Annotated in this window: 49 protein-coding genes and 1 riboswitch (2 of these 50 cut by a window edge); of the genes, 28 read left to right on the plus strand and 21 right to left on the minus strand. The window is 61.2% G+C overall.

Annotation, left to right across the window (positions count from 1 at the left end):
- From QTL96_RS11230 to QTL96_RS11265, 8 genes are all read left to right on the plus strand, one after another.
- Positions 1–850 carry the 3' portion of an aldehyde dehydrogenase family protein gene (locus tag QTL96_RS11230; protein ID WP_289727766.1) on the plus strand. It extends 665 nt beyond the left edge of the window, so 850 of the gene's 1,515 nt are visible here — the last part of the coding sequence; its start codon lies off the left edge, out of view; the stop codon is at positions 848–850.
- Between the two features lie 104 nt (positions 851–954).
- On the plus strand, positions 955–2,217 hold the full coding sequence (locus QTL96_RS11235; RefSeq protein WP_018896757.1) for an ABC transporter substrate-binding protein: 1,263 nt from the start codon (positions 955–957) through the stop codon (positions 2,215–2,217).
- An 85-nt stretch (positions 2,218–2,302) separates the two neighbouring features.
- Positions 2,303–3,256 (plus strand): sugar ABC transporter permease, encoded by a 954-nt coding sequence (locus QTL96_RS11240; RefSeq protein WP_113009158.1) that lies wholly within the window; start codon positions 2,303–2,305, stop codon positions 3,254–3,256.
- Positions 3,253–4,188: a carbohydrate ABC transporter permease gene (locus tag QTL96_RS11245; protein ID WP_289727767.1), complete on the plus strand. Its 936-nt coding sequence runs from the start codon at positions 3,253–3,255 to the stop codon at positions 4,186–4,188. Before QTL96_RS11240 ends, QTL96_RS11245 begins: the two co-directional genes overlap by 4 nt.
- Before the next feature lie 4 nt (positions 4,189–4,192).
- Positions 4,193–5,308, plus strand: coding sequence for an ABC transporter ATP-binding protein (locus QTL96_RS11250; protein WP_112943352.1), 1,116 nt, complete (start codon positions 4,193–4,195; stop codon positions 5,306–5,308).
- A 20-nt stretch (positions 5,309–5,328) separates the two neighbouring features.
- Positions 5,329–6,834, plus strand: a complete 1,506-nt coding sequence (locus QTL96_RS11255; protein ID WP_113198564.1) for a GMC family oxidoreductase — start codon at positions 5,329–5,331, stop codon at positions 6,832–6,834.
- Entirely contained in the window at positions 6,831–7,610 is a 780-nt protein-coding gene (locus QTL96_RS11260; RefSeq protein WP_112820068.1) for a 3-ketoacyl-ACP reductase, read from the plus strand. Before QTL96_RS11255 ends, QTL96_RS11260 begins: the two co-directional genes overlap by 4 nt.
- A 13-nt stretch (positions 7,611–7,623) precedes the next feature.
- Positions 7,624–9,279, plus strand: a complete 1,656-nt coding sequence (locus QTL96_RS11265) for a GMC family oxidoreductase N-terminal domain-containing protein (protein ID WP_289727768.1) — start codon at positions 7,624–7,626, stop codon at positions 9,277–9,279.
- Between the two features lie 6 nt (positions 9,280–9,285).
- Here the strand turns inward: QTL96_RS11265 and eutC are convergent, their stop codons facing one another.
- From eutC to QTL96_RS11320, 11 genes are all read right to left on the minus strand, one after another.
- Complete coding sequence (gene eutC / locus QTL96_RS11270; RefSeq protein ID WP_289727769.1) at positions 9,286–10,071, minus strand: ethanolamine ammonia-lyase subunit EutC; 786 nt, start codon at positions 10,069–10,071, stop codon at positions 9,286–9,288.
- Complete coding sequence (locus QTL96_RS11275; RefSeq protein ID WP_289727770.1) at positions 10,064–11,449, minus strand: ethanolamine ammonia-lyase subunit EutB; 1,386 nt, start codon at positions 11,447–11,449, stop codon at positions 10,064–10,066. Before QTL96_RS11275 ends, eutC begins: the two co-directional genes overlap by 8 nt.
- Positions 11,450–11,707: 258 nt before the next feature.
- A complete protein-coding gene (locus QTL96_RS11280) occupies positions 11,708–12,511 on the minus strand; it encodes a class I SAM-dependent methyltransferase (RefSeq protein WP_289727771.1) in 804 nt (267 codons plus the stop codon).
- A 6-nt stretch (positions 12,512–12,517) separates the two neighbouring features.
- The gene (locus QTL96_RS11285) at positions 12,518–13,288 is read right to left on the minus strand and encodes an ABC transporter ATP-binding protein (RefSeq protein WP_112943359.1); all 771 of its coding nucleotides are present in this window, start codon (positions 13,286–13,288) and stop codon (positions 12,518–12,520) included.
- Positions 13,285–14,325, minus strand: coding sequence for an iron chelate uptake ABC transporter family permease subunit (locus tag QTL96_RS11290; RefSeq protein ID WP_209193270.1), 1,041 nt, complete (start codon positions 14,323–14,325; stop codon positions 13,285–13,287). Before QTL96_RS11290 ends, QTL96_RS11285 begins: the two co-directional genes overlap by 4 nt.
- Complete coding sequence (locus QTL96_RS11295) at positions 14,322–15,353, minus strand: ABC transporter substrate-binding protein (RefSeq protein WP_112820081.1); 1,032 nt, start codon at positions 15,351–15,353, stop codon at positions 14,322–14,324. Before QTL96_RS11295 ends, QTL96_RS11290 begins: the two co-directional genes overlap by 4 nt.
- Before the next feature lie 244 nt (positions 15,354–15,597).
- A riboswitch (cobalamin riboswitch) is annotated at positions 15,598–15,837 on the minus strand.
- A gap of 48 nt (positions 15,838–15,885) precedes the next feature.
- Complete coding sequence (locus QTL96_RS11300) at positions 15,886–16,272, minus strand: cytochrome c family protein (RefSeq protein WP_113198558.1); 387 nt, start codon at positions 16,270–16,272, stop codon at positions 15,886–15,888.
- Between the two features lie 117 nt (positions 16,273–16,389).
- Positions 16,390–17,649, minus strand: a complete 1,260-nt coding sequence (locus QTL96_RS11305; RefSeq protein WP_289727772.1) for an ABC transporter substrate-binding protein — start codon at positions 17,647–17,649, stop codon at positions 16,390–16,392.
- Positions 17,646–18,698 carry an aldo/keto reductase gene (locus QTL96_RS11310; RefSeq protein WP_289727773.1) on the minus strand — a complete coding sequence of 351 codons (1,053 nt, stop codon included), beginning with the start codon at positions 18,696–18,698 and terminating at the stop codon, positions 17,646–17,648. Before QTL96_RS11310 ends, QTL96_RS11305 begins: the two co-directional genes overlap by 4 nt.
- A gap of 10 nt (positions 18,699–18,708) precedes the next feature.
- The gene (locus QTL96_RS11315; protein WP_112943365.1) at positions 18,709–19,059 is read right to left on the minus strand and encodes a TIGR04076 family protein; all 351 of its coding nucleotides are present in this window, start codon (positions 19,057–19,059) and stop codon (positions 18,709–18,711) included.
- Positions 19,052–19,822: a GntR family transcriptional regulator gene (locus tag QTL96_RS11320; RefSeq protein WP_113168233.1), complete on the minus strand. Its 771-nt coding sequence runs from the start codon at positions 19,820–19,822 to the stop codon at positions 19,052–19,054. The genes QTL96_RS11315 and QTL96_RS11320 overlap by 8 nt, the downstream gene beginning before the upstream one ends.
- A gap of 100 nt (positions 19,823–19,922) precedes the next feature.
- On the opposite strand from QTL96_RS11320, the gene QTL96_RS11325 reads away from it, so the two are divergent.
- The 5 genes from QTL96_RS11325 to QTL96_RS11345 are packed head-to-tail and all read left to right on the plus strand — an operon-like array spanning position 19,923 to position 24,810.
- Positions 19,923–20,732 carry an ABC transporter ATP-binding protein gene (locus tag QTL96_RS11325; protein ID WP_289727774.1) on the plus strand — a complete coding sequence of 270 codons (810 nt, stop codon included), beginning with the start codon at positions 19,923–19,925 and terminating at the stop codon, positions 20,730–20,732.
- Positions 20,729–21,469 carry an ABC transporter ATP-binding protein gene (locus QTL96_RS11330; RefSeq protein ID WP_289727775.1) on the plus strand — a complete coding sequence of 247 codons (741 nt, stop codon included), beginning with the start codon at positions 20,729–20,731 and terminating at the stop codon, positions 21,467–21,469. Before QTL96_RS11325 ends, QTL96_RS11330 begins: the two co-directional genes overlap by 4 nt.
- Positions 21,466–22,377, plus strand: a complete 912-nt coding sequence (locus tag QTL96_RS11335) for a branched-chain amino acid ABC transporter permease (RefSeq protein ID WP_113198554.1) — start codon at positions 21,466–21,468, stop codon at positions 22,375–22,377. Before QTL96_RS11330 ends, QTL96_RS11335 begins: the two co-directional genes overlap by 4 nt.
- Positions 22,374–23,345, plus strand: a complete 972-nt coding sequence (locus QTL96_RS11340) for a branched-chain amino acid ABC transporter permease (protein ID WP_113198553.1) — start codon at positions 22,374–22,376, stop codon at positions 23,343–23,345. The genes QTL96_RS11335 and QTL96_RS11340 overlap by 4 nt, the downstream gene beginning before the upstream one ends.
- 4 nt (positions 23,346–23,349) lie before the next feature.
- The gene (locus tag QTL96_RS11345; RefSeq protein WP_289727776.1) at positions 23,350–24,810 is read left to right on the plus strand and encodes an aldo/keto reductase; all 1,461 of its coding nucleotides are present in this window, start codon (positions 23,350–23,352) and stop codon (positions 24,808–24,810) included.
- An 89-nt stretch (positions 24,811–24,899) separates the two neighbouring features.
- Here the strand turns inward: QTL96_RS11345 and QTL96_RS11350 are convergent, their stop codons facing one another.
- The gene (locus tag QTL96_RS11350) at positions 24,900–25,802 is read right to left on the minus strand and encodes a proline iminopeptidase-family hydrolase (protein ID WP_112943600.1); all 903 of its coding nucleotides are present in this window, start codon (positions 25,800–25,802) and stop codon (positions 24,900–24,902) included.
- A gap of 65 nt (positions 25,803–25,867) precedes the next feature.
- Positions 25,868–26,650 (minus strand): LuxR family transcriptional regulator, encoded by a 783-nt coding sequence (locus QTL96_RS11355; RefSeq protein WP_112943372.1) that lies wholly within the window; start codon positions 26,648–26,650, stop codon positions 25,868–25,870.
- Positions 26,651–26,774: 124 nt separating this feature from the next.
- Here QTL96_RS11355 and QTL96_RS11360 point away from each other — a divergent pair, with 124 nt between their 5' ends.
- The 5 genes from QTL96_RS11360 to QTL96_RS11380 are packed head-to-tail and all read left to right on the plus strand — an operon-like array spanning position 26,775 to position 32,745.
- On the plus strand, positions 26,775–27,665 hold the full coding sequence (locus tag QTL96_RS11360; protein WP_289727777.1) for a proline iminopeptidase-family hydrolase: 891 nt from the start codon (positions 26,775–26,777) through the stop codon (positions 27,663–27,665).
- 51 nt (positions 27,666–27,716) lie between these two features.
- Positions 27,717–28,655, plus strand: a complete 939-nt coding sequence (locus tag QTL96_RS11365) for an ABC transporter permease (RefSeq protein WP_112943374.1) — start codon at positions 27,717–27,719, stop codon at positions 28,653–28,655.
- Positions 28,652–29,503, plus strand: coding sequence for an ABC transporter permease (locus QTL96_RS11370; protein WP_112820095.1), 852 nt, complete (start codon positions 28,652–28,654; stop codon positions 29,501–29,503). Before QTL96_RS11365 ends, QTL96_RS11370 begins: the two co-directional genes overlap by 4 nt.
- Positions 29,500–31,212, plus strand: coding sequence for an ABC transporter ATP-binding protein (locus QTL96_RS11375; RefSeq protein ID WP_113168239.1), 1,713 nt, complete (start codon positions 29,500–29,502; stop codon positions 31,210–31,212). Before QTL96_RS11370 ends, QTL96_RS11375 begins: the two co-directional genes overlap by 4 nt.
- Positions 31,213–31,230: 18 nt before the next feature.
- Entirely contained in the window at positions 31,231–32,745 is a 1,515-nt protein-coding gene (locus QTL96_RS11380; protein WP_113168240.1) for an ABC transporter substrate-binding protein, read from the plus strand.
- A gap of 72 nt (positions 32,746–32,817) precedes the next feature.
- On the opposite strand, the gene QTL96_RS11385 is transcribed toward QTL96_RS11380, so the two are convergent.
- Together QTL96_RS11385 and QTL96_RS11390 are read right to left on the minus strand one after the other, a co-directional pair.
- On the minus strand, positions 32,818–33,345 hold the full coding sequence (locus QTL96_RS11385) for a hypothetical protein (RefSeq protein WP_183794315.1): 528 nt from the start codon (positions 33,343–33,345) through the stop codon (positions 32,818–32,820).
- Between the two features lie 161 nt (positions 33,346–33,506).
- A complete protein-coding gene (locus QTL96_RS11390) occupies positions 33,507–33,764 on the minus strand; it encodes a YMGG-like glycine zipper-containing protein (protein WP_111560741.1) in 258 nt (85 codons plus the stop codon).
- 190 nt (positions 33,765–33,954) lie between these two features.
- Here QTL96_RS11390 and QTL96_RS11395 point away from each other — a divergent pair, with 190 nt between their 5' ends.
- Positions 33,955–35,490, plus strand: a complete 1,536-nt coding sequence (locus QTL96_RS11395) for a phospholipase D-like domain-containing protein (protein ID WP_112943378.1) — start codon at positions 33,955–33,957, stop codon at positions 35,488–35,490.
- Here QTL96_RS11395 and QTL96_RS11400 read toward each other — a convergent pair.
- Positions 35,440–36,411, minus strand: a complete 972-nt coding sequence (locus QTL96_RS11400) for a lysylphosphatidylglycerol synthase domain-containing protein (RefSeq protein ID WP_289727778.1) — start codon at positions 36,409–36,411, stop codon at positions 35,440–35,442. The genes QTL96_RS11395 and QTL96_RS11400 overlap by 51 nt on opposite strands.
- A 66-nt stretch (positions 36,412–36,477) precedes the next feature.
- Here QTL96_RS11400 and QTL96_RS11405 point away from each other — a divergent pair, with 66 nt between their 5' ends.
- The 3 genes from QTL96_RS11405 to treZ all read left to right on the plus strand — a co-directional run bounded on the left by QTL96_RS11405 (position 36,478) and on the right by treZ (position 41,677).
- Positions 36,478–37,233, plus strand: a complete 756-nt coding sequence (locus QTL96_RS11405) for an endonuclease/exonuclease/phosphatase family protein (RefSeq protein WP_354669130.1) — start codon at positions 36,478–36,480, stop codon at positions 37,231–37,233.
- 85 nt (positions 37,234–37,318) lie between these two features.
- Positions 37,319–39,784 (plus strand): malto-oligosyltrehalose synthase, encoded by a 2,466-nt coding sequence (gene treY / locus QTL96_RS11410; protein ID WP_289727780.1) that lies wholly within the window; start codon positions 37,319–37,321, stop codon positions 39,782–39,784.
- Positions 39,785–39,907: 123 nt separating this feature from the next.
- Complete coding sequence (gene treZ / locus QTL96_RS11415) at positions 39,908–41,677, plus strand: malto-oligosyltrehalose trehalohydrolase (RefSeq protein ID WP_289727893.1); 1,770 nt, start codon at positions 39,908–39,910, stop codon at positions 41,675–41,677.
- Positions 41,678–41,719: 42 nt separating this feature from the next.
- Here the strand turns inward: treZ and QTL96_RS11420 are convergent, their stop codons facing one another.
- Positions 41,720–42,778: a DNA topoisomerase IB gene (locus QTL96_RS11420; protein ID WP_289727781.1), complete on the minus strand. Its 1,059-nt coding sequence runs from the start codon at positions 42,776–42,778 to the stop codon at positions 41,720–41,722.
- 426 nt (positions 42,779–43,204) lie between these two features.
- Positions 43,205–43,642 carry a hypothetical protein gene (locus QTL96_RS11425; protein WP_289727782.1) on the minus strand — a complete coding sequence of 146 codons (438 nt, stop codon included), beginning with the start codon at positions 43,640–43,642 and terminating at the stop codon, positions 43,205–43,207.
- Here QTL96_RS11425 and QTL96_RS11430 point away from each other — a divergent pair.
- Genes QTL96_RS11430 through QTL96_RS11450 form a run of 5 tightly spaced genes read left to right on the plus strand, consistent with a single transcriptional unit; the run spans position 43,608 to position 53,444 of the window.
- Positions 43,608–48,323 (plus strand): DUF4082 domain-containing protein, encoded by a 4,716-nt coding sequence (locus tag QTL96_RS11430; protein ID WP_289727783.1) that lies wholly within the window; start codon positions 43,608–43,610, stop codon positions 48,321–48,323. The genes QTL96_RS11425 and QTL96_RS11430 overlap by 35 nt on opposite strands.
- A gap of 8 nt (positions 48,324–48,331) precedes the next feature.
- Positions 48,332–49,549: a GTP-binding protein gene (locus QTL96_RS11435; protein WP_289727784.1), complete on the plus strand. Its 1,218-nt coding sequence runs from the start codon at positions 48,332–48,334 to the stop codon at positions 49,547–49,549.
- 34 nt (positions 49,550–49,583) lie between these two features.
- On the plus strand, positions 49,584–49,877 hold the full coding sequence (locus QTL96_RS11440) for a hypothetical protein (protein WP_112943385.1): 294 nt from the start codon (positions 49,584–49,586) through the stop codon (positions 49,875–49,877).
- Between the two features lie 31 nt (positions 49,878–49,908).
- On the plus strand, positions 49,909–52,044 hold the full coding sequence (locus QTL96_RS11445) for a peptidase domain-containing ABC transporter (RefSeq protein WP_289727785.1): 2,136 nt from the start codon (positions 49,909–49,911) through the stop codon (positions 52,042–52,044).
- Positions 52,041–53,444, plus strand: coding sequence for an HlyD family type I secretion periplasmic adaptor subunit (locus tag QTL96_RS11450; RefSeq protein ID WP_289727786.1), 1,404 nt, complete (start codon positions 52,041–52,043; stop codon positions 53,442–53,444). Before QTL96_RS11445 ends, QTL96_RS11450 begins: the two co-directional genes overlap by 4 nt.
- Positions 53,445–53,526: 82 nt before the next feature.
- Here QTL96_RS11450 and QTL96_RS11455 read toward each other — a convergent pair whose 3' ends face one another.
- The gene (locus tag QTL96_RS11455) at positions 53,527–54,432 is read right to left on the minus strand and encodes a hypothetical protein (RefSeq protein WP_289727787.1); all 906 of its coding nucleotides are present in this window, start codon (positions 54,430–54,432) and stop codon (positions 53,527–53,529) included.
- A gap of 451 nt (positions 54,433–54,883) precedes the next feature.
- Here QTL96_RS11455 and QTL96_RS11460 point away from each other — a divergent pair, with 451 nt between their 5' ends.
- The gene (locus tag QTL96_RS11460; RefSeq protein WP_289727788.1) at positions 54,884–56,116 is read left to right on the plus strand and encodes an O-antigen ligase family protein; all 1,233 of its coding nucleotides are present in this window, start codon (positions 54,884–54,886) and stop codon (positions 56,114–56,116) included.
- A gap of 223 nt (positions 56,117–56,339) precedes the next feature.
- On the opposite strand, the gene QTL96_RS11465 is transcribed toward QTL96_RS11460, so the two are convergent.
- Together QTL96_RS11465 and QTL96_RS11470 are read right to left on the minus strand one after the other, a co-directional pair.
- Complete coding sequence (locus tag QTL96_RS11465) at positions 56,340–57,533, minus strand: glycosyltransferase (RefSeq protein ID WP_289727789.1); 1,194 nt, start codon at positions 57,531–57,533, stop codon at positions 56,340–56,342.
- Positions 57,534–57,539: 6 nt separating this feature from the next.
- A protein-coding gene (locus tag QTL96_RS11470) for a glycosyltransferase (RefSeq protein WP_289727790.1) crosses the window boundary here: on the minus strand, positions 57,540–57,671 show its 3' end. Its footprint extends 1,074 nt past the window's final position; the window shows 132 of its 1,206 coding nt (coding positions 1,075–1,206); its start codon lies beyond the right edge, outside the window; its stop codon occupies positions 57,540–57,542.

The following is a 57,671-nucleotide window of genomic DNA, read 5'->3' on the forward strand; positions in this document are numbered from 1 at the left end:
GGGCGCCGAAGTTGGCGCGATCATGACTGCACACCCCGACGTCGATATGGTTTCTTTCACCGGTTCGACCGGCGTTGGTAAGCTGACGATGACCAATGCGGCGCAAACGCTCAAGAAGGTCTCGCTGGAACTCGGCGGCAAGAACCCGCAGATCGTGTTCCCCGATGCCGACCTAGACGCCTTCATCGACGCGGCCGTGTTCGGCGCCTATTTCAACGCCGGCGAATGCTGCAATGCAGGCTCGCGGCTGATCCTGCACAAATCCATCGCGAGCGACGTGGTCGCGCGCGTGGCGGCGCTTGCCAAGCTTGTAAAGGTCGGCGACCCCCTGGATCTGACCACGCAAGTTGGCGCGATCATCACGCCGCAGCACTTCGACAAGATCGCCGGCTACGTCGCGGCGGCAAAAAGCGCCGGCGCCGAAGTCGCCCATGGCGGCGGGGCGCTGGATCTGGGCATGGGCCAGTTCATGGCACCGACCATTCTCTCTCAGGTCACGCCGGGGATGACGGTCGCGCGCGAGGAGGTGTTCGGGCCCGTCCTCTCTGTCCTCACCTTCGAGACCACCGAGGAGGCGATCGAGATCGCCAATTCCATCGATTACGGTCTCTCGGCCGGCGTCTGGAGCAAGGATTTCGATACATGCCTGACAATCGGGCGTAGAGTACGTGCGGGAACCGTCTGGATGAACACATTTATGGACGGCGCATCGGAGCTGCCGTTCGGGGGATACAAGCAGTCCGGCCTCGGCCGCGAACTCGGCCGCCATGCGGTGGAGGATTACACCGAGACGAAGACGCTCAACATGCATATCGGCAGCCGCACAAACTGGTGGATGCCCAGGAACTGACAGCCGGCGGGGAGCCGGTCTGCAGAAACCACGCTCGAGGAGGGCGGGGGATACGGAACGAGAATGGGTCTCGTTTCGCGAACTTGAAAACGGGAGGTTTTCAAATGCGCAGATTTCTAACGGCGACCGCCGTGGTCGCATTGGCAGTTGGTGCCGTGGGTGGTTTGGCCCGCGCTGCCGATGTCAAGGAAGTGCAGATGCTGCATTGGTGGACGTCGGGTGGCGAAGCCGCCGCGCTCAACGTGCTGAAGGGCGATCTGGCGAAGGAAGGCTACGCTTGGAAAGACGTGCCTGTCGCCGGTGGTGGCGGTGACGCCGCGATGACCGCGCTGAAGGCGATGGTTGCGGCAGGCACCTACCCGACCGCTTCGCAGATGCTCGGCTACACCGTTCTCGACTACGCGCAAGCAGGTGTGATGGGCGATCTCACCGAAACCGCGAAGAAGGAAGGCTGGGACAAGTCTGTTCCGGCAGCGCTGCAGAAGTTCTCCGTCTATGACGGCAAGTGGGTCGCAGCTCCCGTCAACGTTCACTCCGTCAACTGGCTCTGGATCAACAAGGCCGTGATGGACAAGATCGGCGGCACGCAGCCGAAGACCTTCGAAGACCTCGTTGCCCTGCTCGACAAGGCGAAGGCCGCCGGCGTCACGCCGCTCGCCCTCGGCGGTCAGAACTGGCAGGAAGCCACTATGTTCGACAGCGTCGTGCTTTCGACCGGCGGACCGGAGTTCTACAAGAAGGCCTTCAACGAACTCGACGAGGAGTCGCTGAAGTCCGACACGATGAAGAAGTCGTTCGACAACCTGGCCACGCTGATCAAGTATGTCGATCCGAACTTCTCCGGCCGTGACTGGAACCTTGCGACCGCCATGGTCATCAAGGGTGATGCGCTGGTGCAGGTCATGGGTGACTGGGCCAAGGGCGAATTCGTCGCCGCCAAGAAGACCCCTGACACCGACTTCCTTTGCTACCGCTTCCCGGGCACCGACGGCAGCGTGATCTACAACTCCGACATGTTCGGCATGTTCAACGTTCCCGACGATCGCAAGGCCGCCCAGGTGGCGCTTGCGACAGCAACGCTGTCGAAGAGCTTCCAGTCGGCGTTCAACGTCGTCAAGGGCTCGGTGCCTGCCCGTACCGACGTGCCGGATACCGACTTCGACGCCTGCGGCAAGAAGGGCATCGCCGACCTGAAGGCAGCCAACGAAGGCGGCACGCTGTTCGGCTCGCTGGCACAGGGCTATGGCGCGCCTCCGGCCGTTGCCAACGCCTACAAGGACGTCGTCTCGAAGTTCGTTCACGGCCAGATCAAGACCTCCGACCAGGCTGTCGAAGAGCTCGTGAAGGCAATCGACGACGCCAAGTAATCGGCTCCAAGCATGGTCTTCCCCGCCTCAGATGGCGGGGAAGATATCGACTGCCAACGTCACCCTTGGGAGGGGGATGAATGTTATGAGCACTATCGCTACCACCAAACCAGAAGTCACAGCGCAGCGCGGAACGTCGTTTTCCTTGCGCGGCTGGCTGCAGGACGCGCTGCCGAAAATCGTGCTCGCGCCGAGCTTTGCCATCACGCTGGTCTTCGTCTACGGCTTCATCCTCTGGACGGTCTATCTGTCCTTCACCAATTCAAAGACCTTTCCGTCCTACGCGCTGACCGGGCCTCGCGCCTATCAACGGCTCTGGCGCTGGACCTTCGAGAGCGATCCGCCATCGTCGTGGTACACGTCGATCACCAATATGGGGATCTTCGGCTTCCTCTATATCGCGATCTGCCTGTGCCTCGGGCTGCTGCTCGCCATCCTGCTCGACCAGAAGATCCGCGGCGAAGGCATTCTGCGGCCGATCTTCCTCTATCCGATGGCGCTCTCCTTCATCGTCACCGGGGTTGCCTGGAAATGGTTTCTCGATCCGGGCCTCGGGCTGGAGCAGACGTTGCACCATTTCGGCTGGACGAGCTTTCACTTCGACTGGATCAAGAACAAGGACTTCGTGATCTACACCGTTGTCATCGCCGGCGTCTGGCAGGCCTCGGGCTTCGTCATGGCGATGTTCCTGGCGGGCCTTCGCGGCATCGACAGCGAGATCATGAAGGCGGCGCAGATCGACGGCGCCTCGACGGTGCAGCTCTACCGCCGCATCATCATTCCGCTTCTGAGGCCCGTCTTCCTGTCGGCCTTCATCGTGCTCGCGCACATGGCGATCAAGTCCTACGACCTCGTGGTCGCGCTGACCTCGGGCGGCCCTGGCGGCTCTGCCTGGCTGCCGTCCAACTTCATGTATGAATACACCTTCAAGCGCAACGAGATGGCCGTCGGCTCGGCCAGCGCCGTGATCATGCTGATGACCATCTCGGCCATCATCATTCCCTATCTCTATTCGGAACTGCGGGAGAAATCACGATGAGCACGGTCACATCGGGTGCCTCCCACATGGCACGCATGCGGATGTTCAACCGCATCTTCATCTACGGCGTACTCGCGATCTTCGCGATCGTCTACCTGATGCCGCTCTTCGTCATGTTGGTCACCTCGTTCAAGACGATGGACGAGATCCAGGGCGGCAACATGTTGTCGCTACCGGCGGCGCCGACCTTCGAGCCATGGATCAAGGCCTGGGGCGAAACCTGCGTCGGCCTCACCTGCGCCGGCATCAAGGGCTACTTCTGGAACTCGATCAAGATGGTCGTTCCCGCCGTCGCGATCTCGACCATCCTCGGCGCGCTGAACGGCTACGTGCTCACCAAGTGGCGCTTCCCCGGCCATACGCTGGTCTTCGGCCTGATGCTCTTTGCCTGCTTCATTCCGTTCCAGTCGGTGCTTTTGCCGATGGCGACCATTCTCGGCAGCCTCGGCCGCTTCGGCAACATGCTCACCAATGATATTGGCATGTCGCTCGGCTTCGGCAATCCGACGGTCAATCTGGTTATCGTCCACGTTGTCTACGGTCTCGGCTTCACGACGCTGTTCTTCCGCAACTACTACGAGGCATTTCCGACCGAACTGGTGCGCGCGGCGCAGGTGGATGGCGCGAGCTTCTTCCAGATCTTCCGCCGCATCATGCTGCCGAACTCGCTGCCGATCATCGTCGTGACCGTGATCTACCAGTTCACCAACATCTGGAACGACTTCCTGTTCGCATCCGCCTATGCGGGAACCGGCGAGTCCATGCCGATGACGGTGGCGCTGAACAACGTCGTCAACACCTCGACCGGTGTGGTCGAATACAATGTCAACATGGCCGCGGCGATGATCGCCGCCATGCCCACGCTTCTCGTCTACATCCTCGCCGGCCGCTACTTCGTTCGCGGTCTGATGGCGGGCGCGGTCAAAGGATAATCCCATGGCTTTTCTCGAAATCTCAGGCCTCAGAAAGCGTTTCGGCGCACTGGAAATCCTCAAGGGCATCGATCTTGAGCTGGAAAAAGGCGGTTTCCTGGTGCTGGTCGGCCCGTCGGGCTGCGGCAAGTCCACGCTGCTCAATACCATCGCAGGGCTGGAAGCCATCACAGAGGGCGACATCAGCGTCGATGGCCGCAGCATTTCCGATCTGCATCCTTCCAAGCGCGACATCGCCATGGTGTTCCAGAGCTACGCGCTCTATCCGAACATGACGGTGTCAGGAAATATCTCCTTCGGCATGGAAATGCGCGGTGTGCCAGCGGACGAGCGCAAGGCGGCGATCGACAAGGTGGCCAAGGTGCTGCAGATCGGCCATCTGTTGGACCGCAAGCCGAGCCAGCTTTCCGGCGGCCAGCGGCAGCGTGTCGCCATGGGCCGCGCGCTGGTGCGCGATCCCAAGCTCTTCCTGTTCGACGAGCCGCTCTCCAACCTGGACGCCAAGCTGCGGGTCGATATGCGCATCGAAATCAAGCGACTGCATCAGGCGACCGGCAAGACGATTGTCTACGTCACGCACGACCAGATCGAGGCGATGACGCTGGCGACCAAGATCGCCGTGATGAAGGACGGTGAGGTGCAGCAGTTCGGCACGCCGGCAGAAATCTACAACAACCCCGCCAACATGTTCGTCGCCGACTTCATGGGCTCTCCGGCCATGAACCTCCTCTCCGGCACCATCGAACAGGGCGCGACGGGCCTCTCTGTCTCGCTCGCCCGTCCCAGCGGCGAGCCCATCCGCCTGCCGATCGCGCCGGGCCACGAAGCGTTGCAGGCGCATGCCGGCCGGCAGATTGTCTTCGGCATCCGGCCGGAAGCGCTGACCGACCCCGATGGCGCCGACCGCAACGCCCGCGCACTCGCCGAGGGCGATTGCCTGATCGACGTCGTCGAACCGGCCGGGTCCGACACCTTCGCGGTGACGAAACTGGGCGGCAAGGAAGTCGTTGCGCGGCTGCGCGCCGATGCCCGTATTCAGCCCGGCCAGAACGCGCGACTGGCATTCAACCTCGACAAGGTGGTCTTCTTCGACCCGCAGAGCCAGGCGCGGATCGCGTGATCTGACGGCGGGACAGCAATATGAACAGAACACCTGATATCGTCATCATCGGCTCGGGCATCGGTGGCGCGACCGTCGCTGCCGGACTCGCTCCCACCGGCACCGAGATCCTCATTCTCGAAGCCGGCGAACGGATCGCCGACCACCCGGTCAACCGCGACCAGCGGGCGATCTTCCAGCGCGGCCATTTCCGCCCGAAGGAAACCTGGTACGAGGCCGATGGCACCGGCTTCAATCCCGGCAACTACTACAATGTCGGCGGCAATTCGAAATTCTTCGGCGCCGTGCTCTCGCGCTACCGCCGCGAGGATTTCGAAGAGATCCATCACCGCGAAGGCGTGTCACCCGCGTGGCCATTCCCCTATGAGGAACTTGAACCGTGGTATGGCCGCGCCGAGAAACTGTACCGGGTGCGCGGCGCGCTCGGTGATGACCCGACGGAGCCGGCGCATTCGACACCTTATGACTACCCGCCGGTGCGCGAAGAACCTGCCATCGCCGACGTCAGGGCGCGGCTGAAGGCGAAGGGTCTGCACCCTTTCTCGCTCCCCTTGGGTGTCGATATCGACAAGTGGCTGGCGAAGGCACCAACCCCATGGGACGCACATCCGAACTCCGACGACGGCAAGATGGACGCGGAAACAGCTGCCCTGTCGCAGGCCCTGAAACACGACAATGTCCGCCTTCAGACCAACTCTCCCGTCATCAAGTTGGAAGCGGATGCGGACGGACGCATTTCAGGCGTCACCTACCGTCAGGGTAGCGAAGCCCGCACGCTTCATCCAAAGCTCGTGATCCTCAGTGCCGGCGCTGTGCAGTCCGCCGTGCTATTGCTTCGCTCGGCAAGTGACCGGTTTCCCGAGGGGCTCGCCAATTCCTCGGGCCAGGTCGGGCGCAACTTCATGAACCACAATTCCTCGGCCGTGATCGGCGTCTCGCCGCGATATCGCAACACCTCGATCTACCAGAAGACCTTCGCCTTCAATGATTTCTATCTGTCCGACGGCAATGGCGGACCGCCGCTTGGCAACGTCCAGCTGCTCGGCCGCATCTCCGGCAAGGTATTGAAGGGCTCGCTGCCGAATGTCCCGGAATGGCTGCTCAATCGGATCACCGGCCATGCGATCGATTTCTACGCCATGAGCGAAGACGTTCCCAATCCGGAAAGCCGGGTGATGGTCGATGGCGAGCGCATCGTCTTGAAATGGCATCGCACCAATTGGGATGCCCATCTCTCGCTGGTCTCCAAGCTCAAGGACATCCTGAAGTCGATCGGCTTCCCGCTGGTGCTCAGCCGGCCATTCGACAAGCGCACGCCCTCGCACCAGTGCGGAACCATCAGGATCGGTCGCGATCCGGCGTCGGCTCCGCTCGACATCTACTGCCGTGCCTTCGATCACCAGAACCTCTTCGTCGTCGATGCGAGCTTCCTGCCGACTTCGGCAGCCGTCAATCCGGCCTTGACGGTGGCGAGCCAGGCATTGCGCGTTGCCGACCACATTGCATCAAAGGATTTGACAGCATGACGACGCATTCGGACAAGCCCGTAGCCGTGGTCACCGGCGGCCGTCGCGGCATCGGGCTGGGCATTGCCGGCGCGCTGGCGAAATCAGGCTTCAATGTCGTGATAACAGGCGTCGGCGCCGTGGAGACCGCGGACGAAACCGTCGCGCAGCTGAAACAACACGGTGCCGACGCGATCTACCTGCAGGCCGATATTTCGGCCGTCGAAAAGCACGAGGAAACGGTTCACGCGATCCTGCAGGCCTTCGGTCGCATCGATTGCCTGGTCAACAATGCGGGCATGGCGGCCGTGGTCAGGGGCGATTTCCTCGGGCTGACGGCTGACAATTTCGACGCGATCATGGCCACGAACCTGCGCGGCACCGTGTTCTTCACCCAGGCGGTGGTGAAGGCGATGCTTGTTTCCGGCGACAAGCCGCACCCGCGTTCGATCATCAACATCACCTCGGTATCGGCCGAGGCAAGCTCTCCGGAACGCCTGGACTATTGCATCAGCAAGGCGGGGCTTGCCGCCTTCTCTCAAGGGCTCGCGCTGCGCCTGGCGGAATCGGGCATCTCCGTCTTCGAACTCCGGCCGGGCATCATCCGCACCGATATGACGGCAGGCGTGACCTCGAAATACGACGCGCTGATCGAAGGCGGCCTTGTGCCGATGAAGCGCTGGGGCGAGGCCGACGATATCGGCCGGATTTGCTCGGCCCTTGCCTCCGGCGCCTTCGCCTTTGCGACCGGCACCGTCATCGACGCCGATGGCGGCCTTTCCATTCCCCGCTTGTGACAGGATAGAACCAATGGGCTTTGACTACATCATAACGGGCGCGGGTCCCGCCGGCTGCGTGCTCGCCAGCAGGCTGAGCGAAGATCCAGATGTCAGTGTGCTTATTCTGGAAGCCGGTGGCGGTGACTGGAACCCGCTGTTTCACATGCCGGCCGGCTTTGCCAAGATGACCAAGGGCGTGGCCAGCTGGGGATGGGAAACGGTTCCGCAGAAACATATGAAAGGCCGGGTGCTGCGCTATACGCAGGCAAAGGTGATCGGCGGCGGCTCCTCGATCAATGCCCAGCTCTATACCCGGGGCAATGCCGCCGACTATGATCTCTGGGCCGGCGAGGATGGCTGCGAGGGCTGGGACTATCGCTCGATCCTGCCTTACTTCAAGCGTGCCGAGGACAACCAGCGCTTCGCCGACGACTACCACACCTATGGCGGGCCGCTCGGCGTCTCAATGCCTGTCTCAGCGCTACCGATCTGCGACGCCTATATCCGCGCCGGCCAGGAGCTCGGCATTCCCTACAATCACGATTTCAACGGCAAGCAGCAGGCGGGCGTCGGCTTCTACCAGCTGACCCAGCGCAACCGCCGCCGCTCATCCGCGTCACTCGCCTATCTCTCGCCCATCAAGGGCCGAAAGAACCTGACCATCCGCACCGGCGCCCGCGTGAGCAGGATCGTGATCGAGGGAACGCGGGCCGTCGGCGTCGAAGTGGTGACGGACAAGGGCTCCGAGGTGATCCGCGCCGAGCGCGAGGTGCTGGTGTCATCAGGCGCGATCGGCTCGCCGAAACTCCTGCTGCAATCCGGCATCGGTCCGGCCGACCATCTGACATCGGTCGGCGTCAAGGTTTACCACGATCTCCCCGGCGTCGGCGGCAACCTGCAGGACCACCTCGACCTCTTCGTCATTTGCGAGTGCACCGGCGACCACACTTATGACGGCGTCGCCAAACTTCACCGGACCGTTTGGGCGGGGCTGGAGTACATTCTCTTCCGCACCGGCCCGGTTGCGTCCTCGCTCTTCGAGACGGGTGGCTTCTGGTATGCGGACCCGCATGCGCGTTCCCCCGACATCCAGTTCCACCTCGGGCTCGGTTCGGGCATCGAGGCGGGCGTGGAGCGGCTGAAGAACGCCGGCGTGACGCTGAACTCGGCCTATCTACATCCTCGCTCGCGCGGCACTGTCAGGCTCAAATCATCGGATCCGGCGGCAGCGCCGCTGATCGATCCGAACTACTGGTCCGACGCGCATGACCGGACGATGTCGCTCGAAGGCCTGAAGATCGCGCGAGAAATCATGCAGCAGGCGGCGCTGAAGCCATTCGTCCTGGCCGAGCGGCTGCCGGGACCGAAGGTGATGACCGACGACGAACTTTTCGACTACGGCTGCGCCAACGCCAAGACCGATCACCACCCCGTCGGCACGTGCAAGATGGGCACGGGCGCCGACGCGGTCGTAGGGCTCGATCTCAAGGTGCACGGGCTGGAAGGCCTGCGCGTCTGTGATTCGTCCGTCATGCCGCGCGTACCCTCCTGCAACACCAACGCGCCGACCATCATGGTGGGCGAGAAGGGCTCGGACATCATTCGAGGCAAGCTGCCGCTTCCCGGCGCCATCTTCGAGCACGAGCGCAACGACACGCGACCGCGCGCACGGGCGGGCATCCGGTGAAGCCGATTACGAAGCGCTGGGCAACCTGACCAGCGCTTCCTTCAGGCTGACGCCGCTGAGACCTGTCTTCGTCATGTCGGCGATGAGACCGGCGATGGTCTTCGCCGCCTGCTTCATCGACAGGCCGCCCTCGCGCATGTTTGAGACGCAGTTACGCCGGGAATCCGGCGTGCCGACGGATGGCTCGTAGGTGATATAGGCGCCGAGACTGTCGGCCGCGGAGAGACCGGGCCTCTCGCCGATCAGCACGATCGTTATCCGCGCACCGAGAATTTCGCCGACCTCGTCGGCAAGCGCCACCCGCGCCTGCCGCGCGACGGCAACCGGGCCGATCGACAAGCCGGCTAAGCGCAACAGGCTCGAAAGCTCGCGCACGAGAGCGACGGCATTGATATCGACCGCGCTCGAGGAAAGGCCGTCTGCAATGGTGATGATGACGTCGCACCCTTTGGCCTCAGATGGCAGAGCATTCAGCCGCTCGACCGAAGCGCGCGACAACTTGCGGCCAAGATCAGGCCGGCGCAGATAGCTGCCGCGATCCTCGGCCATGCTTTCCACCGAGACGACATCCAGCCCGAGCGCCATGAGGTCGCTCTTCAGCCGATCTTCGTCGACCGTCGACCATACAGCTTCGCGGGCCCGGGCATGATCAAGCAGGAAGGCCAGCTGCGCCTTGGTCGGCGCGCCGGATCCGAAGCGCCCGAGCGCGACACGCGCATCGGTCATCTCGGACAAATCGACGGTGGCCGGCTGGAGATCGGCTCTTAGTTCGGTGGCGGTGGATTTAGACAAGAACGGCCCTCGACAGGTAATCGGTCAGCATGGCAGGCGCACCGGACAGCGCGCCGGCTTCATTGGTCAGTCCGACATCGCGAAGCCACGTCTCGAACTCCGGCGCCGGCGGGCGCCCAAGGGTCTCACGGCAGAAGACGGCGTCGTGGTGGGACAGCGACTGGTAGTTCAGCATGATGTCGTCGGCGCCGGGTACGGTAATGACGAAATTGACGTTTGCCGCGCAGAGCAGCGTCAACAGCGTATCCATGTCTTCCTGATCGGCATCGGCATGGTTGGTGTAGCAAACGTCGACGCCCATCGGCAGGCCGAGCAGCTTGCCGCAGAAATGATCCTCGATGCCGGCGCGGATGATCTGTTTCCCGTTGAAGAGATATTCAGGCCCGATGAAGCCGACCACGGTGTTGACGAGCAGCGGATCGAACTCGCGCGCGACGGCATAGGCTCTCGTCTCCATCGTCTGCTGGTCGACGCCGAAATGCGCGTCGGCCGAGAGTGCTGCTCCCTGCCCGGTTTCGAAGTACATCAGGTTGGCGCCCGGCATGCCGCGCTTCAGCGATCGTCCGGCATCCTGCGCCTCCTTCAGCAGCGCGAGATCGATGCCGAAGCCTTCATTGGCCTTCTGCGATCCCGCAACCGACTGGAACATCAGATCAACCGGCGCTCGCGCTTCAACCGCACGGATGGCTGTGGTAACGTGGCCGAGACAGCATGTCTGGGTGGGTATGGCAAGGCGCTCGCGGATTTCGTCGAGCAGCGAGACGATCCGCACATAGTCCTCAACACTATCAGTCGCCGGATTGACGCCGATGACGGCGTCGCCGGAGCCCATCAATAGACCGTCGATCGCCGAAGCGGCAATGCCGCGGCTGTCGTCGGTCGGATGGTTCGGCTGGTTGCGGGTCGACAAGCGGCCGGTGAGGCCGAGCGTGTTGCGAAAGCGCGTGACGACCTGCCGTTTGGCGGCGACGGCGATCAGATCCTGCAGCCGCATGATTTTCGAGACGGCCGCCAGCATTTCCGGCGTGATGCCATAGGTGATCGCCTCGAGTGCCCGCTGATCCGTTTCTGGCTTCAGCAACCACTCGCGAAACTCGCCCACAGTGAACGAACTGATCGGCGCGAAAGCTTGCGCGTCGAACTGCCTTGAAATCAGCGCCGAGACCTCGTCGATCTCCGATGGAATGACTTCTTCGGCGAGAAAAGCCTTCAGTGGCAGATCGGCAAGTGCCATCTGGGCTGCGAGCCGCTCGACCGGTCCGCTCGCCGCGATACCCGCGAGCTGATCGCCGGAGCGATCCGGCGTCGCTTTTGCGAGGAGGTCCTTAAGATCGCGAAAGCCGAAGCGCGTTCGTTCGATCGTCGTGCTGTATGCCATTGTGGGAGTCCTAGCGTTCAAGGGTTCAGACCGTCCCGATCCGATCGGGCTGGCTGACAGGCGTAATCCTCCCTTGAGACTGCCGGCGCTCGGCCTTTTGAGACGGTGATCCGGCCTCCCGTGCCGATCACCGCAAGCATGAGCGCCATGCCGTTATGCGCAGATGACCTCGTCTAGCCGATCACGTCAACATGCTGCGATGGCAACAGGCTGCAAAATTCGCCGACGGCATCAAATCCACCGCCTTTGCGCGATAGATCAGGCCTCTTCACCTTGCGAGACGCCGGCGGATTTGGCCACGAGAATGAAGCGCCGATAGACCAGCGTCCGAAGCCGGTTACGCAGATTGGCGCCGCGCCGCTGCGCCTTCGCGATCGGTCCATGCGACGCGATCTCGAAACCTATGAAGCCGGCCTGCGTCAATTGCGGAACAAGATCATCTGGCCGCAGGCCGGCGCCGAAGGGGAGCGCGGACATGATCGCCGAATGGCGCTCGCTCATCGCGCCATCATAATGCCGATCCGCGCCGCAGAAACGATCGATCCGGCGGATGAGCCATGCTGCGGCGCGGCCGAGCCTTGTCGGCTTCGCCCAGTCGCCGTCGAAGACCAATAGCGTGCCACCCGGCTTCAGCACGCGATGCCACTCGCCGAATGCCTTTGCGGGATCGGTCAGCGTCCACACCAGATGCCGGCAGATGATGGCATCGTAGCGGCCATCCGGCTCCATCGGATTTTCAGCGTCTGCCAGCACAAAGCGCAACCGTTCCTTGCCGGTATGCTTGGCCTTGGCGATTGACAGCATGGCCTCGGAGAAATCCAGCGCGGTCACATCATGGCCGAGATCGTGGATCACCGCCGTGACCTCGCCGGTTCCACAGGCAAGTTCGAGGACACGCAACGACGTCGGCCCCAGATGATCGCGCATCGGCTGCTGCCAGGCGTCGAACTCCGGTCCACTCGGTATCCTGTGGCCGAAGGCAAGATCGAAAGTCTGCGAGCGCTTGGACCAGTAGTCCCGGATCTCTTCCTTCAAATCGAAATTGGTTTGTCTGATGGACATCGAACCTCAAGAAATACAGCCAAGAAAATGGATATGCTGCCGACCATGATGCGGCGAGCGCTCGATATGGGCGCGCACTCCGAACACATCGGCGATCAAGCCTTCGGTCAATACCTCGTCCGCCGGTCCGACCGCAACAAGCCGACCCTGGCTAAGCACAGCAATCCTGTCGCAAAACATGGCGGCGAGGTTCAGATCATGCAGCGCAACGATGCTGGTGACCGGCAGCTTGGCAACCAGCGACAGGATTTCGAGCTGATGCTGGATGTCGAGGTGATTGGTCGGCTCGTCGAGCAGAAGCTCGGTCGGCGTCTGCGCCAGCGCGCGGGCGATATGCACCCGCTGCCGCTCGCCGCCCGACAGCGTATGCCAGAGCTGCCGCGCCTTCTCGACCATGCCCACCTGCCGCAGCGCATTCTCGACCGCTTCTTCATCATTGGCGCTCCACGGCGCCAACGGACCGCGATGTGGCGTGCGCCCGAGACGGACGACCTCAGTGACCGTCACCTGTGTTTCCGTCGTGGCCTGCTGCTCGACAAAGGCAACACGCCGGGCAATGTCGCGGCGTGCCAGCGTGTCGATGCCGGTATCGCCGAGTGCAATGACACCGCTCTTCACCTTTCGCAGCCCGCCGATCAACCGCAGCAGGCTGGACTTTCCCGAACCGTTCGGCCCGATTAGGCCCAGCGTCTGGCCGGTGGGGACCTCGAGACTTATGCCCTTGACAACAAGCACGCCTGACGTTGCCCAGTGCACATCGCTGATGGAAATGCTCATGCGGGCCGCCTCGCCTTGTAGAGAATGAGCGCGAATGCCGGCGCGCCGAAGAGCGCGGTGACCACGCCGATCGGCAACACCTGCTGCGGGATGATGACGCGCGAGACGATATCGGCGACCACCATGAAGATCGCTCCGGATATCGCCGTTGCCGGTAACAGGCGCCCATGCCCCGGCCCGACCACGAAACGCGCCGCATGCGGAATGACCAGCCCGACGAAGCCGATCGAGCCGACGATGCTGACCATCGTCGCGGTAAGCAGCGCCGTGAGCGCAAGCAGCACGATCCGGATACCAGCGACCGGAATGCCGAGCGCCGCCGCAGCATCGGTACCGAAAGTGAAGGCATCGAGCGCGCGGGCGTAAAGCATGCAGACGAGAAAGCCGGCGATTGCAACGGGAGCGGCAAGATAGACATCCGGCCAGCGTACGCCGGAAAGGCTGCCGAGCAGCCAGAACATGACGCCGCGCGCCTGCTCTGCATTTGCCGATGTCGTGACGATATAGGACGTCAGCGCGTTGAAGAGCTGCGAACCGGCGACACCTGCGAGGATGATACGGTCCGTCCCGCCGCCGGAGCCCACCGCCAGCAAAGACACCAGCAGGAACGCCGCGACCGCGCCGACGAAAGCGCCGGCGGAAAGCGTCAACACGCCATAGCCGAAACCGAGGATCATGACGGCGACGGCCCCGGTGGACGCGCCGGCCGAGATGCCGAGTACATAGGGCTCGGCCAGCGGATTGCGCAGCAACGCCTGCAGCACCGCGCCGCATAGCGCAAGAGCCGCTCCGGCGCTGGCGGCGACAAGCGCGCGGCTCAGGCGATAATCCCAGATGATGCCTTCATGGATGCGGCTGAGTTCAAAGCCGGTGCCAAGCAAGCGGTTCGCAACGGCCTTGGCCGTCGTGTCGACAGGAATGGAGATCTCGCCGATAGACACGGCGAGACTGATGACAAAGCCCAATGCCACGACGGCAAGGACGAAGAGCACGAGCAGCGCTCTCCATCCCCGGTGGGCTATCGACGCGTGCCTCACTTGGAAAGACCGAAGGACTTGATGCCGGCGGCAAGGCGTTCCAGGCCGTCGATGGTACGGATCGTCGGGTTCATCGACTGCGCATCCATCTCGACGAAGTGCCTGTTCTTGACGGCATCGAGCTGGCTGGTGACCGGGTCCTTTTCAAGGAAGTCGATCTTAACCTTCGGATCGTCGGCAGCGTAGCGGCGACGGTCCATGGTGGCGATGACGATGACTGCAGGGTTGGCCTGCGCGATCGTTTCCCAACCGACCAGCGGCCACTCTTCCTCGGTGCTGACGACGTTGCGGGCGCCGAGCGTTTTCAGAATATAGGCCGGAGCGCTGTTCTTGCCGGCGATAAAGGCATCGCCCTGCACTTCCTTGCTGGAAAACCAGAAGGCGACAGGCAGATCCTTCGCCGACCCGCCAAGCGATGCCACGGCATCCGCTTCGCGCTTCTTCAAGTCAGCGATCAGGGCCGCGCCGCGATCCTGGATATCGTAGATCTCCGCCAGTTCGGCGATCTCCTGGTAAATCAGCTCCATGGTGAAGAGCTCACTGCGCACGCCGTCGCCACCATCGGTGTTGACCTTCGCGACGCAATCAGCCGGCGAGACATAGGTCTTGATGCCAAGACCGGCGAACTGCTCGCGCTTGCCGACCGAGCCTTGCGTGCCGACATGCCATTCGAACTCGGCCGCAACCAAGTCCGGCTCCTGGCCGACGACGGATTCGAAACTCGGATCATTGTCGGCCAGCCGCTTGATCCCCTTGTTGACCTCGGCATAGGCGGGCAGCACCGGCCCGACCCAGACCGCCGTGCCTACGATCTTGTCGGCAAGGCCGAGCGAGTAGAGAATTTCGGTCATGCCCTGGCCGATCGACACCGTCTTCTTCGGCGCGCTGTCGAATGTCACCTGCTGGCCGCAATTGGTGATCGTCAGCGGGTAGGTCGTTGCCGCTGCATGGGCGGCGGGGAGAAAGGTGGTAAAGGTGCAAGCCGTCGCGATCGAAAGCAGCGCGGTTCGCAGGATGATGCGGTTCATATTGGTCCTCATGTATGACTGAAGCCCGCAGCCGACTGGCCGCGGCTGTGAAACTCGACGCGGGGACCGCCGCGGATGATGCAGGACGACACAGCAGAGCGCTCGCCTGAAATCATGCGGCGGCGAAAACTATCGTTGGATCACGGACATGAGATTTGTGGAGGGGAATAAAGCGGGGCCGCGCCAGCGGCTGACGTCAAAAACCATCATATGATGCTCCTCTCCGGACAACCCCGTCCGGGATGGTGGACACTGTTTTGACGGCAGGTCTCCTGGCTTGCGAATATGCACCTGACATCTGCCTTCCCACGAAGAGCTTCGCAGTGGCATGGCGTTCGAGACGAACACCACAAGAACATCAGGCAATCCGCTTACAGTTGCGGGGGCAGCCACGGTCTTGGCCCCATTCGGGTCGTCCGCACCGTGTTCCCTATTAATCCCGTCGGAAGTCATCCCTTCGGGAACCATCAGGTGTGACTTAGGCGATCCGGCGCCGAGGCGTCAAGCCGTGGCGGACCGACATTTGGCGCGTCTAGGGATTGGCTCGGAGATAGCCGATCAGGTCGGTGATCTCCGACGTCGTCCATAGGCCGCCGAAGCTCATCTTCGTTCCCGGCACTTTCTTCTTGGGGTTTGATAGAAATTCCGAGAGCGCCGCCTCGTCCCAGACAAGTCCGCCGGCACCGGCCGTCTTCATCGCTTCGGAATATCGGTAGTCGGGCAAGCTTCCGGCTGGACGGCCGACGACACCCTTCAGATGCGGGCCGAAACCGTTGCGATCGGAATCGACCTTGTGACAGGCAACGCACAGCCTGAACACCCGCCGTCCATGCTCGACATCCTCGGCGGATGCCGCGGATGTCGTCACGAGCAGGCTCGCGATCGAACAGATCGACGGAAGGATTGAGCGCTTTTTCATATGTCGATGGCCTGTCGTTGTGTTTGCCAAATGCATCTGCTTAGCCAACAAAGCACATAGGCGCCCAGACCAGACTGGTGCGACATGGGAGCACATCCCCCATGTCGCCTGGCGCTTCTACTGCGCGGTCTTGATCTTGGTGACCTCTTCGGCGCTCAATTCGCCGACCGTCGTCACCTCGCCATTGCTGATCTTCCACAGGCGGAACGGACCGGTGATATCGCCGTACTTGTCGAAGCTGACAGGGCCGATGACACCTTCATACTTCACCGGCTTGCCGTTCTTGATGAGCTGCAGCGCCTTGGCGAACTCTTCCTTGCCGGCATGGATGGGCGTGCCGCCCTCGGCGACAACTTCCGGCATGGCTGCCTTGATGGCGGCCGCATCGGCCTTGCCGGCCTTGGCAATGGCCAGCGCCACGATCGCACCCGCGTCATAAGAGCGGTCGGCGGCCGGGGCCGAAGGCGAGATGCCGCCGGAGAAGGCTTCGTAGTTGCCGGTGAAATACTCGGTCGACGCCGTCGGGCTGGTACCCGAGGAGGTGCCGTAGGCGTTCTCCAGATACTGCGCGCCGACGCTCTCGATGAAGTCCTTGGAGTTCATGCCGTCATTCAGCAGGAAGGTCTGCTTGCCACCGCCGGAAACCCAGGCGCGGGCGATGGTCGCGCCATCGACGGGGGTGCTGACGAGATAGAGCGCATCGGGCTCACCAGCCATGGCGGCGCTGGCTTCGGACGCGTAGCTCGACTGCTTCTCGTTATAGGGCGTCGTCGATGTGATCGTGCCGCCAAGCTTCTGGTATGCGGTCGCAAACTCCTTGACCATGTTGACGCCGAAGTCGTTGTTGACGTTGATGATCGCGATCTTTTTCAAGCCCTGATCCATCGCGAATTTCGCGGCCGCCGTGCCCTGCAACGCGTCGGACGTGATGGTGCGGAAGAAGACGCCGTTGGCCTTGCCGCTGCGACCAAGCTCGGTCAGCGTCGGCGAAGAGGATGCGGGCGAGACCTGCACGACGCCGGCCGGCGCCGTCACCGATGTCAGGATCGGGATCGATACCGACGAGATGATACCGCCGATGATGACCGGCACCTTCTTGATGTTGACGAGCTGGGTTGCCTGATCGACGGCGACGTTGCCCTGGCTCTGGCTGTCGCGCGTGTCTGCAACGATCTTGCAGCCATTGACGCCACCGGCATCGTTGATGTCGCGGAAGGCCATCTCAACGGACTTCGCGCCCGCCTGGCCATATTCTCCGGCCGGGCCGGTAAGTTCCATGACGAGGCCGACGGTGATGTCGCAATCGGCCCCGAACGTCGGCGCCGTGGACGCAGCAAGGGCAGCGACCATGGCGGAAAGCAGGAATGTCATTCTCATTTTTGTTCCCCTTTGTTGAGATTGTACTTCATGATGCTGCCGTGGCGGCCTTCCCTGTCCCGCTCCAGCGTATAAACGTCGCCGTCGAGCGGCTTCGATTGCGTAAGGATCGCGTCGATCTCGGCTCTATCCGTTTCGCTGAGCGCGATATCGGCGATGGCGAGATTGGACTTCAAATGCTCCCTGTTGCGGGCGCCGACGATGACGGCCGCGACGCCTGGCTTGGTCAGCATGGCGGCGCTTGCGATCGTGGCGATATCGGTGTCGTGCCGGTCGGCGATCCCGCGCAGCGTCGACAGCAGGGCCTGGAACAGGTCCCAGCCGCCGAAATCATCGATGATCAGCTTGTATTTCGTCAGCGAGCGGTTTTCGAGCGGATGCTCCGGCTCCGTTTGTCCGAGCCAGCGATCGGCGAGGAAGCCGCCGGCCACGGTGCCGTAGCACAACAGCGCGAAGTTCTTTTCCTGAGCAAGCGCAACCATGCGCTTTTCCGGCCGCCGGTCGAGCAGCGAATATTGCAGCTGCAACGAGGTAAAGGGCACGCCCGAGCCGATGATCGCCTCGATATGATCCGTGTCGAAATTGGTGCCGCTGATCTTGCCGATCTTGCCGGCCTCATGCAGCTCCTTCAGCCAGCCCGCCGTCTCCAGCCAGCCCTCGATATCATAGGCCCACCAGTGGAACTGCACGAGATCGAGGCAATCGAGGTTGAGCCGCTTGCGCGAAGTATCGATGACGCCTTCGACATAAGCCTTGCTGATGTTTGGCAGCACCGTCAGATCGGGCACGAACTTGGTGTGGACGCGGATGCGCGACAGGGCCTCTTCTCCGCGCAGGTTCTTGTAGGCGACGCGGAAACGGCCGATCAGCTCCTCGACACCGGTATAGATATCGGCGCAGTCGAAGGTGGTAATCCCCGCATCAGCGAATGCGATCATGTCCTCGACGGCGCTGTCGCCATCGATCGCGCCGTGCCCACCGGCCAACTGCCAGCCGCCGCGGATGACGCGGGAGATTTCGTAACCGGGGGCGATGGTGATGCGCTGCATATCTTTCGGCCTATTCGTCATTCAAAGGAACCGCCGTGGTGGCGGCATGGCTGAAACGGCGGATACCCGTGCGAGTGATCCTCAGCCGTGTCGAGCAATTCGGGTCCGGGCAAGCGATGTCGGCGTCCGTCGTCATCCAGTCGTTGCGATCGGTCGGGCGCTGCTTGGCCGCGAGCAGCGGCAGGACGGAGGAGAGCGAGTAGATCGAGATCCCCTGCCCCTCCGGCAGATGCAGCATCTCGCCCTTGAGCTCGAAATGATCGCCCGGCTTTGCGCCGCAGTAAACCGCGCCGCCTTCGGGGATGATCACGTCGACCCTCAGATCAAACAGGTCGAAGCCGTCGTCGATGGGTTCAGGCATGGTGGTCTCCCGATGCATTGCCGTCGGGTTCGGCATCCAGCCGCCCGCGGATGAGATCGAAGGAGCGGCTGATGTCGTTGGAAAGCGATTGCATCGCGGCCTCGGCATCGCGCTTTTCCAGCGCATCGATCAGCGCCCAATGATGATTGGTGGCGGCAAGTCCGCCCTGTTCGTCGTGAATATGCGCGGCCTTGCGAATGATCGCGCCTGATTGGAGCCACAGGCTCTCGACGATAGGGATCAGCACCTGCGAGCAAGCCGCATGATAGATGTGGAAATGGAATTGCTGGTTCAGCGCCGAGGTGACATGGCCGATGTCCTTGCCATGCTGCTCGAATGCGAGATCGCAGTCGATATTGATCTGCTTCAGCACGGCAAAATCGTCATCCTTCAGATTGGGCAGCGCCAGCGCCACCATCTGGCCCTCGATCAGGATGCGGGCGCGGGCGAGATCGTCAAGACGTTCGCGGGTGATGAGCGGCACGCGCACCGAGCGATTGGGCAGCGATTCCAGCGCCTGTTCGGACACGAGACGGCCAAGCGCCTCGCGCACCGGCATGGTGCTGGTCTGCAGGCGCTCGGCCAGATCGACGATGCGCAGCACGTCGCCGGCATCGAACATACCGTTGATCAGCGAATTGCGCAGCTGAGCGTAGACGCGGTCCTGCAACGTTTCGCGCCCGACCGGCGACAGCGCTTCGTCACGGTCGTGACCGCCATCGGCCGGCTTCCTCGCACGGGCTCCTGCAGAGGGGTCTCCCATCAAGTCTCCCCCGTGGAACGCCACTTTTTTCGGTTGCTTTTCACCATGGGGTGAAGTTTGATCAAACATCACCAATCAAATCAAGAGACTTCTTTCCTCCATGCCTTTGCCAGTGCCAGACGCCCCACCGAAAGCGGCAGAACCCGCCAAAGCCGTGATCGACGCGCGCGAGCTGGTGAAGTCGTTTCAGGGCAATGTGGCCGTTGGCGGCATGTCGCTGAGGCTCAACAAAGGCGAGTTGATCGGTCTCATCGGCCCGAACGGCGCCGGCAAGACGACGCTGTTCAATCTGATCGCCGGTAGCCTCAAGCCCACATCTGGCGAGATCTGGATCGGCGGCCGCGAGGTCTCGCAGGAAAGTCCGGAGCAGAGAATTGGCCGCGGCGTCGGCCGCACCTTCCAGATCCCGAAGCCGTTTCTCGAGATGACCGTGCTGGAGAATGTGCTCGTCGGCGCGCAGGCGCAGGACGGCGAGCGGCTGTTCGCCAACTTCCTGCGCTTCGGTCATGTCAGGCAGCAGGAACGATTGGCGATCGAAAAAGCGCGCGCGCTGCTGGAGTTCGTCACCTTGTCGGGCCTCGAGGGACAACCTGCCAAGGTACTGTCCGGCGGGCAGCGCAAGCTGCTCGAACTCGCACGCATCCTGATGGCCGATCCGCAGGCGATCCTGCTCGACGAGCCGGCGGCGGGCGTCAACCCGGCGCTGTTGGAAACGATCATGGAGCGCGTGCTGGAGCTCAATGCGCAGGGCAAGTCGATCCTGCTGATCGAACACAATATGGATATGGTGTCGCGGCTCTGCTCGCGCGTCGTCGCCATGGCGCTCGGCAAGCCGCTGGCCGAGGGCACGCCTGCCGCCGTCGCCTCAAATCCGGATGTCATCGAAGCCTACCTCGGAGCGGCGGCATGACCGCGCCGGCGCTTGAAACCCGCGCGCTGGTCGCCGGGTACGAACCCGACCTGCCGATCGTGCGCGGCGTTGATCTCTCGGTGGCGCCCGGAGAGCTGCTGGTCCTGCTCGGGCCGAACGGGGCCGGGAAGTCGACCTTCGTCAAGGCGATCGCCGGCGTGGTGCCGATCCACGCGGGAAGCGTCATGCTTGGCGAGCGGGAGATCACCCGCGTCGCGTCCCACCGCAAGATCGCCGAAGGCCTCGCCTTTGTGCCGCAGACGGAAAACATCTTCGCGACGCTGACCATTCACGAAAACCTGCAGCTTGCCGCAGCCGTCCTGCCGAAGGCGCAGCGGTCAGACAGGATCGCCGCGCTCTACCGTCGCTTTCCCGATCTCGCCAGCAAGCCCTCGCGCTTGGCCGGCGCGCTATCGGGCGGGCAGCGGCAGATGCTGGCCGTCGCCCGTGCGCTGATCGTCGATCCCTCCGTGCTCATCCTTGACGAACCCTCTGCCGGCCTGTCGCCGAAAATCGTCGGCGAGGTGTTTTCGATGTTGAAGGAGATCAACGCCGGCGGCGTCACGGTCATTCTCGTCGAGCAGAACGTCAAGGCGGCGCTCGCGATCGCCAGCCGCGCCGTCATCCTTGTCGAAGGCCGGATCAGGCACGAGGGCGAGGCCTCTTCACTGCTCGGCGATCCGCTGATCGCCAAGCTCTATCTCGGCACCACCAAGCAGGCGTCGGAGGCACCATGAACCCGCAATTTCTCATGGACGGCCTCGTCGCCGGCGCGATGATCGGCCTTGGCGCCATCGGCGTCACGCTCACCTATTCGATCCTGCGCTTCGCCAATTTTGCGCATGGCGAGATGCTTTCCTGGGGCGCCTATCTGGCGCTCGCCGTCAGCGGCGGCCTCGGGTTCTTGTCCACGTCGCTGACCAAACCGATCGGCCCATTCTCCTTCGGCTGGTCGCTGCCGCTCGCAGCCGCCCTCGCGATCCTGCTCACCGGCTTGCTTGCGCTCGCCGTGGATGCGGTGCTGTTCGGACGCCTGCGCGCGCGCGGCAGCGCAATCATCATCCTCGTCATGGCGAGCTTCGGCGCCTCGCTTGCGCTGCGTAGTTTGCTCGAATTCATCTTCACCTCGAAGCCCGCCTATTACACCAAATCTCTGCAGATCGCCGTGAAGATCGGTGGCGGCCTGCGTGCAACGCCCGACCAGCTCTTGTCACTCGGCCTGTCCTTAGTCGCGGTCATCGCCATCCATTTGCTGATGACCCGCACAGATGTCGGTCGCTCGATGCGTGCCGTCAGCGAGAACCCCGCTCTGGCGGGCATTGCCGGCGTCGACGTGCGCCGTGTGATCCGCGTCGTCTGGTTCGTCGGCGCCGCCCTTGCCTGCATCGCCGGCATCATGACCGGGCTCCTCGTCCAAATCCGCCCCTATCTCGGACACGACCTGCTGCTGCCGCTGTTTGCAGCCGCGATCCTCGGCGGGATTGGCAGCGTTCCTGGCGCGATGATCGCTGGATTGATCGTCGGCCTGTCGGAAGCGGCAGCCGTGCAGATCGTTGGCGCCGAGTGGCGAGCGGCGGTCTCCTTCGTAATCCTTGTGGCGGTCTTGCTTTTTCGCCCGCGCGGCTTGTTCGGGAGAACGGCATGAGCCTTGATCTGATCGCTTACGTCGCCTTCTTCCTCACGATGGCGCTCACCTATGCCATCATGTGCCTCGGGCTCAATGTGCAGTGGGGCCAGACCGGCCTCTTCAACGTCGGCATCGCCGCCTTCGTCGCGATCGGCGCTTACGTATCCGCACTTTTGACGACGCCGGATACGCCCGGCCGCTTCGGCGGTTTCGACATGCCGATCGCCATCGGCTGGCTCGGCGGCGCGCTGTTCGCGGGCCTCTCCGCCTGGCTGGTAGGCGCGCTGACCATTCGGCTGCGATCCGACTATCTCGCCATCGCCACCTTCGGCGTTGCGGTCACGGTGCAGCTTTGCGTGCTCAACCTGCAGCCGCTGACCGGCGGCGCTTTCGGCATCGGCTTCATTCCCCGCCCCTTCGGCAGCCTCGCTGCTGATCCGCTGGCATTTTCTCTCTCCAATCTCTCGCTGATGGTGGCAGTCGTGCTGGCGCTCTATCTGGCGCTCCAGCATCTCTCCAAGAGTCCCTGGGGCCGCGTGCTGCGCGCGATCCGCGAAGATGAGAGTGCGGCACAGGCGCTTGGCAAGCGGCCGATCCGCTTTCGCCTGCAAGCCTTCACCATCGGCGGCGCCATCATGGGGCTGGCGGGTGCCGCGCAAGGACATTTCATCGGCTTTATCGCGCCCGACAACTATCTGCCGATCCTGACCTTTCAAGTCTGGGCGATGCTGATCGTCGGCGGCTCCGGCAACAATCGCGGCGCCATCCTCGGCGCGGTGCTGGTCTGGGGTCTGTGGGCGCTTTCGGCCGCCGCCGTCTCCGCCTTCGTACCGGCCGAACAGCAGGCGCGTGCGGCGTCGCTGCAGATCGTCATGATCGGCGTCGGGCTCTGCCTCATCCTGCTCCTGCGCCCCCGCGGCATTCTCGGCGCTTCCAGCGCGCTGGCCTCGCTGACCGGCAAGCGCAAACAGACATCCAGGGAATAGAAATATGTCCACCACGCCCCCACGCATAGCGCTCACCAAGGATCTTTCCATCAGCCGCATCGTCTGCGGTCTCTGGCAGGTGGCCGACATCGAGAAAAACGGCACGGTAATCGATCCCGACAAGGGCGCCGATGTGCTGCACGCCTATGCGCGCGGCGGTTTCGACACGTTCGACATGGCCGATCACTACGGTTCGGCGGAACTGATCACGGGACGATTGCTGTCGCGCTATCAGAATGGCCAGCGGCCCGTCGCCTTCACGAAGTGGTGCCCGGAGCCGGGACCGATGACATCTGATATCGTGCGTCGCGGCGTCGAGGAGCGGCTGACAAGGCTTGGCGTCGACAAGGTCGATCTTCTGCAATTCCATTGGTGGACCTTCGAGCATCCGGGATGGCTCGACGCCCTGCATGAGATGCAGCGCATGCGTGAGGAAGGCCTGGTCGGCGCGCTCGGCCTCACCAATTTCGATACCGGGCATCTGGCGCTGGCGCTTGCCGATGGCATCGAGATCGCCAGCAATCAGGTTTCGTTCTCGCTGGTCGACCGCCGAGCCGCGGGTGCGCTCTCGAAGCTCTGTGCCGAAAGCGGCGTAAAGCTTCTCGCCTATGGGACGCTGTGCGGCGGCTTCCTCTCCGAGAAATGGCTGGGTCAGCCAGAGCCGACATCGATCACCGATTGGAGCCGCTCGAAATACAAGCGCTTCATCGACACCGCCGGCGGCTGGGAAGCCTTTCAGGGCATTCTCAGCGCCGCCCAAACCATCGCGGTCAAGCATGGCGCGTCGATCTCAAACGTCGCGAGCCGCTGGGTTCTGGAACACGACGCGGTCGCTGCCACGATCGTCGGCGCGCGCATCGGCGAAAACGAGCATCGCGGCGACAATCTGAACGTCTTCTCCTTCGCGCTTGACGAAGAGGATCACGCCGCACTAAACGCGGCCTTCGCCAAGACGCGAGCCATCCCCGGCGATTGCGGCGACGAGTATCGCAAGCCGCCATTCCTAACCGCCTCCGGCGATCTCAGCCACCATCTGGATGCCATTCCATCCGTCTACACGGCTCAGCCCGTGCCCGGTCGTCCGGGCCGTTCGCGTGTCTCGTCCGGCAGCATCTGGGAGCCGATCGCCGGCTATAGCCGCGCCGTCAGGGTAGGAGACCGTATCCTCGTTTCCGGCACGACTGCGACGCATGGCACGAACCGCTGCGTGGCATCGGGCGACGCCGGCGCGCAGGCGACCTACATACTCGACAAGATCGCGGCTTCGATATCGGCGCTCGGCGGCAAGATGGAAGACGTCGTCAGGACGCGCATCTATCTGCGCGATGCCAGTCAGTGGGAGCCGGTGTCTCGCGCGCATGGACGGGCTTTCGCTGATGTTTTGCCGGCCAACACGCTGATCGAGGCCGGCAATCTGGTCGGCGAATACGAGGTCGAGATCGAGGCGGAAGCGATCTGCGATTGATGGCGTCGCGCGCTCCGGCGTGACCTTGTCATAAAAGCGCTGCCCACGAGGGGCAGCGACAGCTGTCGTGAACGCGCTAGCTCACATCTTCAGTCGTGACGCGACAGGAACGCCGAGACGGTGGCGAGGCAGAGTTCCTTCTCCTCGACATGCGGCATGTGGCTCGACCGTTCGAAGAGCACCCACTCGCAGCCGGGAACGCTATCAAGATAGGGCTTGACGACGAGCGGCGTCGCTTCATCGTACTTGCCTGAAATCAGCAACGTCGGCGCTTCGATCCGGCTCAACCGGTCCTCGATCGTCCAGTCTTTCATCGTGCCGATAACGTGGAATTCAGTCGGGCCGTTCATGTTGCGGTAGACGGTGTTGTCCTCGTCCATGATCGCGAAGGTCCGCGCGACTTCGGCGGGCCATGGCGAGACACGGCAGACATGGCGGTCGTAGAAGACCCTTGATGCTGTGACGTATTCAGGATCGGTCAGCGTTCCTGCCTGCTCGTGCTTCAAGAGCGTGTCCTGCACCTCTGTGGGCAACTCCTCGCGCAGGCGATTGGCCTCGGAAACCCAGGTGTGCATGTTGGCCGGAGAGTTGGCGATCACCAGTGCCTTCAGGCCCTTCGGTTTGCGAACGGCATGTTCGGCACCCAGCATGCCACCCCAGGACTGGCCGAGGAAAGCGTAGCGATCGGCAATGCCGATATGAGTGAGCAGCGCATCGAGTTCCTCAAGGAACAGTGCCGGCGTCCAGAAATCCGGACCCTTTTCCGGCAGGCGCGTCGAATTGCCGTTTCCGAGCTGGTCGTAGTGGATGACGGCGCGGCCATCGAGCGCGGCAATACCCTTGAAGGAATCGACATAATCATGGGTGCAGCCAGGCCCGCCATGGGCCACGACCAGCGGCAGCTTGCCGCTGTCGAGTGAACCGGTGATGCGATACCAGGTGCGGTAATCGCGAAACGGCAGGTAGTCTTCCTTCGACGTGACAGCGGTCACTGATAGCTCCATCTTTGGGTATTCGATGGAAAACCATAACGTGGCTGCTGAAACGGCGGCAGCTATCACAAGTTATAGGATGGCCGGTCTTCGAGCAGCCGGTAGTGCGTGGCGCGGACCACGGCCTGCGTGCGGTTCTTGGCGCCGAGTTTCTTGGCGGCGGCATTGAGGTGCATGACGACAGTTGGCACCGAGCGCTCGATGATGCGGGCGATCTCCTTGGCTGAAAGCCCCTCCGCCGAGTAACGCAGGCACTCGCGCTCCCGCTCGGTCAGTCGCGCCTTGCCGGCGCTGCAGGCGTCCGCGTCGAACAGCGGAAAGGCCGCCTCGTGGAAGACGTGGGCCAGTAGGTTGAAATCGGCGATATAGCGCAAAGCCTGCTTCTGGAAGCCCTTCTCGCGACCGTAGCGGATGCCGGTGACGGTCGCGTAGTCGCCGCGCGGCATGTGGATCGGCACCGTCACGCCCGTCGACATGTCTCGCTCGCTGAGATAGCGCGCCACCGGCTCGGTATTCTCGCCCATGAAGCGGTTGATCAGCGTTTCGGCATTGGCATCGTAATTCCAGAAGAACGGCGTCGACGTGCGCAGCGCCACCTGCTGAACCGGATCGATCCGGAAATAACCGCGATTGAACCAATAGTCGTGCATGTCGTCGGAAATGTTGCGCAGCTTCAAGAGCGAGGGGATCATGATCTCGCCGTCCAGATCGTAGGGGATCGGCGTGTAGTCATAGATCAACGCCTCGAAGCCGAGTGTCTTCATTTCCTCGAAGACTTGATCGATACGCCCATCCAAAGTCTGGTGATCGGTGAATTGTGTTTTGATCGCGCGGATATCATCAAGCATGGCCTGCTCCCGGTGAGCGAAGCGCCACCTATCACTTCTTATAGCTGGCGCGAAACGCTGTTTGGGATAAAAATTTAGCCTTGCCCAATTAATGAGCAAGAAGAATCTTTTGCCGGAGACATCAATGTGGCGTGAAATCGAGCCGGACCAGCGATACGACATCGAGGTCGATGGCTTCAAGGTTGTCGCCTATAGCTTCGGAAGCGGCAGCGAAACGGTCCTCTGCCTGAATGGCGGACCCGGCCTCCCCTGCGATTATCTGCGTGAAGCGCACTCCTGTCTGATCGACAAGGGTTACCGCGTCGTCGCCTTCGACCAGCTGGGAACCGGCGCGTCTGACCGGCCGGATGACGCAGCACTCTGGACCATCGGACGCTACGTCGAGGAGACGGAAACCGTGCGCAAGGCGCTCGGTCTCGGCAAGGTGCATATGCTCGGCCATTCCTGGGGCGGCTGGCTGGCGATCGACTACGCGCTCACCTACCCCGACAACCTGCAGACGCTGATCCTCGAGGATACCGTCGCAGACATGCCGCATCTCATTCTGGAGCTTGAACGGCTGCGCGCAGCACTCGGTCCCGAGACGGTGGCAATGTTGCAGAAGCACGAGGCGCAGGGCACATACGACCACCCGGAATACCAGGCCGCCGTAACCATTCTCAACTATCGCCACGTCTGTCGCCTGCCGGAATGGCCAGCCCCGGTCCGCCGCTCGCTTGACGATTGGAACATGGGACCCTACGGCACGATGCAGGGACCGAACGAGTTTCTCTATATCGGCAACCTCAAAGACTGGAACCGCATCCCAGACCTGCCTCGCGTTACCGTCCCCACGCTGATCACCACCGGCGAGCATGACGAACTGACGCCGGCCTGCGCGCTGCGCATGAAGCTTGCGCTGCCGAACGCCGAGCTGAAAGTCTTCGCAAACGCCAGCCACATGCCCTTCTACGAGAACCCCGGCGATTATTACCCGGCCCTGCTGGACTTTCTATCGCGGCACAAGGCAAGCTGATGCATAGAAAGCCAACAAGCATCATGCGGATGGAAAGGGGCGATCGCCACAATGCATCGCTATAGATTTGTTCTCACGCGTCCGCTGCAGTTTCTGCCCGTCATTTTCGGCATCAGCGTCATCACCTTCATTCTGGTCCGGCTGATCCCCGGCGACCCCGCGCGCAACATTCTTGGAACTCGCGCAACGCCTGCGGCGATTGCCAATATCCGGGCGCAATATGGCCTCGATGAACCGATGTGGCTGCAGTATTTCTACTTCCTGCGCAATCTCGCCAATGGCGAGATGGGAAAATCCATTCTTTACAAGATCGACGTGCTGAAGCTGATCCTGACGCGCATCGAACCCACCGTCGCGCTGGTGCTCGCAAGCGTGATCCTTTCCGTGCTGATTGCCGTACCTATGGCCGCCGTCGCGGCGCGCAATCGAGGCGGTGCGGCAGACCATGCGGTACGGGTGATTTCCACCTTCGGCATCGGCTTCCCGCCGTTCTGGCTCGGTTTGATGCTGATCATCGTCTTCAGCGTGCAACTCGGCATCTTCCCCGTCTCCGGATACGGCGCCACGCTCAGTGAAAAGCTCGCTCACCTAGTGCTTCCCAGCCTGACGATCGCGCTGTCGCTTTCCACCGTCCTGACGCGCAGCCTGCGGGCCGCGATGATCGAGGGGCTGAAATCGGATGTCGCAACGGCGGCGCGCGCGCGTGGCATGCCTGAGGGCATCGTCTTCTGGAAGCACGTTCTGCCGAACTCGCTGGTACCAACCATCAACCTTTTGGCAGTCAATATCGGTTGGCTGATCGGCGGCACCGTTGTCGTGGAAAGCGTCTTCGCTTTGCCTGGCATGGGACAGCTTCTGGTGCGCGCCATCTTCTCGCGCGACTATATGGTCGTGCAGGGCGTGGCCATGGTGTTTGCCTGCGCCACCGTTCTCATCAATTTCATCGCCGACATCGTCACCGTCACCGTCGATCCCAGGGTGACGCTATGAGTGCCATCATATCTTCTCCCCCATCCTTCAGCTGGCGGAAATTCATCGGCAAGCGCCCGGCGCTTTGCGTCGGCGCCGGCATCCTGCTGGTCTTTCTGATCCTTGCCATCGGCGCGCCGCTGATCGCGCCCTATGATCCGATCTTCCAGAACGCAGATGTCCGCCTGCAGGCGCCGTCGCTGCTGCATCCCTTCGGCACCGACAATTTCGGCCGCGATATCCTCTCGCGAGTCATCTGGGGAACCCGGATCGACTTGCAGATCGCCATCATCGGCGTGGTCTTCCCCTTCGTCATCGGCACGACGGTCGGCACCATCGCCGGCTTTTTCGGCGGCATTGTCGATGCGCTGTTCATGCGGCTCGTCGACATCATCCTGGCCTTCCCATTCCTGGTGCTGATGCTTTCTATCATCGCGATCCTCGGACCGGGGCTCAGCAGCTTCTACATCGCCATGGCACTGGTCGGCTGGGTCTCTTATGCGCGGCTCATCCGCGCGCAGATGCTGGTGCTGAAGAAGAGCGACTACGCGGTGGCCGCCGTCAGCCTCGGTTTCAGCCGCTTCCGCATCATGTTCCGCCATCTTCTGCCGAACGCCATTGCCGGCTCGATCGTGTTCTCGATGTCCGATGCCGTGCTCGTGCTCCTGAGCGGCGCCGCGGTCAGCTATCTCGGACTTGGCGTTCAGCCGCCGATCGCCGAATGGGGTGTGATGGTGGCCGAGGGCCAGAGCTTCATCACCACGGCGTGGTGGATCACGCTCTTCCCGGGCCTGTCGATCGTCGTCTTCGCTTTCGGTTTCAGCATGCTCGGCGATGCGCTCGGCGAAATTCTCGGGGTCCACGAATGAGCGCTCCCCTTCTTTCCGTTCGCGACCTGACGGTCAAAGCCCATGGCGACGAGACCGTTCGCACGTTGATCGACGGCGTGTCGCTCGATCTCGGTCAGGGTGAAATCCTCGGGCTCGTCGGTGAAAGCGGCTCCGGCAAGAGCCTGTTCTGCCGCTCGCTGATACGGCTGCTGCCCTCTTCCATCTTGAAGATCGATGGGGGGCAGGTGCTGCTAGAGGGCCGCGATCTGACCGGGATCAGCGATGCGGATATGCTTGCCGTACGCGGCGGCGAGATCGGCATGGTCTTCCAGAACCCGACAAGCCATCTCGACCCCGTCATGCGGATCGGCGATCAGATCACCGAAGGCATCCGCTATCATCAGGGGCTGAATGCTCAGGATGCGCGCGCTACCGCGATCGAAATCCTGAAGCAGGTCGGCTTTCCCGATCCGGTCAGACAGTATGACAGCTATCCGCACGAGTTTTCCGGCGGCATGCGACAGCGTGCAATGATCGGCGTGGCCCTGTCGTGCAATCCCAAGATCCTGATTGCCGACGAGCCGACCACCGCTCTCGACGTGACCATCCAGGCGCAGATCCTGCGGCTGCTCATGGATATCCGCGACAAGCGCGGCCTGTCGATCATCCTGATTACCCACGACCTCGGTATCGTCGCCCAGACCTGCGATCGCATCGCCGTTCTGCGCGGCGGCCAGCTTCTGGAACAGGGACCGAAGCGGGCGATCCTGACGCATCCGCAGCACCCCTACACGGTGAGCCTGATCGCCAGCCACCCATCGATGCCCGAGGAGGCAGCGGCACCACCGGCGGCAACCGAGCCGGCAAGACATGCGGTCCCGCCGCTCTTGGAAATCGACGACCTGCATGTCCGCTTCAATACTGGCGGCAGCCTATTCAAGGGCAGTGCAAAGACGGTCAGCGCGGTGGCGGGTGTCAGCCTGCGGGTCATGCCTGGTGAAAGCGTCGGCATCGTCGGCGAATCCGGCAGCGGCAAGAGTACGCTGGCGCGCGCCATCCTCGGCTTGACGCCGCTGTCGTCAGGACATGTCACCTTCGACGGCATCGATCTCGCGCAGCAGAGGACGGCGGGCTTAGCGAGAATTCGCCGCGAGGCCGCGATGGTGTTTCAGGACCCGTTCAACGCACTAAACCCGCGCATGACGATCGGGCAGACGCTGTCGGAGGTCCTGAAAGTCCAGGGCAAGGTCGCCTCTTCGGCCATTCCCGAACGTATAAACGAACTGCTCGACCTCGTCGGCCTTGAGCGAGAATTCGCCGGCCGCAAGCCGCGCAGCATGAGCGGCGGTCAGTGCCAGCGCGCCGGTATCGCGCGCGCGCTGGCCGTCGACCCGAAGATGATCATCGCCGATGAGTGCGTGGCTGCTCTCGACGTCACCATTCAGGCGCAGATCGTTGAGCTGTTCCAGGAGCTGAAAGCGAAGATGCAGCTGACGCTCCTCTTCATCGCGCATGACCTCGCCATCGTCCGCAATCTCTGTGAACGCGTCGTGGTCATGTATCGCGGCGAGATCGTCGAGGAGGGGCGTTCGGCCGACGTCTTCGCGCGACCGCAGCACGCCTATACCGCGGCACTGATCGCCGCCATTCCCGACATCGACCCCGACAAGCGCCTCCTCGGCGACGCCTCCGCCGCCGAGCGCGAGAACAACTTCATACCGCCGCAACCGAAGAAACATTCGCGATAACAACAAGGGAACACAGAGATGAAAAACAGATGGAAAACCGTAGGCCTCGCAGCCATCATGGCCGGCCTGACACTGAGCGCCAGCTATGCGGAAGCAGCCGGTGTGCTGACGATCGGGCGCCGCGAGGATTCGACGACGTTCGATCCCATCAAGACGGCGCAGAACATCGACAACTGGGTCTTCTCCAACGTCTATGACGTCCTTGTGCGCGTCGACAAGACCGGCACCAAACTGGAGCCCGGTCTAGCCGAGAGCTGGACGACCTCCGACGACGGCCTCACCTACACCTTCAAGCTCCGTGACGCGAAGTTTTCCGACGGCTCGCCGCTGACCGCCGAAGACGCGGCCTATAGTCTGCTGCGCATCCGCGACGATGCCGCTTCGCTGTGGGGCGATTCCTACAAGGTCATCGACACGGCTGTTGCCACCGACGCGCATACGCTGACGATCAAACTGAAGAACCCCTCCGCACCCTTCCTGTCGACGCTGGCCTTGCCCAACGCATCGGTCATCTCCAAGAAGGGAATGGAAACGCTGGGACCAGACGCCTACGCTGAAAAGCCGATCGCGTCGGGCGCTTTCACCGTCGAGGAATGGCGCCGCGGCGACCGCGTCATCCTGAAGAAGAACCCCAACTTCTGGGAAGCAGACCGCGTCAAGCTCGATGGCGTCGAGTGGGTTTCCGTTCCCGACGACAATACGCGCATGCTGAACGTCCAAGCCGGCCAGCTCGACACGGCAATCTTCGTGCCCTTCTCGCGCGTCGAGGAGATGAAGAAGGACCCGAACCTCAACGTCGATATCGACGCCTCGACCCGCGAAGACCACCTGCTGATCAACCACGCGCATGGTGCGCTTGGAAAGAAGGAAGTGCGTCAGGCGCTCGACATGGCGATCGACAAGAAGGCGATCGTCGACGCCGTCACCTTCGGTCAGGGCACGGTTGCCAACTCCTACATTCCGAAGGGCGCGCTCTATCATTACGCTGACAACCTGCAGCGGCCCTACGATCCGGCCAAGGCAAAGGAAATGCTGGCGGCCGCCGGCGAGCCAAGCCTGACGCTCAACTACCTCGTGCGCGCAGGCGATGAAGTCGACGAACAGATCGCTGTTCTCCTGCAGCAGCAGCTACAGAAGGCAGGCATCACCGCCAACCTACAGAAGGTCGATGCCAGCCAGGAATGGGACATGACCGTTGCCGGCGACTACGACATTTCGGTTAACTACTGGACCAACGACATTCTCGACCCGGACCAGAAGACCACCTTCGTGCTTGGCCATGACAGCAACAACAATTACATGACCAACTACAAGAGTGATGCGGTAAAGGACCTAGTCGCCAAGGCGCGCCTGGAGCTCGATCCGAAGAAGCGCGAAGCGATGTATGTCGATATCCAGAAGATGGCCAAGGAAGATGTCAACTGGATCGACCTCTACTACAGCCCGTACATCAACGTCTCGCGCAAGAACATCGAGAATTTCTACCAGAACCCGCTTGGCCGCTTCTTCCTCGAAGACACGGTCAAGAACTGAGATCGGTGGAGCTTAGCTCTTAAAGAATGACGGCCGCTGTAGGTTCCTGCAGCAGCCGTTCGGTATCAGGAGTTACGCCGCCGAACCCAGTGCGGGGCGAACAAGACGATCGCCCTTATCCGGCGCCGGCGGCTCGGCCGCGTTCAAATAGAACCTCGCAGGCGCCGTCAGCGAGAACCAGAGGCAGGCTCCCAGCATGAAATAGGCGCTCGTGATATCGTCGACCGGCTTTGCGAGCGGCAGAACCAGCGCGCCAACGAGCACCGCGAGCCTAAGAGCCCACTCGTTCTCGCGCTTCTGCAAGGCGGTGGCGCGCAGGGCCTTGTAGTCTTTCAAATCATAATCGGCCGATGCCGCGCTTGCCTTGTAGAGCTTCAGCGCGGATGGCAGCGCGAGCATGACGAGCGCAGCCTCGCTCAGCCACAGCGCTTCGCCCGCCAAGCACTGCATGGCCGCGATGAGCAGAAACGCGATGGAGAGCAGGTTCCAGACCGGTTCGAGAAGATCAGGTCGCTGGCCTGTGCGGCCGTGCCAGAGTTTCATGACCGTTGCGGCGCCGTGCAGCAGCGGTTCATCAATGTAACGATTTATCCAATTCATGCGCTCGCCCAAGACGCGTTGCCGACGCTTTCTCATCAGCAAAAGAATGGGTCGGCATCATGGCGCTGGCATCATGTTTGCGACGATTGCACAAGATTCAACGCGCGCGATGCCGGCAGGCATCACGTGCGTCGAAGATCCAATCCGCCCGGATCAACCGGTTAGCGGCAACGTGCCTCGTAGGTGCGGCCATAGCGGTCGCGATAGACGCAGTAGCCGCGACGTTCCTGCGATTGGCCGATCAAGGCACCCACCGCACCACCGGCGACAGCACCGACGGCCGCGCCGCCCCAGCTGTTGGTTGCCACGCCACCGATGACAGCGCCGGTCCCCGCACCAATCGCCGTGCCTTGTTCGGTCGCGGTGCACGACGCAAGACTGCCTGCCACTGCGGTTACCAACAGAATAGCTCTGATCATTATTTCACTCCTCGGCTCATCCTCTACCGTGAAGTAAACAATTGACGTGGCTTTTCGTTCCACGATCGTTTTCGCGCCACGCACGACAGCCCGGCACGACCCCGGAAAATACGGTGCACGATGACGGAACAAGTCACCCCTTCAAGCGTTACGGCCACGTCAAATACCAAGCGGGGCGCCGGACAGCAGAATGACAGAATTCCAACCCATCGCCGATCGACTGAAGGCGTCTAAGGCAACCGAGTTCCTGAAACGCGCAACCCGCAAAACAGAAGCTTCTCTTCCCGCTTTGCCGGGCGGCATCATTCGGCAGCGACGCAACGCTTGGCAGGTCGGCAAGGTAGAGAAGGCCGCTTTCCTGATCGATGGCGCCGCCTATTTTCTGGCGCTTGACCAGGCGCTTCGCAAGGCCGTTCATACGATCTGGATCGTCGGCTGGGACTTCAACCCGGATATCAGGCTCAGACCCCATCAAAGCTCCGAAACGCTTGGTGAGCTTCTCCTGTCGCTCGCCGATGAGAAGCCGGATCTGCGCATCCGCATACTGGTATGGGGCATGGGGCCGATCTATTCCGGTAAATCGCTGCGTCTTTTCCGCGAGAGCGAATTCTCCGCCCACCCGCAGATCAGCATGCGCTTCGATCTGCGCCACCCGATCCGCGGCTGCCATCACCAGAAGCTCGTCTCGATCGACGACAATCTGGCTTTCCTCGGCGGTATCGACTTGACCGCCAGACGATGGGACGAGCCGGATCACAAGATGACCAGCACGCTGCGGAAATCGCCGGATGGTACGCCTTATGATCCCGTGCACGACTTGCAGTCGATGGTATCCGGCCACGCGGCCCAGCTGATCGGCGATGTCGCCCGCAGGCGATGGAAGCGTGCCACGGGCGAGCGCCCGGCGCCGGCGCCAGCAGGCGGCGCCTCATGGCCGGCAAGCGTCAGCGCCGACCTTGCGGACGCAACCGCCGCGATCGCGCTGACGGAGCCCGGACTGATCGGCAAGCGCGGCCACTACGAAGCCTTTCGCCTGACACGCGATGCAATCAAGGCCGCGCGCAGGCTGATTTACATCGAGACCCAGTATCTCGCGTCTTTCGGCGTCGCCCGCACCATTGCCAAGCGATTGAAGGAGAGCGACGGCCCGGAGATCACCGTTCTCGTCACCAAGAGTTCGCACGGTTTTCTCGAAAAACTAACGATGGGCAACAACCGCGACAGACTGATCCGCCGGCTGAAGCGCATCGACCAATATGACCGGCTGCGGGTCATGTATGCCGTGGTGCCCGACAAGCAGGGCGGCGAGAAGGAGCTGGTCATCCACTCCAAGCTGCTGATCGTCGACGACCATTTCATTCGCATCGGCTCATCCAACCTGAACAACCGCTCCGAGGGCCTGGATACGGAATGCGATCTGGCGATCGAAGCCTCGACCAATGCGCATCGCTTGGCAATTTCGACGCTGCGCTATCGGCTGTTGGCGGAACATCTGGAGACGACGCCGGAGACGGTGCGCGAGACCGAGCGCAGCCTGCGGTCGCTCAATAGCGCGGTGGACGCGCTGAATGTTGGCAAGCGCGGGCTTCGGCACTTCGCGATCGATGTCTCGAAAGGCGAGACGTCGCCGCTGACAGGCACCACGCTCGTCGACCCGCGACGTCCCTACTGGCCGCTACAGAAGCTGCGCCTGCGCGTCGGACGGCTGGCCGCCGCGATCTTCTGATACCATCTTGCCGCGCTTGCGCAGCACCACCTCGCTGATAGTGAAGAGGGGAATACCGATCAACAGCGGCACGATGAAATAGATCACTCTGAAGGCCACTAGCGCGCCGATCGACGCTGCACCCGGCAGGACATGGCTGACGGTTGCTTCGAGTACACCGAGGCCACCCGGCACATGGGTGAGAAGGATGGCGATGTTGGCAAGCACGAAGGCTGTCGCCGTCTGCACGAAGCTGGCATCGCCCTGCGCCGTCAGCATCTGATGAAGACAGGCGGCGACAAAGACGAAGTTCAGCGTGCCGATGACGACCTGACCGATCGCAAGCTGGAGACGCGGCATCTCGAAGCTCCACTTCCACAGGCGCAACGGCGCACGAACAGTCGCGGCGAGAAGGACATAGGCGGCTGGGAGGGCAAGGCAGGCCAGGCCCAGCATGAACAGACCATCGGCGCTCATGGCGAGCAAGTTTGCCGCATCGCTTGGATTGATCAGGAGCGCCAGTCCCGCAAGGACCGACAGCCCGATGCCCACGGTGACGCCGCAAAACAGGATGACCTTCGCCACTTCCTCGGCACTCAGGCCCCAACGCGCATAATAGCGATAGCGAACCGCGCCGCTGCTCAAGGCGGCGACGCCGAGATTGTGGCCGATGGAAAGACCGGTGAAGGAGGCAATCGCCGCCTTCGGATAGCTCAACGGCTTTCCCGCGTACCGCAGCCCCATCCAATCGAAGCCCGTCAGGCACAGGTACGAGAGTGTTGCGAAGCCCAGGCCGTACAACAGCCGTGAGACGGGGATGGCGGCGATTGACCGCGTGATCTCATCGATCGAATAGCGACTGAAGACCTTATAGAGGAGATAGGCCGCGAGAAGCAGTCCGAGAACCAGGGTTGCATTGATGAGGACACGCTTCGCCGACATGAAGATTCCATTCCGATTGATCTTTCAGTAATGGAACGAAACAGGATGAAATCGGGTTCCCTGTCGATGAGCGCATCGACAGACACTTCGCACCGAAATGAAGACCGGGAACTGAGAATCCTCACCTACAATGTGCACAGCTGCATCGGCACTGACCGGCTGCTCGACCCTGGCAGGGTCGCCGACGTGATCGCGCAATCGGGTGCCGACATCATCGCGCTTCAAGAGCTCGATGTCGGCCGCAAGCGAACCGGCGGCATCGACCAAGCGCATATGATCGCAACCCTTTTGAAGATGGAGGCCCATTTTCACCCGGCTCTTAATGTGCAGGAAGAAAAGTACGGTGATGCCATACTTACCGCCCTGCCGACACGGCTGATGAAGGCCGGCCCCCTGCCCTCGGTCGGCGAGACGCGGGGGGCGATCTGGACACAGGTGGATGCAGGTGGACGAAAGCTCAACGTGCTGAACACCCATCTCGGCCTGCGCAACATCGACCGTATAAAGCAGGTGCGGACGCTGCTCTCGGACGAGTGGATCGGGAGCCCGGATTTTCACGCGGCACCGTGCGTTATCTGCGGCGACCTCAATGCACGAGCGTCATCGCCGGCCTACACGATGTTGGCCGGCCAGTTTCGCGACGCTCAGCTGAACATGGCGGAACGCCCGAGGCCGACTTTTCCGTCCCGCTTTCCACTGCTGCGGATCGATCACGTGTTTCTATCGCACGACCTCATAGTCAGCGCCGCCAGTGTAATCTCCACGCCGCTGGCAAAGCGCGCGTCTGATCACCGGCCGTTGCTGATCACTCTGAAATTCTAACCGCCTCGAACGTGTCAGGAAATTGCATGGGAACAAAAGGCGCGCTGGCGCTGTTGCTGTGTCGCGATCCCACCAGAGGCGACAGATGCACATACCGACATCGACCTACAGGCTGCAATTTCGAGATGGCATGACCTTCGACACTGCCATCGATTTCATCCCCTGCCTAAAATCACTCGGCATCAGCCATCTTTATGCATCGCCGATCTTCACTGCCACCTCGGGATCGACGCATGGCTACGACGTCACCGATTGCAACGAGATCGATCCCGCGATCGGCGGACGCGAGGGCTTCGAGCGCCTGAGCGCCGCACTGAAAGCCGAGCGCCTCGGCCTGATCCTCGACATCGTGCCGAACCACATGGCGGCCTCGACCGAGAACGCCTGGTGGGCGGATGTTCTGAAATTTGGCGCGGACAGCAAATATGCTGATCATTTCGATATCGATTGGAACCAGCGGCTGACGCTGCCGATCCTCGGAAAGAGCTTCAACGACGCACTCGCCGATGGCGAGTTCGAGTTGCAACGCGATCCGCAAACCGGCGATTGGTCGCTCGCCTATTTCGACACCCGATTGCCGCTCAACCTGGATAGCACCGCGCCATTATCAGGCGACCTGAAAGATCGCTCGCAGATATCGAGCGTTCACGATCAGCAATCCTGGCAGCTGACTTTCTGGCAGGATGCCGCGAAGACGCTCAGCTATCGGCGCTTCTTCGAAGTCACCGGACTGGTTGGGCTGCGTGTCGAGGACGAGCAGGTCTTTGCCGACAGCCATGCGCTGGTGCTCGACTTGGTGCGCGCCGGCCACGTGCAGGGGCTGCGGCTCGATCACATTGACGGGCTCGCCGATCCCTCTGCCTATCTCGACCGCCTGCGTGCGACCGTGGGCCCCGAGATTTATATCGTCGCCGAGAAGATTGTCGGGCATGGAGAGACACTGCCGGCCGACTGGCCGATCGAAGGCACAACCGGATACGAGTTCATCTCGGCGCTCAGCAATCTCTTCATCGATCCCGATGGCATGCGCGAATTTCGCCATGCCTATGCCAATCTCTCGCCGGATGCGGCCGATTTCACCACAGGTCTACGCCAGGCAAAGTTGCTGATGGTCGAGCGCAACTTCGAGGGCGAGACAAATCGGCTTGTGGCGATCGCGCATTCGCTTCTGGCCGATCAGGACGAACAGCGGCTTGCATCCGCCATCAAGGAACTGCTCGTCGCGTTTCCCTTCTATCGCACCTATGGCCGTGCCGGAAAATTGTCGGACAGCGATCGCCTGCTCATTGAGCAGGCCGTTGGCGATGCCGCGCAGCAAACCGGAGACCGCGATGCGTTGGACGCCGTAGCGATGCTCCTCGATGGCGGCCCTCGCAGAGAAGAATTCCAGCGACGCTTCCAGCAGTTGAGTGGCCCGATCATGGCCAAGGCCATGGAAGACACACTGTTTTATCGCCACAACTTGCTTCTTGGCGCCAACGAAGTCGGCGGCGAGCCGGGTCGGCCGGCGGGCGGCGTCGATGCATTTCATGAGTTGATGCAGCAAAGGGCAAAGCAGCAGCCAAACGGCCTGTCGGCCACCTCCACCCACGACACCAAGCGCGGCGAGGACGCCCGCGCCCGCCTTTACGTTCTGAGCGAGGAACCTGATGTATGGCGGCTAGGGGTAGAACGCTGGCGTGACATGAACCGCGGCCACCTGACCGAGTTGCCGGCAGGCCTGACGCCCGACGCCAATGTCGAATGGATGCTCTACCAGGCATTGGCCGGCATATGGCCGGAGGAGTTTCGCGATGGCGCTGCCGGAGCACTGACAGATCGTTTCGTCGCCTATGCCGAGAAGGCAGTGCGCGAGGCAAAGCTTGTGACGGACTGGAATGCGCCGCACGAACAATACGAGAAGGCAGTCAAGAGCTATGCGGCCGCGCTCACCGCCTCCGCCAGCCTGACCTTCCACGAGGACTTCGCCGAAACGCTCCGGCCAGTGATGGCCGCAGGCTACCTGAACAGCCTGTCGCAAACGCTGATCAAGCTGACGGCCCCCGGCGTGCCCGATATCTATCAGGGCTCGGAAGCTTGCGACTTCAGCCTCGTCGATCCTGACAACCGGCGCCAGATCGACACGGCGGAACTCGCCCGCCTGCTGGCAACGCGGGACCCGATTTCGGAGCTGACCGTTCCAGCACTCAAACAGCGCATAATCCAGATTGGCCTCAATCTGCGCAAACGCCTGCCTGCCCTGTTTGCCGAGGGAGATTATGTGCCTGTGTCGGTGACGGGCAGCCGCCGTCGCCATGTCATCGCATACGCTCGGCGGCTGCGCGATACGTTCACCATCACGGTGACCCCGCGCATGATGATGGGGCAGCTGGAGCCTGGAAAGCTCTTTGCCGGCCCCGAATTCTGGGACGACACCGCCATCATCCTGCCCGCGGGGCTACAGGGTTCGATACGTGATCTCCTGACTGAGCGGTCGATCGACACCGCCGCGTCGATCCCCGTGGCGAAGCTCCTGGGAAGGCGACCGGTCGCTTTGCTGCAAGTTGAGTGACCTGTTCAGCGGTATGGATAACTCAACCGTGACCAACCGCCACTCCGTCGGTCGCGAACTTTTCGCCCGCGCCCGCGTTGAGTGCAGCCAATCCCATTTGTCGAAAGGCCTCGCGTGACTGATATGCAATTCGGACCCGTCATTTCCGACAGGGGCGTGGTTTTCCGCCTTTGGGCGCCTCTTCTCGACAGCGTCCGCCTGAAGCTGGAAGACCAGGAACCCCGACCCATGCGCCAACTCGCCGACGGCTGGCACGAGGTGGAGGTCGCCGGCGTCGGCGCAGGCGCGCTTTACCGGTTTGTTCTTCCCGAAGGCCTGCAGGTGCCCGATCCGGCCTCACGCTTTCAGCCGCACGATGTGCACGGGTTCAGCGAGGTCGTCGATCTCACGGACCACTACTGGAAAGCCGAAACCTGGCCTGGGCGCCCGTGGGAAGAAACCGTCCTCTACGAACTGCACGTCGGCACCTTCACCGAAGAGGGCACCTTCCTCGCGGCAATCGGGCGTCTCGATCATCTCGCGCGGCTAGGCGTGACGGCGATCCAGCTCATGCCCGTTGCCGATTTTCCGGGACGTTATGGCTGGGGCTACGACGGTGTGCTGCCCTATGCGCCCGACGGCAGCTATGGCAGGCCCGAGTATCTAATGGCGCTCATCGATGCTGCCCACGAACGCGGAATCTCGGTCTTCCTTGACGTCGTCTACAATCACTTCGGCCCCGACGGCAATTATCTGCCCCTCTATGCGCCGCTGTTCACCGACCGGCACAAGACACCGTGGGGCAAAGGCATCGATTATGATGGTGCGATGGCGCGGCCGATGCGCGAATTTGTCATTCAGAACGCCATCTACTGGATCACCGTCTTCAGGCTCGACGGGCTGCGACTGGATGCCGTTCACGCCATCAATGACGACAGCGAGGAACATCTGCTGCTGGAACTCGCACGGCGCGTGCGCGCCGCCGCTGGCGTTCGCCATGTTCACCTGATTGTCGAGAACGAGGAAAACGACAGCGATCTCCTGAAGCGCATGAGCGATGGCAAAACAGGTCTGTTCACGGCACAATGGAACGACGACATCCACCACACGCTGCACATCGCCGCCACCGGCGAGCGCTTCGGCTATTACGCCGATTACGCTGATAATGGCGAAGCGCTTGCGCGTTCGCTCGCGGAAGGCTTTGTATTTCAGGGCCAGCACATGCCCTATCGCGGCGAAAACCGGGGCAAGAGCACGAGCGAACTGCCGCCTACGGCGTTAGTCTCCTTCATCCAGAACCATGACCAGATCGGCAACCGGGCGATGGGCGACCGGATCATCGCCGCGCAGCCCGTTCACGTCATAAAGTCGATGGCAGCGGTCTATCTGCTCGCGCCGCAAATACCGATGTTGTTCATGGGTGAGGAATGGGGGGCGCGCGACGCATTCCCCTATTTCTGCGACCTCAATGAAGAGCTGAACGAGATGGTGCGAAAAGGGCGCCGCGAGGAGCTCTCGCGACTGCCGGGCTTCGATTCGGATGATCTGCTGGACCCGACCGCGCCATCGACGTTCGAGATGGCCAAGCTCGATTGGTCTGCCGTCACCGATCCCCACTGCGCCGACATGCGCGACTTCTACGCCTCGCTGCTCGCGATCCGCCACAAGAAGATCGTCCCGCTTCTGGCAGGGATGCGCCGCGGCGAAATCGTCGCCGGATCGGACTTTACGGCCGTCGCCGCCGATTGGTCGTTGGCGAGCGGCGGCCGGTTGTGCCTGCGGGCGAACCTTGGAGAGGAAACGATTGCGATGGACCCGATGACGGATGGGGCAGAGGCAATCTTCGGCCTTGACGCGTCATCTGGCAGTAACCTGTCGCCGTGGTCAGTCTGCTGGAGCGTAAGCCGCGAGTGACGAACCATTATCAGGCTTTCCATCGGCCGAAGACGCAGCCTTTCAAGGCAAGGATTTCAGCCAACCCAGCACACGGGCCTCTTCCGCATCCATCCATTTCAGCAGTCGCTTGCTTCGTGTCGGCCTCGCGCGCAACAGCTGGCCCAATCTGCCGGCCTTGAACTCGTCGAACACAGCGGGATGAATGTAGGACGAGCGGCACACCGCGCGCGTATTGACGAGCATGGCGGCAATGGCGTCGATCACTTCGTTCATTTGTCGCGCGAGCGCGGCCTCGGTAGCGGCAACCTCCAGGGGTGTGAAGGCAGTGACGGCCGCGCAGGTCGCGCCCCATGTCCGAAACTGGCGGGAGCTGAACTCGGCGCCGGATACATCCCGCATATACTCGTTGACGTCCTGCGACGATATTTGCCGGCGGGTCCCGTCTTCGCAGACATACTGGAACAATTGTTGTCCCGGTAATTCCTGCAGGCTGCGGACAACGCGCGCGATGCGCCTATCCGTGTGCACCAGGTTCCACTCCTTGCCGGATTTTCCCTTGAAGCGGAACTTCACCTTGGAGCCGCCGATCTTGACGTGTCGGCGGCGCAAGGTCGTCAGGCCGAAGGAGCCGTTATCCTCAGCGTATGCCGCATTCCCGATGCGGATGTAGAGATTGTCGAGCATCCAGACGACGGTGGCCAGTGCCTTGTCCATCGTCGGCGCGCGGGCTCGCAAATCGATGTCTACTCGCGCTCGTATGTCAGGCAGGCGCTCACCGAAGTCGAGTAGCTGGTCGAACTTGGCACGTGCCCGCTCCGAATGCCATTCCGGATGATAGCGATACTGCCTCCGCCCTCGCGCATCGATGCCGATCACCTGCAGATGCGAGAGAGGATTGGGCGATATACGAACGTCGACATAGGCAGGCGGAACCGCTAATGTATTAAGCCGCAAAATCTCCGCGCTATCCGTGATCCTGCCGCCATCGGGAGCGTAGTAGAGGAAACCATTTTTTCCTGCCTTACGCGTGATGCCACTCTCGATATCCGTGGTGTAAACCAGTCGAGACGAGGCCAATGCCGCGTTAGGGAAATCCGGTTGCTTGATCGTCTGGTCCATGGGGCAGTAACCCCGTGATCAGGGATCCAGTTCCCTTCACGACCTGAGCTGTTCAATGAGTTGTGCATGGTGCATTTGGTCGATCTGGCGGCCGCTATTTGCATCGCTCAATGGCGCTCGATGCGAGATACAAAGCAACAAAGACGTATCGACGCAGATATTCGAGCAGAATCCGAACAAAACGCCCGCGCTAAGTAATCAAAACGAAGTACAAACCGCTTTTCTGCGTACCACTGATTGCCGTCGTTTCCTGCAGAACGAAAGATGGCACCATGGCCACTCGTCAGGGGATGTGTGGCAGATGATTAAAGTACGCGGTCGTAATAACAGTTATCTCAGTGCGTTCGGCGGGGCCACGACAGTCTATGCCGCGGCCCAAACCTGGAGTACTGGCGCTGCGCCCACCGCTTCAGATGCGACAAGTGCTCAACCGAACACAACGGCCACGGCGTTCCAGGTATCCGCGAAAGGTGCTGCGACAACCACCGCAGCTACATTCAGTTCCGCTAGTGATGCCGCTTCGACCACAAACTCGGCGACCTCAGCGCTCATCGACACGTCAACGGCGACAATGTCGACCAACGAGCCACGGACGGTTTTGCCGGCGGATGCGGCTCCTATGCCCGCCCGCCTCGCGACAGCAAGCGCGAGCATAGTTCTTCCAAACAGCAGCGCTCCTTCGTCATCGGTCGATGCCTCCACCTCGTCAGTTGAGGCTGTCGCTCCCACCGCTTTAGCGGTCTTGCGTACGGCCTCTGCGACGGCGGCAACAACGGCTGTGGCATCGGCAGAAAGCACAAGCGAGCCGACCGCGACGACAACCGCGCTGATGGCACCGGCGGCCGTTGCGGCCACGCCGAACAAGATCGCTCTTGAGAACATGAAGCAAGGCACGGCGCGTAGCGAATGGGCGCTCGAAGGAGACGGCAATGGCACCATTCAGGGCTTCGCTACCGAGATCAGCTCCAACATCGGGCAGACCGTCGATTTCAAGATCGCGACGGATTCGACGCACTACCGCATCGATATCTATCGCATGGGCTATTACGGCGGTGATGGAGCCCGCAAGGTCGCGTCCATCGACAAATCTCTAACGACCGCTCAGATCCAACCACACCCGATCGTTGACATGTCGCTTGGCCTGATCGACTGCGGTAACTGGTCGGTGTCGGCCAGCTGGGAGATTCCAGCAGACGCTGTATCTGGCGTCTACTTCGCCAAGCTCGTTCGCGAAGATGGTGTCGAGGACGCCGGCATTATCCCGTTTATCGTGCGCGATGACGCCTCAGCGAGCGATATCGTCTTCCAGACGTCGGACACGACATGGCAGGCTTACAACGCCTGGGGCGGCGCTAGCCTCTACTACGGCGAAGTGCCCGTCGATCCTGCCGACATGATTGGCTATCTGCCTCCGAATTGCAGCTGTGGCCTGACAGCGATCGGCCGCGCTTCGGCGGTCAGCTACAACCGACCGATCATCACCAACACCAGCCCGGTCGGCGGCACTCACGATTACATCTTCGGTGTCGAAGCCTCCGCAATCTCTTGGCTAGAGCAAAACGGCTACGACGTGTCCTACATCTCTGGCGTCGATTCAGCCCGAAGCGGCAGCCTACTCCTGAACCACGACGCATTCCTGTCCGTCGGCCACGACGAATACTGGTCGGCCGAGCAGCGCGCCAACGTGGAAGCGGCGCGCGACAGCGGCGTCAACCTTGCCTTCTGGAGCGGAAACGAGGTCTATTGGAAGATCCGCTGGGAAACCAGCATTGACGGCAACGGCACGCCTTATCGCACGATGGTCTGCTACAAGGAGACATGGGGAACCAGCAGCGACCCGAGCAGTATCGGCACCGGCACTTGGCGTGATCCACGCTATGCCGATCCGGGCCAGGAGCCGGAGAATTCGCTGACGGGCACGATGTTCACCGTAGACAGCTACCGGCAGGATACGATCACCATCCCTTACGACTATTCGCAACTGCGCTTCTGGCGCAACACCGACGTTGCCAACCTGCAGCCGGGTGAAACCTACAGCTTAGTGCAGAACCTTCTCGGCTACGAGTGGGATTCCGACGTGGAGAACGGCTTCCGGCCGGCGGGCCTGATCAATCTGTCGCTCTCCAGCGTATCCGTAGACACCTACCTGCGAGACTACGGAACGACCGTTGGTAGCGCGATCGCGACGCACAGTCTGACCATGTATCGCGCCGAAAGCGGCGCGCTGGTCTTCGGGGCTGGAACTGTATTCTGGTCATGGGGTTTGAACGCCGATCACGAGGGTCCCGCCACGCCGACCGATCCGAATGTCCAGCAGGCCATGGTCAATATGTTCGCCGACATGGGCATCCAGCCGACGACGCTCGACGCCAGCTTGGTTCTCGCCACACAATCGACAGATAATCTCAAGCCAACCTCGACCATCACTTCACCGACACTCGGCGGCAGTTTCCTCGAAGGCCAGCACGTCACTGTGACTGGAACCGCAATGGATTTCGGCGGCGGCATCATCGCCGGTGTCGAAGTCTCGACCGATGGCGGGCAGCACTGGTTCAAGGCCACCGGTCGGGAAAACTGGAGCTACAATTGGGTCGTCCAGGCAAGCGGCACTTACACGATCATGTCACGGGCGGTGGATGACAGTGTCAATCTGGAGGCTCCATCAGCCGGCACCCAGGTGACTGTTTCGTTGCCCCAGACGCAAGGTCTCTGGACGCTTGCATCGAAGCCTACGACCGAAACGGCTATCGACCGTGATCCGGTCGAGCTTGGTGTCCGCTTCCAATCGACCACGGGCGGTTTCGTGCAGGGCATCCGCTTCTACAAGGGCTTCTATAACATCGGCGAACACGTCGTCAGCCTCTGGAACGCCGATGGCACGCTCCTCGCAACCGGTATTTCCACGAACGAGTCTCTCTCGGGCTGGCAAACCGTGATGTTCTCGAGCCCCGTGCAGATCACGGCGGGAACGACGTATACCGCCTCGTACCACAGCAACGGCTATTTCTCAGTCACAGAGAATTACTTCGGATCGACATATAGCAACGGCCTCTTGAAGACCGTCGATGGAGGCGGTGTTTATTCTTACAGCCCCACCTCCGTTTTCCCGACCCTCAATCCAAGCGGCTCGAACTACTGGGTCGACGTCGTGTTCGACGCTGGCGCCAACACCGCCCCTGTCGCCAACGACGACGGCGGCTTCACGATCGGGCGCAACGGTTCCCTGACGCTGTCGATCGCGGCTCTGACCGCAAACGACACCGATGCGAATGGCGACGCTCTGACGATAACCGCAGTCGGCAATGCCGTGAACGGGACGGTATCTCTGAACACCCAGACCGGAACAGTGGTGTTCACGCCGACCGCTGGCTACACCGGCCCTGCTACGTTTACCTACACTTTGTCGGACGGACGCAATGGTACCAGCCAGGGCAATGTCAGCCTGACGGTGCAAGAGGGGCCCGCAGGCGTCGGGCTGTTTACCGCCGCCGAAGGACCGACCGGCTCGGCAATTCACGATACGACGCCGGTGGAACTCGGAATGAAGTTTGTCTCATCCGCGAGTGGCACGATCACCGGCATCAGCTTCTATAAGGCCGCCGGCGATACCGGCGCTCATACCGGATCAATCTGGACCGCAGACGGGCAGCTCGTCGGGACTGTAAACTTCGCCAATGAATCGCTGAGCGGCTGGCAAACCGCGACGTTCAGCAGCGCGATCCAGATTGCCGCCGGCGTCACCTACATTGCGTCGTATCATACGACCGGCTCCTACGTCGCGACCACGAATTACTTCTCGACCGATCACACCAACGGCGTTCTAACCGGGCTTTCAAGTGCCGCAAGCGGTGGCAATGGCCTTTACAGCTACGGTGCGAGTTCGCTTTTCCCGACCTCCAGCTATCAGGCATCGAACTACTGGGTGGATGTCGTCTTCAACCAGTCGACGGTCAGCAATACGGCACCGGTCGCCGCAAACGACAACGGGCTCCAGGCCTATTCAAACACCGCCCTATCGATCGCCGCTGCCACGCTTCTTGCAAACGACACTGACGCGGACGGAGATTTGCTTTCGATAACGGGCGTGAGCGCGGCGGCGAACGGCATCGTTACTTTCAACAGCCAGACGAATTCCGTGATCTTCACGGCAGCGAGCGGCTATGTAGGCGCCGCAAGCTTCACCTACACGATCTCGGACGGGCGCGGCGGCACGGCATCGGCGCAAGTAAACCTGACGGTCAGCCAGCCAAACACCCCACCGACGACATCGAGCTTGTTCTCATCTTCGCAGACGCCCACGATCGCCGCCGACAGCGATTCGAGCTCCGTCGAACTCGGCGTCAGGTTCGTGGCGTCCGCCGGCGGGCAGATCACCGCTCTGCGCTATTACAAGAGCGCTCAGGATACCGGAACCCATGTCGGTTCGCTCTGGAGCAGCACGGGCACCTTGCTCGCCTCTGCGGTCTTTACCAACGAGACGGCGAGCGGGTGGCAAACGGTCACGCTCAGTGCACCGATCACCATCACCGCAGGCACGACCTACGTCGCTAGCTACCACTCCAACGGATATTATGCAGCCACGCCGAACTATTTCACGGCCGACTATTCGAATGGCGGGCTGACGGTGCCAAACGGCAGTAACGGCGTCTATTCCTATGGCTCGACAAGCCTGTTCCCAACGGCAAGCTACAATGCGACAAACTACTGGGTTGACGTCGTCTATCAGAGCAGCACACCAACGGTGGCCAACACCGCGCCGCTCGCGGTGGACGACACAGGCTTTTCGACAACACCGGGCGCCACGCTTACGATCCAGGCAGCGGCCCTGCTTGCCAACGACACGGATGCTGATGGCAACACGCTGTCTGTCACCAGCGTCAGCAACGCCGTGAACGGCACCGTCACCTTCGACAGCCAGACGAACGCCATCACGTTCACGCCGACGGCAGGCTATTCAGGTTCGGCGAGCTTCTCTTACGCAATTTCTGACGGAGCAGGCGGAACGGCGTCGGCGCAGGTGTCGGTGACCGTCAATCCGCAATCGACGGCACCCACGCAAAGCGTCTTTGCCGCAAACGCAACTCCGACGGTTGTTTCGGTCAACGACAATTCGCCTGTTAATCTCGGAATGAAATTCCAGGCCGACACCGCAGGTTGGATCACTGGCATCAGCTTCTACAAGGGCGCGACGAACACCGGCACCCATACCGGCTATCTCTGGACAGCGACCGGCGATCTGCTTGCAAACGCAACCTTCACAAACGAAAGCGCCAGCGGTTGGCAGTCCGTCACGCTTTCGAACCAAGTGGCGGTCTCCGCGAACACGACTTACGTCGTATCCTACAGCGCCAATGGAAACTACTCGGCAACCAGCGGATACTTCGACAACAGCGTTTCCAACGGCAATCTCGAGGCGATGTCATCCGCTCTCAGCGGCGGCAATGGCGTCTATGCCTATGGTACGGCCGGGCTGTTCCCGACCAGCACCTATAACAGCACCAACTACTACGTCGACGTGGCCTTTCGGCCGCAGCTGGCGGCTTAGGAACGAGCATGAAACGGGGCGCAAGCGACAACAGGCTTCCGGTAACGGTTTTGGCGGGCTTCCTCGGCGCCGGCAAAACCACCCTGCTCAATCATGTCCTGCGCAATCGCGAGGGACGCCGCGTGGCGGTCATCGTCAACGACATGAGCGAGGTCAACATCGACGCCGACCTTGTTCGGGGCAACGCCAACCTGTCGCGCACGAACGAAACGCTGGTGGAGCTCAGCAACGGCTGCATCTGTTGCACGCTGCGCGACGACCTGTTGACGGAGGTCCGCCGGCTCGCCGCCGAGGGTCGCTTCGACTACCTGCTGATCGAAGGCACCGGTATTGCCGAGCCGCTGCCGATCGCCGCCACCTTCTCGTTTCGCGACGAAAACGGCGCAGCGCTCTGCGATACCGCCCGACTGGACACGATGGTGTCAGTCGTCGATGCGGCCAATCTCTTGGCTGACTTTTCCAGCACGGATTTCCTTAGCGATCGTGGCGAGGTCCGCGATGCAGAGGACAACCGCTCACTGATCGACCTTCTCGTCGACCAGATCGAATTCGCCGACGTCATCGTGATCAACAAAATCTCGGAGGTCGATGCGGCAACGCGCATCATGATACGGCAGATCGTGGCGTCGCTGAACCCGGACGCGCGCGTGGTCGAGACGGATTTCGGCGACCTGCCGCTGGGCTCGATCCTCGACACCCGCCTGTTTAGCGAAGCGAAATCTGCGCGCCATCCGCTGTGGCACAAGGAGCTCTATGGATGGGGCGACCATGTACCGGAGACGGAAGAATATGGCATTTCAAGTTTCGTCTACCGCGCACGCCGGCCATTCGATCCGGTGAAGCTGGAGCGTGTTCTGGCTATAGAATGGCCGGGGCTGATCCGCGCGAAGGGCCATTTCTGGCTCGCGACCCGGCCCTCGGAAATAGGCCAGCTTTCGATTGCCGGCGTTCAGCGCCAGATTACCGCCAAGGGCTATTGGTGGGCGACGGTGCCAAAGGCGCAATGGCCACGCTATCCGCAATTCCGGCAGCTACTGGACAAGCACTGGAACGAGATATGGGGTGACCGCCGCCAGGAACTCGTCTTCATCGGCGCAGGTCTTGATCAGGAGGTAGTCTGCGCAGCGCTCGACGACTGCCTCGTTGGCAACGATACCGGCTTCGATCAGCATTTGGCACAGGGCATGCACGATCCCTTTCCAGCGTGGCAACACGGCCATGCTTGACACATTCTGAAACAACCAAACCAGAGGGCATACAATGAGCAGCGAACTTTATTCTGATGGCATCGGCGAAATCACGGTAACTGGAACGATTGTCAGGATCGACCTGATGTCGCTTTCGGCAACGGAACGTGATGCAAGCAACAATCCGAAGCCTGAATTCCGCCAGCGCATCATTATGCCTGTCGAGGCATTCGCGAACGCGGTGGATCTGATGCAGAAAGCGCTCGGCGGTCTCGTTGAGGCAGGCGCCGTCCGCCGCATCAGCGACATTCAGACTCCAGCGGCGGATGCGGCTCAGTCGCAGAACGCTTCGCCGAATTTCAACTGAACGCTATCGCTATTCCGGGTGGGCCACGCGTATGTTTTTGCACACCAATCTCCACTGTCTTGCTCTCGTCGCGCGTCACCACGGCGTCGACCTCTCACCTGAGCGCCTACAGCATGACTATGCTGTAGGGGAGGAACCTGTCGCCATGCGCCAGCTTCTGCGCATGGCGAAAGACGCCGGGCTGAAGGCCAAGAACCTTACGCTCACCTGGCCATCGCTCTTCCAGCTGGGCAATGCCTATCCCATTCTTGCCGAACTTGAGAACGGCAACTGGGTTGTAGTGGCCGGCGCAATCGATAGCGATGAAAAGCAAGTGCGCGTCCTCGACCCACTAGCGGCCCGGCCTGAGTTCATTTTGCTGAGCGAAGAGCAGTTCACCAAATCGTGGCGCGGTTCCGTCGTCCTGATGAAGCGCAACCATCGCATGGGCGACGACGACCAACCGTTCGGCTTCCGCTGGTTCATTCCTGAAGTCATCAAGCAGCGCAGCTTCTTCCGTGATGTCGCGCTTGCCGCCTTTGTTCTTTATGGCCTCGGATTGACCACCCCGATGTTCTTTCAGCTGGTCATCGACAAGGTGCTGGTGCACCAAAGCTACGCCACGCTGACGGTGCTGACGATCGGCATCGCCGTCGCCCTGATCTTCGACGCAACTTTCAGCTTCCTCAGACGCTATCTTCTGCTTTACGCGACGAACCGGATCGACATCCGCATTGCCACCCGCACATTTGGACACCTGCTCAATCTTCCCATCGCGCTATTCGAACAGGCATCCGCCGGCGTTATCGTCAAGCATATGCAGCAGACTGGGCGCATTCGTGAATTTCTTACCGGGCGTCTTTTCCTCACGCTTCTCGATGGGCTTTCGCTGCTTGTCTTCATCCCGATCCTGCTCCTTTACAGCGTGAAGCTGACCTTTGTGGTGCTCGGCTTTGCCGCTCTCGTCGGGCTCGTGGTGATGCTGCTAGTCGGCCCGTTCCAGCGACGTCTGCAGGCGCTCTACAAGGCCGAAGGCGATCGACAAGCGCTCTTGGTCGAAACCGTGCACGGCATGCGCACCGTTAAGTCGCTTGCCCTGGAGCCCCGCCAGCGCAAGGTGTGGGACGACCACTCAGCGCAGGCGATCTCCGTGCGGTTCCGCGTCGACAAGATCTCCACGGTCGCTCAGTCGCTCACCGGTCTTCTGGAAAAGCTGATGGGCGTGGCGATCATAGGTCTTGGCGCCCTCGACGTATTCAATGGCTCAATGACGGTCGGCGCACTCGTTGCGTTCAACATGCTGGCTGGCCGCGTCTCCGGGCCGCTGGTGCAAATCGTGACAATGGTGCACGAATACCAGGAAGTCGCGCTCTCTGTTCGAATGCTCGGCGAGATTATGAATCAGCGTCCGGAACAATTCGGCCGCGGTCGCGGCATCCGCCCGCAGCTTCGCGGACGCATCGATTTCGACAAGGTCACCTTCCGCTACGCGCCCGATGGCGCGCCGGCGCTCGACGATGTCACGTTCAGCATTCCTGAGGGGTCCGTTTTCGGTGTCGTCGGCAAGAGCGGCTCTGGCAAGACGACGATCACGCGCCTGATCCAGGGATTGTATCAAAGCCAGCAGGGCCTCGTTCGCGTCGATGGCTACGACAGCCGCGAGATCGACCTCGTGCACCTGAGAACCAGCATCGGCGTAGTGCTGCAGGACAACTTTCTGTTCAAGGGCACCGTTCGCGAAAACATCGCGGCCGCAAAGCCGGATGCCAGCATCGAGGAGATTATCGAGGTCGCGCGCATCGCCGGCGCAGAGGAGTTCATTGAGCGCCTGCCGCGTGGCTTCGAGACCATGCTTGAGGAGAACGCCGCGAACCTTTCCGGCGGGCAGAAGCAGCGACTAGCGATCGCGCGCGCTCTGATCACGGATCCCAAACTGCTGATCTTCGATGAGGCAACGAGTGCGCTCGACCCCGACAGCGAAGCTATCATCCGGCAGAATCTTAGCCAGATCGCGGCCGGTCGGACAGTGATCATCGTCTCGCACCGGCTCTCCACGCTTGTCGACGCCGATGCCATTCTCGTGGTGGAACGCGGCAAGATCGCCGACATCGGCCGCCACGATCAGCTCGTAACGCGCTGCATGACCTATCGTCATCTTTGGTCGCAGCAGATGAGGCAGGTAGCATGAACGCGCACGCTGGAAAGCCAAACCTTCCCATTCCGGTCAAACCGGACGACAATCAGCTAGCCTCGCGCGGGGGATTCTCTCCTGTCATCGCTGAGTTCCAATCCGATGCCGTGGAACTCGAGGAGCGTGCTCCACCGCGCGTCGCGCGCATGACACTCTACTGCATCACCGCGTTAATCGTCTCGGCGATCATATGGGCTTCGGTGTCATCGATCGACGAAGTGGTGATCGCGCCAGGAAAGCTCGTGACGACGCAGCCAACGATCGTGGTTCAGCCGCTCGAAACCTCGATCGTACGAACGATCGACGTGAAGGCCGGCGATCTCGTACATAGCGGCCAGACGCTGGCAACGCTCGACGCGACCTTCAGCCAGGCGGACGTGGATCAATTGACTGCGAAGTTCGCCGCACTCGACGCGCAGGTAAAGCGTATCGAAGCGGAGCTGTCCGGTGTCGATTACTCGTCCATCGCCGGGGCGACGCAAAACGAGATCTTGCAGGCACAGCTGTTCGGACAACGCCGTGCGTTCTACACAGCGCAACTGCAGAACTTCCACCAGCAACTCGCCGGTCAGGCCGCGACGATCGCCGCCAGCAAGGCACAACAAGCAGTGCTTGTCGATCGTCGCGAGAACCTAGCTCGGATCGAAGCCACTCGCGAACGCCTCTATGACCGCGAGAGCGGGTCGCTCATCACGCTGCTTGCGTCTCGCGACGCCCGGCTTGACGTCGAGGCAAGTTTGTCGACCGTAAAGGGTCGCGCCGATGAAGCGGAGCATGCCTACGCGAAGCTGGAGGCCGATCGCCAGGCCTTTATCGAGGACTTCCGCCGCGCATCGATGGAGCAGCTCGTCGATCTCAGAAGCCAGCGCGACACGGCCGGCGAAGAGCTGAAGAAGATGGAACTGCGGCGAAACATGGTGATCTTGACCGCGCCCGCGGATGCCGTAGTGCTCGATCTGGCGCAGCGCTCCGTCGGCTCGGTCGTCAAGGAGGCCGAACCCATCGTCACCCTCGTTCCCCTGAACGTGCCGCTTGAGGCCGAAGTATCCGTCAATGCACGCGACATCGGCCGTATAGAGACAGATACGCAAGCGCGCATCAAATTCGACGCCTATCCCTTCCAGAAGTACGGTACGGCGTCGGGAACTGTGCGAACGATCAGTCGTGACACTTTCACCCCGACCCAGCAGGACGCCGTCGCCACGCAGTCGAACCAGCCTTTCTTCAAGGCCCGTGTTCTCCTAGCTGACAAGAGCCTCGGCACGGACAAGGACCCAGTCCGGCTACTTCCTGGTATGGCGGTTTCAGCCGAGATCATGGTCGGACAGCGGACCGTGATTTCGTACTTCCTGTATCCGTTGCTGAAAGGATTGGACACGGCGATCCGGGAGCCGTGAGTACAGCCCGTTTCGTCTAGGGTGCACTCAATCATTGCGATTATCAAGGACTGTCGCTTGGCTGAGGCTACGCCGAGAGACACTAGCGCGCTCCAAGTGCAGAGCCATCGTCCCACACATTGTCGCTCCAGACATTGCCCTCTCCATTACTGTCGAACGATGTCGTAGGGCCGAAGGATCCGCACTTTCCATTCCTGCCGCGCTGCCAGACGTTGCCGGTCACGACGATAGAGGTAGGGTTCGAACCGAACGGCTTTTGCGGATTCAGACCAAAGGATGTGCAGAAGCCGCCGGGCGTGGCGGGAAAATAATTCTCCTCGAACCTGAAGCGAGCTAGGGGAGCGAAATCTCCGTAGATTTGCGCGTTGCCTGAGCAACCGCCTTCGCCGATGTCCTCGACATCACACAAGATTGTGTTGCGCCTCACGATCACGTCATGTCCTCCATTGGACATGTAACCGCCGAGGTGCTGCGGTTTGCCGGGGTGAAGATATTGCCCGTGCAGCCAGGAACCTTCCACTAGGCAATTGGGCGAACACAGGACGCTAGTTTGTCCGCCCCTCACTTCGGATCGCCGCACGGTTATGTTGGAAAAACCTATCGTCGGACCCAGCCACGCACCACTGTCAGCAAGACTATCCTCTATCGTGAGAGAGGCGTCGGCAGTGTCTACGTCAACGCGTACGATCTGACTCCGAGTTATACGCACGCCGCTCGCCTCCACGATCAAGGGGCAGTTGACGATGCGAGCGTCGATGACCGTGTTTGGCTTAGTAATCGTGCATGGCCCATCGTAAGCCGTAAGAATCGTCCCCTTCGGTATCCCCGTATTATGCGGCCCTGGAAATCTGCTGACATCGATCGGCTTTCGAACGGCCTCGGCAGCCGAGACGATGATTGGTGCGACCGAGCTTGCCAGGGCCACTACGGCCACCGCCCACCTTTGGACCAGCTTCGACGTCCCCTGCCGGCGCTTCGTGTTTCTCATATCGTCTTCCTCCGATAAGAACAGGATGGCGAAAGCGCCTTGAAGGTTTGCGGTGAGATTAGATACGATGTTACATGATGGATACAACGTAAGGTTATCCGATATATTCCACGCATATAAGCAGACAACTCTTAGTCATTTCGGACGATACGTGAGTATATCTTAAGGATAAATCGCTGCGTTGTTCGTTCTTGGTTATTATATGCCACCTCGATAGTCAGCGATCCGGCAACGTGTCGATTGATGTCGGATAATGACGGTATACAGGCGCTACCCGGACCCGGTGATGAGTGAGTATAGATTAGCCCGAAGCCGATACCCGTATGTTCAGGCGAACGAGGACGCCGCTCTTGGGTTGCCTCATGCCCGGCCGGGGCGGCAGCGCGGTAGCATGTGCGAGCAATCCGGCCTCGCCACGTCACGCCCGCTTCCTCTTCCCGTTAAGTTGTTCATGATAGGACTTCTTATACCCTGGATCATGCCGCTCGGACCACTTAACCTTTTCGCTTACCGCATCGTCTTGTTGGGAGCTTTGTTGCCTTGTGTGGCAGTGTTTGCGCAAGGAAAGATCGGACCCGTGAGGGCGGCTGATATCGGCCTTTTTTTTTACAGTCTCTGGATCACCTTATCCTTCGCTGTAATTCACGGGTTAGAAGTTGCAGTACAGTCCGGCGGCATGATGTTCATCGACGGAATGGGCGCATATTTACTGGCGCGCTGCTACATTCGCAGCGCTAACGATTTCCGCAACATGATCATGTTTGCGATCAGGTTGCTTGCGTGCCTTATGCCCTTTGCTCTCTATGAATGGACAACCGGCCAAAAACCTCTGCTCTCGTCATTCGGAACAATATTTCCAACGGTCGAAGTGACGACGATGACGCCGCGCCTGGGTCTTTGGCGTGTCCAGGGACCTTTCAGCCATTCCATTCTTTTTGGCGTTTATTGCGGCAGCCTTCTTGCATTGGCCGGTCTCGTCGCCAGCAGACGTCCATCTACTCGTCGCATCGCGGTTTGTCTCGTCGCTGGAACCACCATCATGTCGATGTCATCGGCACCGATCGCCGGGATTTTCTTCCAACTCGCGCTGCTGGCGTGGAACAGTGTGCTTGGCGACTTCAAGTGGCGTTGGAAGCTGCTGTGGATGCTGGCGCTAGTTGGCTACCTTGTCATCGAATTCGGGTCCAACCAGACACCAATTCAATTTTACGTCTCTCATTTCACGTTCGAACAACAGACAGGATGGTACCGCATCTGGATCTGGAACTATGGTTCAGCGTCCGTTGGAAACCATCCAATCTTTGGAATTGGGCTCAACGATTGGGCGCGGCCGAGCTGGATGGTTAGCGATAGCGTAGACAACTTCTGGCTTCTCACAGCGATGCGTTATGGCCTGCCCGCTTTCGGACTTCTCACACTGTCGTGGCTGTTTTTGTGGATCTCGATCGCTCGAAGGAGAGATTTGCATCGGGATCTCGTACCTTACCGAACTGCCTACCTTATTTGCATGGCGACCTTTGTGTTCGTCGGCTCAACCGTCCATTTTTGGGTCGCTGTCTACGCTTGGCTTTTTTTCCTAAGCGGCGCCGGCGTTTGGCTCCTGGATGCCAAGGCAGACGGAAGCACTCACAACACACAGTCGCGCAAGGGCAATAATCGATTTAGATCCGAAGTAACGATCTAGCAACGTCCGCAAATCTTGTCGGGAAAATATCGGTCGGCCCCACGACTGCGCAGAGGCCAAGACGTTCAAAGCGCGCAGCGCTATTCTAGCCAGCACTCGAGAGAGAGAGAGCTATCAGCGTGAACGCTGGTTTGGAAAGTATCGTAACGGAAACCGTCACGAACGCCGACCCGGAGCATCGGTCAAAGTCGGAACAAGACGATCGCGATCAGCCAATAGGCATCTAAACGCCGATCTTACCTCTGCGCCAGCGACGAAGATACTCCGCCAACCGAAATGCAATAGCCGGAAGTGCCCAAAGCGGATGAATTGGCAACGGAAGTATGCCCAGCCGCTCCCGCCGTGCCACGGCGCGCCCCATCGGCGATTGACGTGCAGCAGGGTCGATTTCAAGCGCAAGTGCTTCGAACCGCTTGTAGGGAAAGTCGCGTTTGCCCCTTGCATAGGCGTAGCTCACGTGCTCAAGGGCCTGCCGTGACATTGTTTTCCGGGCCAGTTCCAGCAATTCAGCGGCATTATGAAGGCCGCGCCCGACGCCCGAGAAGACCACCTGAAATGATTGCCACCTCTGACTGAGATCGATAAAACGTCCGTTGGTCGTTCCAGAGCTGAAATCGACCTTGTTCATGTTCGACGTGTGATGTCGATGATAGGCTTGATCCACGTTGAGCAAGAAACCAATATCCGCCACTGCGGACGTCCTCAGCCACATCTCAAAATCCCCGGCATGGGGCAGGTCAGCACGATAGCCGCCAAACGAGCGCAGCGTTGACGTCCGCATGATGACCTCAGGCGAGGCGACGACGTTGTATCCGGATTTGCAGCGGAGGCTTAACCAATCATTCCCCGGCCAGATGATCCAGCCCGATTGGTCGGTTCGACTCTGTGGCAAAGTATCATGAAAATGTATCGCATTGCCGTAGACAAGTCCGACGGATGGCTCGGCGGCTAGCAACTCCGCCGCGCGTGTCAAGGCGCCCGGCGTCACAAGATCATCGGCAGAGAGGAGGAGAACGTAATCCCCCGTCGCCGCATCCAACCCCTCATTATAGGTGGCGATGTGGCCCTGGTTCGTCTCGTGCGCAATCACCTTGACGCACGGCTCTTCGCGTTGAAGCTGACGCGCCGTTTCGAGACTGTTGTCGGTCGACTTATCGTCAACGATGATAATCTCAACGTCGATGCCAGGCTGATCCGTTATCAAGCTGGTGACACACTGTCGTAGGAACCTGCCGTAGTTGTAGCAAGGGACCACCACGCTGACACGATGCACGCCTTGCAGGGGGCAAGCCTTACGAATTCGCCCGCCGAGCATCTTCGTGAGAAGAGTGATCACTAGGCCCTGCTTTGGAGCATTCCTCCGCGATTTACCTTCAGGCTGCGAGAACGCTAACGAGAACATTCGATCTTCCGACATCTGCAATTATCCTTGATGGCCGTGAACGCCGGCATCCAAACGAAGGCCGAGCGCGACGCTTCGCGGCGGTTGCGGGTCCGCGGTTTTGGCTGCCGCCCCCCTCATGAGCTCGCAATAGATCGCGCAAACCTGCTCACT

It is taken from the genome of Rhizobium sp. S163 (genome assembly GCF_030380805.1).
In the GTDB taxonomy this organism is placed as follows: domain Bacteria; phylum Pseudomonadota; class Alphaproteobacteria; order Rhizobiales; family Rhizobiaceae; genus Rhizobium.

Bases quoted from the DNA above. Each gene is read 5' to 3' on its own strand.
- QTL96_RS11265 (WP_289727768.1), top strand. From the start codon at position 7,624: ATGGGCTTTGACTACATCATAACGGGCGCGGGTCCCGCCGGCTGCGTG.
- QTL96_RS11305 (WP_289727772.1), bottom strand. From the start codon at position 17,649: ATGAGAATGACATTCCTGCTTTCCGCCATGGTCGCTGCCCTTGCTGCG.
- QTL96_RS11465 (WP_289727789.1), bottom strand. From the start codon at position 57,533: ATGTCGGAAGATCGAATGTTCTCGTTAGCGTTCTCGCAGCCTGAAGGT.
- QTL96_RS11360 (WP_289727777.1), top strand. From the start codon at position 26,775: ATGTGGCGTGAAATCGAGCCGGACCAGCGATACGACATCGAGGTCGAT.
- QTL96_RS11435 (WP_289727784.1), top strand. From the start codon at position 48,332: ATGAAACGGGGCGCAAGCGACAACAGGCTTCCGGTAACGGTTTTGGCG.
- QTL96_RS11430 (WP_289727783.1), top strand. From the start codon at position 43,608: ATGGCACCGGCGGCCGTTGCGGCCACGCCGAACAAGATCGCTCTTGAG.
- QTL96_RS11335 (WP_113198554.1), top strand. From the start codon at position 21,466: ATGAACCCGCAATTTCTCATGGACGGCCTCGTCGCCGGCGCGATGATC.
- QTL96_RS11245 (WP_289727767.1), top strand. From the start codon at position 3,253: ATGAGCACGGTCACATCGGGTGCCTCCCACATGGCACGCATGCGGATG.
- QTL96_RS11400 (WP_289727778.1), bottom strand. From the start codon at position 36,411: ATGTCGGCGAAGCGTGTCCTCATCAATGCAACCCTGGTTCTCGGACTG.
- QTL96_RS11295 (WP_112820081.1), bottom strand. From the start codon at position 15,353: ATGAACCGCATCATCCTGCGAACCGCGCTGCTTTCGATCGCGACGGCT.
- QTL96_RS11440 (WP_112943385.1), top strand. From the start codon at position 49,584: ATGAGCAGCGAACTTTATTCTGATGGCATCGGCGAAATCACGGTAACT.
- QTL96_RS11330 (WP_289727775.1), top strand. From the start codon at position 20,729: ATGACCGCGCCGGCGCTTGAAACCCGCGCGCTGGTCGCCGGGTACGAA.
- QTL96_RS11310 (WP_289727773.1), bottom strand. From the start codon at position 18,698: ATGCAGCGCATCACCATCGCCCCCGGTTACGAAATCTCCCGCGTCATC.
- QTL96_RS11380 (WP_113168240.1), top strand. From the start codon at position 31,231: ATGAAAAACAGATGGAAAACCGTAGGCCTCGCAGCCATCATGGCCGGC.
- QTL96_RS11260 (WP_112820068.1), top strand. From the start codon at position 6,831: ATGACGACGCATTCGGACAAGCCCGTAGCCGTGGTCACCGGCGGCCGT.
- QTL96_RS11300 (WP_113198558.1), bottom strand. From the start codon at position 16,272: ATGAAAAAGCGCTCAATCCTTCCGTCGATCTGTTCGATCGCGAGCCTG.
- treY (WP_289727780.1), top strand. From the start codon at position 37,319: ATGCACATACCGACATCGACCTACAGGCTGCAATTTCGAGATGGCATG.
- QTL96_RS11285 (WP_112943359.1), bottom strand. From the start codon at position 13,288: ATGAGCATTTCCATCAGCGATGTGCACTGGGCAACGTCAGGCGTGCTT.
- QTL96_RS11340 (WP_113198553.1), top strand. From the start codon at position 22,374: ATGAGCCTTGATCTGATCGCTTACGTCGCCTTCTTCCTCACGATGGCG.
- QTL96_RS11280 (WP_289727771.1), bottom strand. From the start codon at position 12,511: ATGTCCATCAGACAAACCAATTTCGATTTGAAGGAAGAGATCCGGGAC.
- QTL96_RS11250 (WP_112943352.1), top strand. From the start codon at position 4,193: ATGGCTTTTCTCGAAATCTCAGGCCTCAGAAAGCGTTTCGGCGCACTG.
- QTL96_RS11345 (WP_289727776.1), top strand. From the start codon at position 23,350: ATGTCCACCACGCCCCCACGCATAGCGCTCACCAAGGATCTTTCCATC.
- QTL96_RS11315 (WP_112943365.1), bottom strand. From the start codon at position 19,059: ATGCCTGAACCCATCGACGACGGCTTCGACCTGTTTGATCTGAGGGTC.
- QTL96_RS11255 (WP_113198564.1), top strand. From the start codon at position 5,329: ATGAACAGAACACCTGATATCGTCATCATCGGCTCGGGCATCGGTGGC.
- QTL96_RS11405 (WP_354669130.1), top strand. From the start codon at position 36,478: ATGAGCGCATCGACAGACACTTCGCACCGAAATGAAGACCGGGAACTG.
- QTL96_RS11390 (WP_111560741.1), bottom strand. From the start codon at position 33,764: ATGATCAGAGCTATTCTGTTGGTAACCGCAGTGGCAGGCAGTCTTGCG.
- QTL96_RS11355 (WP_112943372.1), bottom strand. From the start codon at position 26,650: ATGCTTGATGATATCCGCGCGATCAAAACACAATTCACCGATCACCAG.
- treZ (WP_289727893.1), top strand. From the start codon at position 39,908: ATGCAATTCGGACCCGTCATTTCCGACAGGGGCGTGGTTTTCCGCCTT.
- QTL96_RS11455 (WP_289727787.1), bottom strand. From the start codon at position 54,432: ATGAGAAACACGAAGCGCCGGCAGGGGACGTCGAAGCTGGTCCAAAGG.
- QTL96_RS11385 (WP_183794315.1), bottom strand. From the start codon at position 33,345: ATGAATTGGATAAATCGTTACATTGATGAACCGCTGCTGCACGGCGCC.
- QTL96_RS11395 (WP_112943378.1), top strand. From the start codon at position 33,955: ATGACAGAATTCCAACCCATCGCCGATCGACTGAAGGCGTCTAAGGCA.
- QTL96_RS11320 (WP_113168233.1), bottom strand. From the start codon at position 19,822: ATGGGAGACCCCTCTGCAGGAGCCCGTGCGAGGAAGCCGGCCGATGGC.
- QTL96_RS11445 (WP_289727785.1), top strand. From the start codon at position 49,909: ATGTTTTTGCACACCAATCTCCACTGTCTTGCTCTCGTCGCGCGTCAC.
- QTL96_RS11450 (WP_289727786.1), top strand. From the start codon at position 52,041: ATGAACGCGCACGCTGGAAAGCCAAACCTTCCCATTCCGGTCAAACCG.
- QTL96_RS11235 (WP_018896757.1), top strand. From the start codon at position 955: ATGCGCAGATTTCTAACGGCGACCGCCGTGGTCGCATTGGCAGTTGGT.
- QTL96_RS11375 (WP_113168239.1), top strand. From the start codon at position 29,500: ATGAGCGCTCCCCTTCTTTCCGTTCGCGACCTGACGGTCAAAGCCCAT.
- QTL96_RS11365 (WP_112943374.1), top strand. From the start codon at position 27,717: ATGCATCGCTATAGATTTGTTCTCACGCGTCCGCTGCAGTTTCTGCCC.
- QTL96_RS11325 (WP_289727774.1), top strand. From the start codon at position 19,923: ATGCCTTTGCCAGTGCCAGACGCCCCACCGAAAGCGGCAGAACCCGCC.
- QTL96_RS11370 (WP_112820095.1), top strand. From the start codon at position 28,652: ATGAGTGCCATCATATCTTCTCCCCCATCCTTCAGCTGGCGGAAATTC.
- QTL96_RS11460 (WP_289727788.1), top strand. From the start codon at position 54,884: ATGATAGGACTTCTTATACCCTGGATCATGCCGCTCGGACCACTTAAC.
- QTL96_RS11275 (WP_289727770.1), bottom strand. From the start codon at position 11,449: ATGGCATACAGCACGACGATCGAACGAACGCGCTTCGGCTTTCGCGAT.
- QTL96_RS11240 (WP_113009158.1), top strand. From the start codon at position 2,303: ATGAGCACTATCGCTACCACCAAACCAGAAGTCACAGCGCAGCGCGGA.
- QTL96_RS11420 (WP_289727781.1), bottom strand. From the start codon at position 42,778: ATGGACCAGACGATCAAGCAACCGGATTTCCCTAACGCGGCATTGGCC.